The following is a 57671-nucleotide window of genomic DNA, read 5'->3' as shown; positions in this document are numbered from 1 at the left end:
CGACCAGGTCGTCGTCAACGGTGTTCGAGGCCGACGGCGATGTGGCCGTTGATATTTCGGGCAGTTCGAACATCGGCTCGAGACCCTGCATCCGTTCCTTGGCCGCGCGATCGGTCGTGCGGCGTCGTGCGGGCGTCCCGCGCGATGTGTGCGTGGCAGCGGCCGCGGGACGATCCGACGACCACCAGTACGGGGACTGATCGCCGAGTTGGCGCCAGACCGGTTGCCGCGAGAGGATGGGTGACTCGACGCCGAACGGCAGGAACGCGAGGATCGGAATGGTCGCCTCGGCGACCGACGCGCCGCTGTGATCGCCGGTGATCAGGACCGCCATCCCCTCCTCTGCGGCCGTGCGGAGCAGGTCGGGCAGGTCGGTGGATTTCAGCACGACCGCGAGGTGCTGGTCCGGATCGGCCAGAACCGCGGCGAGATCGTCGCCCCGGGATTCTGGATCGTCCAGGTCAAGGACGGTCGCTGTTTTCTTCGTGCCCCAGAAACTGTGGCGAGAGAATTCGCGCTTCTCGGCGCTCCGATCACCCTGCATCGGTTTTCCAGCGAACAGAGATGTGCGTACCACCGCGGTCGAGCTCGGCTCTACCGCGGTCATCACCCGGCGACGGGGGTCGCCCCCCTCCGGGCAGGGGTCGTATTCGTTCCACCCATCGAGCAATCGGTCCGCCAGTTCGGTGGCGATCGCGGCGCTCATCCCATCCACTACGAGCAGCAGTACCCGACGGTACCCAGCGATCGGCGCGACCACCCTGCTGAGAAAGGTTTCGACGGTGAGCATCCCGCTCTGATCGGCGCCTGCCGCTTTTTCTGCGGCGAAGGTCGTCGCAAAGGCGTGATCCAGGCCGCGGCGGCGCTTTCGGACTTCGTTCCCGAGCGTGCGGTAGGGAATCGTCAGCGCCGGATCGGTGTCGCCACCGGCTTCCAGGTAGCTCAGCGCTCTGTCCACCCAACTGATCTCACGCATGTGCCGGTCGAGCGCGTCGACGACCGTATCCACGGTGGTGTCGGGGTCGTCAGCGAGCCAGCGGGCGAGGCGTTGCGCCATCTCGACCCGGCGGATGCGTACCTCCAGTTCCGGATCGCCGGCGAGACGGTGTTCGAGGAGCTCCCGCACCGCGCCCGCAGTTGCCGCGGAATCATTGCGGCTCAGCGCATTTCCGACCGCGATGAAGCGAGCGTCGAGTCCGGCGCGGAGCACCGGGCTGGCCTCGGCGGCGGTCCCCGCGCCCAGTTCGTGCGCCAACTCGCCCGCGCGACGCAGAATCGGGTCGACAATCCTACGGGCAGCACGGGCGGACAACGACCACGGTGTGTCGCTGTCGGTCCCCGGATCGGATACCCGACCGTTCACGCTGCGAGCCCGAGGATCGTTGGCGCGGGACAACTGAACGTCGAAGTAGTCGAGGCAGGCGCGGCCGAAAAGCATCATGCGGTGATCGAGTTCGTCCGTGCTGACCGCCGGGCGCTCACCCAGGCGACGTTCGGCGCGACCACGCGCCTGGTAGGTGCCGCCGTCAGGTTCGGGATGCAGCCACAGGGCCGCCACCACCAGTCCGAAGGACACCGCATCGGCACCGTGACCGGCACGCACCAGTTCGATCAGAACGGCCGCTACCGCGCCGGCCTGCTCGTCATCGGTGAGAAACGTCGTCAACCCGTCCCGCTCTCGATCGCGGAGATCCAGGAACAACTCGGGATTACCCGGGATATGCGACCAGTGCAGCAATGTGGCCGGATCGATCCGATCGGTACCCGAGGGCGGTAGCCGCAACCGCCGCGAAGCCAGAGCGGATAGTGCTTCACCCCTGGAGAGCGCACCGGGCACGCGGGGCCAGCCATTGGGTCCTGCTGCGTCCAGAAGTGCCTCCGCAGCCCAGGGCTCGCGTTTGATCCACTCGTCGATTCCGGTGGCGCCGAAGGCATTTCGGACGATATCCCAACGGTCCACGGGGTTGACGCGCCTGCGGTGGGTACGGGACAGGATGGCCGGATCGAGATCTTCGTGCTCACGATCGGTGAGCACCACCAGTGCCTGCGGACCATCCGGTGTTTCCAGATGGTGCAGTACGAGTTCGTGAACCGCCAACGCGGATGGTGCGGACGCGACGAGGGCGCGATGATCACCCATCGTCAGCTCGCCCGGGCCCTCCCACGAGGGTTCGGCCCGCAACAACACGACCGTTCGATCGCCACGTCCCGTCAGCGCGTCGGCGACGCTGGGGTCGGCCGAAAGATAGTGGGCGACATCCGCACTCTTCAATCGAGGAAGTGCGGCGTGGGTGGCTGTCTCACTCATTCGATCACCTCCCAGCTCAGCACGATGCGTGCATCGGGTTCGAGGCGGGCGAGGTCTTCGACCTCGTGTTCGAGCTCGGCGATGGCGTTTCGGACCTCGCCGACGGCGAAGCGGCGAGACCCCGAACGCGCCGGGGTGCGCGCTTTTCGATCGGCTGGTTTCGGCGGATCAACGGTCTCCTCGTCCAGGTTCACATCTTCCGGACGCGGTGTCGTTCGCTGCGTCCGAGTCGGCGCCGGATCCTCGGTGTCGAGCGCCGCGGTGATGGCATCCGCGGTATCGGTGAGTTTCGCGACCAGGTCGTCGGTGAACTGGTTGGTACGAGCGGTGATCCGCAGCGACTCGAGCAACCGTTCGCCCGATGCGCCCAATCGCTTGTACAGCCGCAGCGTTCCCCAGGAGGCCGATTCGAGAGCGTCGGCGACAGGGCGGGCCTGTTTGACGGACGCGCCGAGATGCGGTGGCGTCGTCTCGCCCAGATCGAAACCGGCGAAGGTTTCCACCGTCTTCTTGGCGCTGGCCGAACCTCCCTCTGCCGCAACCGATATCGCCGCCAGCAGGGCGGCAGCGCGGCGAGCCGCCACCAACCGGTCGGAGCCGTCCAGATCGAGGAAGGTGGTGTGGCTCTCCAGCTGCCGCACGAGCGCAGCGGTCGATTCGGTGTACTCACGGGCGAACGCGGTGAGCCGACGAGCCAACTGCTGGACCATCGAGCCGCGCAACAGCGCCGGAGCCTTACTGCCGACAATCGCCTCGAAGCGGTCTCGGCCGGTGTTCCAGACCGATTCGGTCGGCAACGGCTGTTTGGCCAGTGCGTCGACGGGTTTCAACTGGCTCGGTTCGGGCAGGGTGTCCTGCGCTACACCGGCCCGCACCCACACCCGATCATCCATGGCCGCGAAAGCCGCGATCACCAGGTTCTTCAGGAACTCGTCCAGACCACGCGGCGGCCGATCTGTCCACTTGGCGAGCGTCGTGACCGGTAGGTCGCCGGTCACACCGTCGGTGGCGGCGAAACGTCGGAAGTCGTCCGCCCAACGGCGCGACAGCTCGAAATACACTTCCTTCTGTTCGCCCAGCCCGAGCGGAACCGCGATCCGATGCATGATTCTGCGGTCTTTCGACGGCACCTCGATGCGGCCGTCACGAGCCTGCGCGGCCGAATACACATGGGTGAAAACGGTTTTCGCGTCCGCAAGCCGTACCGGACTACCGATCTCGTCCGAGAAATCGGGATGGGCGGGATACTGGTGTGCCAACATCGAACCCGCGAGGTGACGGATGCCGTCGTGCATGGTCGAACCGAACGGCAGCCGCAGATCGGCGATCTCGGGCAGTGGTTGCAGATGGTCGTCGAAGACGTTCTGTACGTCGATCTCGTTCTTCGCGTCGAGTCCGTACGCCTTCTTGAAAGCCGATCGCATCTGGTTCATCAATGTGTCGCGTTGAGTGGTCAACAGATTCCACGCGGTGGTGCGGTTGTCGGCGTTGAGATGGCTGGCGTACTGGGTGTCGAACCGGCTCCTGTCGGCCACTGCTTTGTCGATGACGACCAGTTTCTGAAATCCGTCCCAGCGCGCCTCGGACAGGTGGTCCGGCAGCCAGGCCACGGTCCGGGTGGGATGGTCGAGCTGTTTGGCGCGCAAGTCACGGACACGGGTGGCGTCCTCGCGGGCGGGACGGCGGTCCTCGTCGAACGGCAGATCGATCACCAACCGCCACAGCGTGCTGTCGTAGGGCTGCAATTGGTTGTCGGGCAACTCGTCCTCATCGCGGACATTCCCGAACACCACTTCGACGGATCGGCTCGAACCACGCCAGACGAACCGCAACGGGTGCGAATCGGACACATCGGTATCGGGATCGATGCCGAATTCCCCGATCAACAACCGCTTCGCCAGAGCCGCCCGATTGGCACGGGTGTTGTTGACGCCGGCGTTGGCCAGCACCGTGTCCACGTTGACGCCCGTAAGTTCCAGGCGCACACCGGGATTCGCATCGGTATCACTGTATTTGATCTCGGCGAACTGTCCCGCCCACTCTCTGATCTTGTTCGCGATGACACCGACCTCCGCGCCCGGTATCGGAGTGGTGATGGATCCGTGGTTGAGTGCGCCCAGGCTGCGTGCGTTCAGGTCGTACAACGCCGGTGCGCTGGGCGCGAGCGCGGACAGCAGCAACGTGCACAGCAGTTGATTGTCGGCGGTGAACTGCTTGCAGCCGTTGACGATCTTCACATCCACCATCTCGGCGGGCCGGTGCAGGTAGGCGTCGATATCGTCCTCGGTGACCTCGTACAGGCGTCGCAGATAGGGCCGAAGATCATTGCGGTACAACCGATCTGCCGCCTCGAACATGACACGCTTGTCCGCGACGAAAGGCCGATCGCCGCCCGCGGTGAGCACCTCGTACAGGTCACCCAGCGGAACCAGTTGCCCCAGGTACAGATTGTCGCGGCGCTGCGCCAGCAGCTCACCCATGATCTTCAGACCGGTGCGGTTACGTTGCAGATCGATGGACATGTGCACCAGCGTCGACAGGAACGCCGGTGAGAACGGATACGCGAGTTTGAAGGAAGTCTCGTCCGCGCCGGTGGACTGATCCGACCCGAGCAGTGCGTCCCACACCTGCGGGCCGACCCGTTTCGTGACGTCGAACGCGGCGTCGATATGCGCCTGCGCCTCCGCACTCAACGGCTTCAGCAGCCGCTCGTGGGCGATCTCCGGCAGGTTGCGATCCTCCAGTTCGATCACGTCGAAGCGGCCCGAGGCGAGCTCGAGATTGTCGTGGATCGCGGCAGCGTACGCGCCGGATGCCTCGCCACCCAACAACTCTCGCGGATCACGCTGGCGCGCGATGAAGGACACGATCGGGATGGCGCGTCGGGTGTCACCGCCCTCCCGGAAGTTGGTCATCTTCCCGGTTTCGCGAGCCACGAACTTGTGGTCGTGCATCTGGGTGTGCAGCCACAGCACCAATTCGTCCAGGAACAGGATGAGCCCGTCGTAGCCGATGGATTTCGCGTGCTCCGCGATCACCGACAGACCGGCGTCGAGGGAGATGAAACTGCGCTCGTCCTCGGCCGCGTCGCGAGTGAATCCGGTGATCAGGGTTGTGCTCGCATCTCCGACCAGTTTCGCACGCAACTCCTCCGGCTTCTTCGGATCGACCAGATCGAGAGGGCTACCAGGGTCGTACGATTCCGCTGCTCCCATGGCGGTATCGAGTTTGTCCGCGGTCCAGAATGTGGTGTCACCCCATTCGTCGCCTTCCCCGTCGCCGGATTCGTAGATCGAGTTGAGCGCTTGGAGAACGAAGTCGTCACCGCCGGGCCTGGCGCGCATTCCGGCGAGGGTGTCGAACAACGCATCGGTGCGATACACCTGCGGCAGAGCCACATTCGGGTCCAACTTGCGAACATGCTCCACATATCCGCCGAGTACCCGCTGCTCGAGTGATCTCGCGCCCAGCATGTGGTAGGGCACCAGCAGGAACCGGCGGCCGTCCGCCCGGAGCCATTCGTTTCTGGCCAGTACCGGCGCGAATTCCGCACGTGCCCGCGCCGCGGAATTGATCGCGGAATCGTTGGACAGCAGCGCGTACAGCACCGCCATGAAATGCGACTTACCGGAACCGAACGAGCCGTGCAGATAGGCCGGTTTGGAAGTACGACCGTCGAGCGCGGACTTGATCAGTGCGAGGGCCTGATCGTAGTTGGACAGCAGTTGCTCGGTGATCACATAGTCGCGCACCGCCTCGGCGAAGACGGCCGGATCGGTCACCGACTCGACCAGTCCCAGCACATAGTCGGAGGTGGAGATGTGTTCCTTGATGTGGATCAGGTCCCGCAACAGCGGTTTGGGCGTGCCGGATTTCGGTGCCACTGTCACTCCTGTGTCTTGCGTGCTCGGGCGGATTTTCTCGGGGTGGCGGTTCGGCCACGAGTCGCGGTCGGCGGACGCCACGCGCGCAGATCCTCATCGCTCAATCCGTGCTCGCTCTGAACCTGACGGCGATATCCGGCGAAGAATGCCGAGGGCGGTCCGCTGTAGGCCTCATCGAATTCGTTGTGCCACTGGTCGAGCCATGGTTGCAGCTCGAGCAGACCTGCCAGTAGGGGCGTGATCTGCTCGGTGCTCGGAGACTGGGTCGTGAAGTACGTCGCGAGAGCGCGAGCCTGCTCCCGGTGATCCCAACCTGCCCAGCCGTAGCGTTGCGGGGTGGGGATGTTGGTGTCGCCGTAGGAGATGAAGCGTTCCTTCGGCACATCGAGTTTGCCGCGGGCCTGCCAGAACGAGGTGCGCAGGAAATCCGCGGTGGTGTACTTGGGCGGAACCGGGATCGAATCGCGAATCTTCAACTGTAGCTCCAGATTCGGTGCGTTGTCCTCCTGGCGTTGGAGATCCCAGACGTGTTCCCAGTCGGCGCGTTTGCGTAGGCCGGATGGTTTGTAGCGCAGGGCTGCGAGGAAGGGGACGTGCTCCGTGGTGATCAGGTCCGTCACGACTTTCGCCAAGTCTTGGCGAGGCGCGTAGATCGCGGCGACCGAGGTGAAATCCTCGTTCTGTGCGAGGAGGTCCGTCAAGCGGGGCAGGGTGCGGATGACGGGCTGGTCGTTCTCGTCGAACCAGAGATCGCGGTGTTCCATGCGATCGAGGAGCCAGGAGCGGAGGGCCTTGTCCTGCAACGCATCCCAGCCCTCGGTTGCCCAGCGGCGCTTGCACTCGGGGCGTTCGATCATATTGATGGCGCGGTTGTTCTCGATGGCTTCGATGCGTTTTTCGACGATGCGTTTGTAGGGAGCGGGCCAGTGGGAGGGAATTTCGGTTATCGGAGTAGCATCATGGCGACTGAACCATTCACCGGATGCTCCCTCTTTCAAGACTTGACGAGCCAGAAGTATCTCAAATGCACGTTCACCGAACGTAATCGGCGGAACTATCGACTCGAGTGCGCGCAGATCCTCGGAATGAAGCCCGTAAATTGAGTATGTCTGCCAGTCGAGTTCTTCTTGCAGAGCGACCGACTGGGCTCGTAAGACATTCCACTCGGATCGCGCCGTGTTCAGCAGAACTGAGGACGGCACACACGTTTTCATAACCGCAGCCGGGGAGGTCTTTGTTATCCGATCGGCCAGTAGATCAATTTCTTTACTCAGATCGACCGGCTGTGTAGGCGGCACCGGAAACTCTTGCAGTTTTGTTCCCGTGAACTCGTAGAACTTTTCCCAGGACTCGCTCGCGATTCCACCGCCGATACCACCACCGCCCTTATCGTGGCTGACCATCTTCAGCCAGAAGCAGGCGGTGGAGCTGTTGAGCAGCCCGAGCAGCCTCAGATGCTCCTCCTCGCTTGCCCCCTCCGGCAGCTTGATAACCGGCGCAGACTGCTTGAACACATTTCCCCCACGGTCCAACACGAAATGGTTATGTGTCGCCACGAACGCAAATGCTATTCCCAAATTTACGATGAAACGCTCAGGATGCCAGCGACTCCATTCGAACCATGTCAAGCCAATATCCTCGTGGACACCGCCGGGCTCACGCCGGATACGTAGCGCAGTCCTAACACTCCAAAGCACTTGCTCAACGTCAACCGTCAGCTCAGCTCGATAATTTGACCCGTACGGAAATATACTTTCCGTTACAGGAAATACATTCCAGTCACGAAGTGCGTCACCTTCTACAACGGGGATCGTATGCGAACTAGCGATTCCCAGTCTCCCCCATGTGCCAGAGTGCGCGAAGTATGCAGAGTCGTTACCGGTGTGCGCATAACGACCAATGACACGTCGCACGGCTGCGAGCCGATTTACGCTGAACCTCTCGATATGCGTGACCATTTCGAGGCCACCATCCAGAAGAATCCATGGCTGTCTATCGAAGTATAGTACTCTATCAAGATCTTCGACAGAAATCCATTGGCCCACAAATCCCGGACTGTCGATATGTGTAATGATTTCCTGCCATACGACACCTTCTTCTGGATCCAGGGGAATTTTAGGCTCGCCACGAATGCTTCGCACAGTACGAATAGTTGGAATGCGACACTTGCCCGACCGTGATGTCCCGACAAGAATTACCGTAGGAGTACCGTGCCCCGGAATATAGACACCAGAGGTATCAATTACTTCAGTGAGCTCCACCTCTTTAGCGAAGTAGTACTCTATCAAATTCTTCCCGAACTCACGCTTCATGAACGCGTTGTCTGTAATCTGCCCAACTCGCCCATAACCACGCCCATCACGGTTACCCCGCAATGCCAGCTCGAAGAATCTGACAGCAAAAGGTGTCGATAGATGGTATTGATTGACCGCAATATTAGCGTAGGCCGACTTGTACGCCTCATTAAGCGTCTTATCCTTTACCGTAATATACGGCGGATTGCCGACCACCACGTGATAGCGCCCGTTCCGGAGGATGCGCGGATGCTCCGTCAGATCCTCAGTGGCATAAGAAAATTCGGCGAGCTGGCTTCCATCCCTATTGCTGCCATAAGCGAGTTCGAGCTGCCTATTCTGAATGAGTGAGTCGCCGACCGCTAGGTGGATCGGCCACTCATAATTAGTCGCCTTTTCTAACGTATAGATCTTGGCAGCCGCCATGGCAACCACAAGTAATCGGAACCGAGCGATAGCGATGGCAAATGGGTTGAGGTCTACCCCATGGACTGAATCCAGCGCAGCCCGCACTTGCTGATACAGGTCCTTCCCACACGGCTCACCCTTCCACGCCTTGACCAACCGCCGGAAAGCCCCCAGCACGAAATGCCCTGAACCGCAGGTAGGATCGATAACCATCAGCCCCTCGTGCCCAAACTCTTCGAGAGCTGGAGTCATAGTGCGCTCAAGGATAAACTCTTCCACGAATTCCGGAGTCTGTAACAACGCATACGCTTTGCGCGCGTTCTCCGAGAGATCCTGATACAAATCGCCAAGGAAACGCGTATTCCACCCTTCCTTGCCGTCCTCGGTCAGCGGGTCGGTGAAGTCGTGTACCAGATCGCCGGATTCGCTTCGGGTACGCCAGAATGCGATCAATCCGCCCGCAGCTTCATGGGACAGGGGAACCTGGTAGAGGGCATTGTGGTTCGGGTCGAAGAGGAGCTTTCCGGCTTGGCCGGAGCCGAGTTCGGCGAAGGCGCGCAGTAGCCAGCCTCGGTAGGTGGGGTCGGGGTCGGATTCGGTGTAGGCGTCATAGCGGGCCTGTGCCAGATCACGGCGGTCGGGGGTGGGGCCGGTGAGGTACGGCTCGGTGATCAGCAGGTTGTCTTCGCAGAAGCGTACGAAGACCGTGCCGAGGATCCAGGCCGCAGCCACCTGGGGGATGCGGCCGGGGAACTTGTCGTCGCCGATCAGCCAGGTCGACCAGGTGGCGGCGGTGCGGCCGACCTTCTTCGCCTCGTGGTATTCATCGAGTAGCCGATCGCGAGCCTGCCGGGCGGAATCGGTTTCGGGGCGCTCGACCTGCTGGATCAAGTCCTTCTCGAGCGCCACCACCTGCTTGCGGAGGTCTGCCAGCAACGAATCTGCGTCGATCATGCCGACACTCCCCGGTCGTCGGCCTCGATGCTGCTGCCATCGGCGCGGTGGGTGTTCCGGATCCAGTCATCGGTCAGCACGATCCATTCGCTGAACCCGGCTTGGAAAGGAACGGCGACCGTACCCAAGCGCGGTTTTCGTTCGGGGTCGTCCTGCGGACAGAGCATCCATAGCCCGTGACCACTGTGCCGCGCTCGTTCGGACAGCCGGTGCAGCACGCCCATCGCGTTGTAGCGGGCGAAGACAACCGTGTCCGTCATGAGCACCGGGCCTGCCGCTGCCCCCAGGCGCGTCAGTACCTGCGGTTCGATGCGGCCCCATGCGGTACGTGCGTACTCCGCGAAACGGATCGCGCGCTTGCTGCCTGGTTCCGCGGCGTCGGCCAGCAAGATCGTCTCCCAGGTCGGCTTGCCACCCATGGGAATCAAATCGTGCATGGCGGACAGGAACAGTCCTGTCATCGAAATCGGCTCGGCCACGAACCGACTCGCGATCTCGCCGACTGCCAGGCCGGTGAGCGCGGAACGCACCGTCAGCACTCGGAAGCCGTCGCGACCCACCGCGTCGGCGAGTTGTTCCTCGGCCCGTGATGCCGCCGCCACCGCGGGGTCATCGGCCCAGCGGCCGTCCCGGATCGAGGTCGCGGTGGATCGACGGCCCGACCACACCGACATCGAACTGAAGGCGTCGATCCCGTGTGCGGGTAGGTAGCGGGTCACCCCTTCGGCACTGGTCTCCAGGATCAGATCGAATCCGGCGTTGCGCAAAGCCGCGGTGAGCTCCGAACCTTCCGGAAGCCCCCGTTCCACACCGAGTTCCGGGAATCTTCTGCGAATCCGCTCGTGCACCTCATCGACTCGCACACCGGGTTGACGCAGACGCTCCAGGCCCGGGGTGAGACGCACGAGCCCCGCCTGGGTGAGGCGCGCCGCTCGGATCAGCGGCAGAGTCAGCGGATAGATCTCCAAACGTGGTGTGGCGGCGGCATTCCGCGATGCACCCACTGCCATCTGCACCAATCGTCGCTCATCCCAGCCCAGATCGGACCATTCGACGACACCGGGCGGCACATCGATCGCACTCAACCGCTCCAGCACGGTGGCGGGGGTCGGGAGTGTCTCCGAGTCCGCCAACCGGTCGGCCGTCGCGCCCAGCCGTGCGGCATAGCCCAAAAGAGCCTTCACCGAAGGTGTTTCGGGTGGATCGTTCGCTTCGTCGACCTCCAGTGCCAGTATTACCGGGAGTACTCCGTCGCGAGGATCATTGCATTTGAACGCCGCCTGATCCGGCGTCAACTGCTCGGCCTCCGAAACCGCCCGCACTACCGCCACCGCCAATGCCCGGCGCTGTGCACGGCCGTCCAGCCGGGTGCCGCGGCGCAGGATCAGGGCGTCGGCGAGTTCGACCACTGAAGCGACCCGGCCGAATTCCCGTAGCAGCTCCAGGATTTCATCACGCACCGCGGACAGCGCATCGGATTTGCGCCACTTCTGACGCATCTGTTTCAGCGACAGTGAGATGGTCGGCGAGCTGACTCCCATCGATGCCGCCACTGCGGATTGGGTCGGCCATACGCCAAGCTCCGACAGGTCATCAGCGCCGGGAACCCGGAGCAGCCGAGTCACCATGTCGACCTTGGTGGCGTTGCTGCCGTTGTTGTTGAGTTCCGGCACCAGCTGCGATACCAGGGTGTCCAGGCTCAGTGCCCGCAGCGTCGCCGCGCTCGAATCCGCTGGGGCGGAATGTACTTCGTTCAGTTCCTCCTTTGCTGCGCGGCGTCCCTCACTGGTGAGCGGGTTGGGGGCGGGGCGGCCCAGCAGTCTGCCCCATTGCTTCTGGCGGCTCTGGATCTCGATACGAGTACGCGCACCCAGACCGGGGGCGTTGATGAGGTTGCGCTGACTGTAATCGAGGAGATCGCCGACCGTGTTGATGCCGAGCCCGTACAGGAACTGCTCGGCCGCCGCCGTCAAACCGGCAGTCGCCAAGGGGGTTTCACGGGTCACTTGCTCCGCGATACGGTCACGCTCCTGCCCGGAGGTCTCCGCATCGGCGGGCGCGAGCTCCGCGACTTCGAGCCGGGCGGGGGTTTCCGAGGCACCAGCAGTCGTCTGCGTGCCGGGCTGCCGGGTCCGCGGCCGGGACGGCACCGCACGGGCCATCTCCAGGAAGATCCGCCGCCACTCGTCGCGCATGGGCTTGAGATCGTCGAATCGTTGCGCGACATCGCGATGCAGCGCTCTGCGGAAGAAGCCGATCAACCCGTCCCGAATCGCGGGATCGAAAGCGTCCGCGGCGATTTCGGGACAGGGGTGCTGCTTCGGATCGGTCTGCCGGGCCGCGACCGAACCGTCACCCCAGTGAGGCAGCTCCGCGGATGCCATCTCGTGCAGGGTCACGGCCAACGCGAAACGTTCCGCGTGCGCGTCGTAATTGGGCCGGCCGATGGTGCCGATGAACGGATCGAGGTAGCCGTCGGTCCCGGCCTCGGTATCCTTGGCCGGATAGCCCGCCAGCGAAAAGTCGATCAGCACCAGCTGACGAGTTCGATTGGGACGCACTCGGATAGCGATGTTGTCCGGTTTCAGATCACGGTGCCAGATGCCCTCACCTTCGAGGAATTCGACCGCGCCGAACAGGTATTCGCCGTATGCCTCCAATTCGTCGACCGTGAGTCGGCCGTTCTCGCGCAGGTGCCGCGCGACGGTCTCCTCGGTGCGCCGACGCTTGCTTCCGGCGTCCGGCGGCGCGGTCAATTCCCTTTCGTCACCGACATATTCGAGTAGTAACCCGGTCCGGTTGCCGAGATGGACGAGCCCGGGCTCCACCGGCTGGATGATGCGGGCATCCTTGCGCAGCCGCCGCATCACCTCGGCTTCGCGGGTCAGCACATCCGCGCGACCATCCGACAGTGCCACCTTCAGGACCGCGAAGGCTCGCGTGTCCTTCGCCTGCGGATCGGACTCGAGGTCGCGGACCAGGAACGCACGACTGGTCGAGCCGGTGCCCAGCCGCCGGCGTACCTCCCAACGTCGGTTCAGGACATCACCTGCGACCGCTTCGAGCGGATCAACCTCCGGCGCAACCGGTTCCGGCTCGGCCGGGCTGCGTAGTCCGGTCTCGATGAGTTCCAACCACTCGAGGAACTCGTCCACCGTCGAGATCCTGCGCTCGGGCCGATAGGCGGTGGCCGCGTCGACCAGTTCGTCGAGATCGGAGTTCAGGCCGTCCACCACGACACCGGGACGTAACCCCTCACCCGCCTCCAGCCTGGCGAGCAACTCCGCCTGACTCGCAGCCGGAGGACGACCGGCCAGAAGCAGATAGGTGAGCATGCCCAAGCCGTAGACATCCATCTCGATCGGCTCGGGTTTGGGGGCGGCCAACTCCGGCGCGAGATATACCTCGGTGCCGGGAGCCAGATGTGTCGTCGCGAGCCCCGTCGTCGATCCGCCGGTGAGGCCCGGTCTGCTGACCGTGCTGCGCTGTGCGGCGATCTGCCAGTCCGAGATCAGCAGATGCGGTGTGCGCCAACCATCTTGCTCTGCCAGCCGACGGCCACTCCGGTCGTGCCGACGTGGGATCACGTGTATCGAGTGTGCGGCCAGGCTGCGGTGGTAGATGCGCTTGGAGTGCGCCGCGCGCACCGTCTCCGCGAGCTGCCGTACCAGCTGCAACCGGTCGGCAAGGTCCAGAGCCGCAGCATGACGTGAGACGAATTCGTCCAAACGCACAGTGGACGAATCGTATTCGAAGATCAGCGCCGGACCCGCCGGATGCGCACCGGAGTCGATATCGACGAACCGCACCACGCCGGGATGCCGGAACCGGCGCAGTACCGCCGCCTCTCGCTTCGCCGAGTCGTACACCGACCTGCGCGCCTCGGCATCCGCGCCGCGTTCGGAGACGTAGATTCGGACGCGTGCCGACGTGCCGAGATCGGAGTGTTCGGCCCGATAGTCGCTCCAGGTCGGCCCGGTGTCGAACGGCCTGTGTTCGAGCCGGTACGCGCCCACGGTGAAATCGGCTTCACTGCGGCCGATTCCGACCTTCGTCAGCGCCCGAACAACGGCCTTCGCTCGCTGAGCGGTTATCCGACGACGCTCGTCGCGTACCGGTTCGTTCAAGACCCGGACCAACTCCGCGATGGTGTGCGTGTGCACGCGGTCGCCGGGCGGCAGTTCGAACGTCAGACCGCTGTTCGTGAGACACACATGACTGGTCACGAAGACCCGTGCGGCCCCGAGATGCGGGGCGAGCAGTCCGGCCAGCTCCTTGGCTTTCTGCTCATTGAGATGCAGCGGGTTGCGGTGATGCCGCCGACCTCCGGTGTCGTGCTTCAACACCCAGTCACCGCCCTCGACGGTGAGGCGGCCGCGCCAATCCTTCAACTCGATCAGGTGGACACCATTGGGCGCTATGACCAGCAGATCCACCTCTCGCACATGGCCGTAATGCTCGATGAACGAAAAGTTCGAATACGCGCACCAGGGGTCGACATCGGGCAGCGCGGCGCGGATGGCCTCCAGACCACGACGCTCGTGCTCGAAACTCGACTCGCTGATACGCGTCCATCGACCCACTTCCATGGCCCGCACCCCGTTTTCCTCTTGCCATCACAATCCACGGGTGGTAGGCGAACGGTCGAATCTCGAAGCACAGCAGTCCTTTCCGATCCCCACCACACCGCCGGACACTTCGACGTACTCGCCGCCTCTGTTACATGCTCATCCTTCGAGTGCAATCGGGTGAGCAGGCCACCGTCCCTGGCCGAATGCTGATGATCAATCGATCCGTATACGTCGTGCAACCTCGAAAAATGTTGTGGCAGCGCCCATATGACGTCGAAGCAACATGCCGGCCAGCAGAAGATGACATGTCCGACGTGCGAGCCTCGCCAACCGAGGATGTACGCAGCAAACGAATTGAGTACTTGGACATGATCTTTGGCGCGAGCACCGATTTCCCGGAAGCCGGAGCCGATCCCCAACGAATTCAGCTGGTAGACCGTGGAAGAGGTCACGGCGCCGCGAAATCCACGCCACGCGCTCGAGTGGCAGGGCACGGTTTCCGAGCTCTCCGCCAGTTACGTCCGACTCGAGCGTGGAGATGCCTCAGGCGTTGGTGACGGATCGCCGGTTGGCGAACAGATCGCTACCGATCAAAAACATCGGTGTGTCGCGACACGACACGCCATGACCGCTTGTCATGGCTCGGATAGCGATATCGATTCTGGTTGTTGCGCAGAATGATACGGAGTGTGGGTGGGAGGCTGAGCTGTCGCAATCGTGTTCGATCGAAGTGCCGGTACCGCATGGCCGCTCAGCGTGGGTGCGAGCCGGGTGGTTGTGGGGGGATCCAGGTTGGGCGGGGGGTTGGTTGGGGGCCGTAGTAGGGCGGGATGTAGCCCGGTGGGTAGCGGTAGCTCGGGGGTGGGGGTCGGCGGGAGGTGCGGAAGTACTGGTCGGCTGCGGGGCGGGTTAGGAGGAACAGTGCGGCGATGGTGAGAGGGAGGGTGATGTAGGCGATCAGGGTGGTGAAGTGGTGGTACCAGGGGAGGCTGGTGGCTGTGGTCGTGGCCAGGAGCAGGGCGGTTACGGCGATGGTCAGGGTGGCGGTGATCCAGGTGAGGATGCGGGCCCAGTTCTTTCCGGAGGCGTCGAGGAGGGCCAGGGTCAGGTAGGTGGCGGCGACCAGGGCGGAGCAGACTCCCAGTAGGCCGATACCGAGCGCGGCGATCCGGCCGTGGTCCGTGTCGCCGTAGCGCTCGCTGTAGATCCAGGTGTACTCCGGGATGGCGTAGAACGCCGCGATCGCGGAGACCACCCGTAGTGCGGCCACACCGGCGAGGAGGTAGCACGCCAGGGTTACGGGGGTGGGGCGCTGGATGCGGGGTGCGGGTGGGGCCGGGGCCGCGGTGATCACGATGTCCTCCCGAAGGTCGGGACGGGGCGGCGACGACGGATGAGGAGCCAGCCGCCCGCTATGAGCCATGCCAGGATCGGCAGGATTGTCAGGACGTAGAAGAGCGGTCGTGAAGTGGCCGGGGACGGTGGGGCGATCGGGAGCTGGTCGATGGGGCGGCTCGCCGTCAGACCGCCGAGCCACACGTTCTTCGCGTCGTTGTCGGAGACCGGGCCGTAGAGCGAATTGCCAACGGTCTGCGGCAGTTTCGGGTGCTGGTTCGTGAAGGCGGGACCGGTCAGGCTGTTGTCGGTGATGGCGCTGAAGTCGACACCGCCGAAGACATACGTCCAAGTCTCGATCATGTCGCCCTTGGTCGTGGTGTACGAGCGGTGGAACTCGCCGTCCCGATACGAGGTGACGTACTGGTCGTAGGTGACCTTCGGTGTCCAGTTCTCCTTCGTGACCCAGCGGCTGATATCGCCCTTGTCGATCAGATCCGAATAGGTGGTGTGCTTGGTTCGGCTGCGGTCGCGGTACCACTGGGCCGCGACCCGGCTGAAGTAGACCCGGCGCAGGTCCGCGTACTCGGGCGCCTCGTTGACCTGCTTCTGCACCAACGGCACGATCATGGTTCGGAACAGTTGCGCGTTGTACTCGGCGTCGGCGTCCTTGGTGCAGGCGCTGGCGGAACCGGCTCCGGCACTTGCCAGATAGTCGCTCTCGGTCTTCACCGTCAGGGGTGCGTCGAGGATGTAGAGCTCGTTACCGGTGTCCCGGACCGTCGCGGTGCCCGGCACGATCCAGGAACGTTCGGACATGCACTTGCTCTCCGCTGCGCCGTGCAGGCCGTCCCAGAACTGGCGGCCGAGTGGCGTGTCGGGATCGATGAGTTTGGCCGTGGTCTTCTTCATCAGCAGGTCGGCCTGCAGGAGGACCCGGCCCGCGTCGGTGCGACCGAACTGGTCGTTGATGATGCGGTCGGGTTCGTCGGGGCTGAGGTTGACGGTGAACACGTCGGTGGGCAGTTCGAGCCAGACGAAGAACGCGTCCGAGGCCAGCTTCGCGGCGGTCCGGCCACCGTAGGAGACCTGCTCGTTCGGAGCGGCGTCGGCCTGGAAGGCGAACTGCGCGGCCTGGCCTTGGTAGGAGTCGGTGACGTAGCGCAACTGCAAGGTCGAGAAGTCCACGCCGCCAAGGCTTTCGGTGACGGACTCGTCCTCGTTGTACTCCGCGCCGAGTTCCGCCGCGTCCTGTTTCGCGATGTCCTCGGCGAGCGCGGCCGCCCGCGCGGCGGCCTCGGGAGAGTCGGGCGAATTGACCAGGGCAGTATTCAACGCGCCGTCCTGGGTGTGCTGGCCGGGGGCGGCGAGCACACCACCGTTGCCGGCGCTGGTCGCCGAGGTCCAAGTGGGCCGGGGCGGGGCCTTCTTGCTGTCGGGGATCGAGACGCCGACCGCGGTCGCCGGGTAGTAGCGCGCGATGAACGCCACCCGATTGAGCGTTTGACCGGATGTGAGGCCCTGGTTCTCGGGCATGGCCAGATTCGCTTTTTCGATCGCGTCCAACGCGGCCTTGGACGGCCGCTGCTGGAACAGGTACACGAATGTCTTGTTCTTCAGCTGGGCGAGTTTGACGAACCCGTCGAGTTGTTTCGCACGCAACTCGGCGCTGGCTTTGAACTCGTAGGCATAGGGCTCGCTGTCGGAATAGGCGTCGGGCTTCTCGCCCACCCCGGTTCCGGCGACGGGTTTGTCGAACTGCCAGCCCTTACCGGAGAACAGATTCTTGCTGTTGTTGCGAATGAAGGGCTCGAATGCCTTGCCCCGCTTCGCATTGTCCCGCATCCGGGCGTACGCCTGCCGATACTCCTCGAACGAACTGTCCCCACCTCGTGCCTTGTAGTCCTCCCACCGGGCATAGAAATGCGCCGGGCTGCCGGGGGTGAGGTTCTTCCTGTTGCTCAGTTTGGTGACGTACTCCTCGTAGATCTCGTACTCGTCGGGCGAGGTCGTGGGGTCCGGTGGCGCGGGCAGATCGAAGATGTCCTGCGCGGACGGGAACTGGAAGGTGGGCACCGTCAGCCCCGGAGGCAGTGGCGCGGTCGGATCGAAACCCGGAAGATACTGTGCCGGAGGTGGTTCCGCGACGGCGGGCCCCAGCACCGCGCCGGTCAACGCGATCACGAGCATGACGACACACGCCAGGCGGACTCTCAGGAAGTCATTCACGGCCGCGGCCTTCCCCTCACGGAACCGGACGACATGCCCGCCCGACCCCACCTGATTCCGCACAGGCACCGGTCGGGTCCGCACCTCGGTGCGACTCGGCCGATACCGATGTACATCGAGGGTAGCCCCGCGCGAGGCGTACCACGAGTGAATTTCGCCGGGGCCGAAACCGTTGACGCTAGCTACCTTCGGGCTCCGGCAGCCAGCGCGCGTACTCCTCGCGCAACGTGCCAGGGACGCGATTCCGCACGAAATCGCGCAGGATCACGACCGGCTTGACGCGCCTGCCGTCCGGATCGAGTTGCTGCACACAGGGATCGCCGGCGTAGATGCTCGGCGACTTGGGGTCCATGGTGCGAAAGACCCAGTCCCCTCCCCCGATTCGGCGCACCACCTCGCCGAGATACCAGGCCGCGCCCTGGACGAATTCGCGGTGTGCGGGGTCGCGCAGATCCTTGGGCAGCGGAGTTTGTTGCAGCAGAAGGCTTTCCAGCGTATCCAATGACTCGGGTCCGAAATCCCAGGTGCCGTCGGGGCCGTAGGTGCGGGTCCACTGTTCGAACGTGCTGCGACGTTCGGCGACCCAGGTCGCGATGTACGCGGCGTCCGCCGAGCTCATCTCGACGGGATCGACGCCCGGGGTTCGCTTCTTCTCCGGTCTCCAGTCCGGATTCGAAAGTCGGTGCTGGCCAATGACTTTCGACCATTCGGTGTACACATCGGAGAACTCGTGGCCGCTCATGTCGGCGACCGCTCGCGCCAGAATTCGCAGCGGGTACACCGTTGCCAGGCCGACCGCGTCGTCCGCATGTACGAAGGGCTCGCCGTCATCCCAACCCCAGGCGCCACCGGCCAGCCGCATCAGCACCTCACCGAGGTATCCGGCCACACCGTCGGCCAGCTCCTGCTGTTCGGGATCCGAGATATCGTTCGTCGCAACGAAATACGACGGCAGCAGCCGTTCCAAGGGGGCGAGTGACGCACCGGTGAAGTCGACCTCGAATCCGTCGCCTTCGAGTCCCTCCACTTGCAGAATCGCCAGGCCGACATGACCGACCCAGTCATCGAGCCCTTGGTAGGTGCCCATCGCGGATCCTCTCGCCGTCGACGACGCTTTCCAGCAGGGAATGCTACGCGAGGGGAAGGCGGGCAACGGTTGTGTGCCCGCCTTTCAGAAGCCTCCGAGATGCGTGGGTCTACTCGTCGGCCGCGTTGTCCCGATGGTGTTGCATTCTCGTGCGCAGGGATTCGTCCCAGCGGGGGAAGATGTCGGTGTGGACGCCGAACTGGTCCAGGGCGCGGCCGACGGATTGGTCGATGACCTCTTCCAGGGTGCTGGGGCGGTGGTAGAAGGCGGGGATCGGGGGGGAAGATCGTGCCGCCGGCCTCGGTGATCGTGGTCATGTTGCGGAGCTGGATCAGGTTGAAGGGGGCCTCGCGGACCATCAGCACCAGGCGGCGACGTTCCTTGAGTACGACGTCGGCCGCGCGGGACAGCAGGGTCGAGCTGACGCCGCTGGCGATCTCGCCGACCGAGCGCATGGAGGCGGGGGCGATCAGCATGCCGAGGGTGCGGAACGATCCCGAGGACATCGGCGCGCCGACATCGTTGATGTTGTAGACGAAGTCGGCGTGGGCGGCCAATTCCTCCTTGCTCATATCGGTTTCGTAGGCGCGCACCAATTCCGCGGCCCGGCTCACGATCAGATGCGTTTCCACACCCACCTCGCGGAGTACCTGGAGTGCCCGGACGGCGTACACGGTACCGGTCGCACCGGTCACCCCCACGATGATGCGGTCCTTTTCTGCCTGAGTCATACCGGGTACTCCAGATTCAGCTCGGGGGCGTATGGGCGTGGATCGATATCACGGAAATGGGCTCGCTCGAATTTGTCCTTGAGATGGAACGGCACGGTCGCGTCGAAAATGGTTTTCGCGGTGGTGCCCTTGGCCGGAAGCCTGGGGTTGTAATCGGGATTCTGGCTCGGGTCGAGGACGTGACCGCTGACCGCCGGAATGGTGATGATATCGGTGTCGCCCTGCATGCGGGTGGTCATCGCCCAGAGCACATCGTCGGTGTCGAAGATATCCACGTCCTCGTCGATCAGGATCAGGTTCTTCAGCTCGGAATACACTCCGAAGGCCAGCAGCGCGGCCTGCCGGATGCGGCCGTCGTCGAAGGAGTTCGTCTTCTTACATTGCAGGATGGACAGGAATTTCCCGCCACCGGCACTGTGCGCGTACACGCCCGTGACGAAACCGGGCATGGCATCGTTCAGGGCGTTGTAGATACTTCCCTCGGTCGGCAGTCCGGCGAGACTCACGTGCTCTTCCCCGGGGCCGACGAGCGTTTGCAGGATGGGATTCTTCCGGGTCGTTATGGCGGTAACCTTGATCACCGGCAGAGACGGATTCGCATCACCGTCGTAGCCGGGGAACTCGGGCATCGCATGTCCGGTATGGGTGTTCTGATCCTCTTCCTCCCGCACGTCGGGCAGGATTTCGCCTTCGATCACGACCTCCGCGTAAGCGATCGCCTTCGCGGCCACGCTCACCCCGTCGACCAGTTTCACCGGTTCCTGCCGGATACCGCCCGCCATCCGCAATTCGTCGTAACCCAGCGGAGTCGTCGGCGCTTCGAATTCGGCGCCGATGTGGATCGCCGGGTCCAGGCCCATATTGATGGTGACCTTCAGCGATTCACCTTTCGCCTCGGCGCGCTGCCGGAACGCATCGATATGACGGCCCGGCGCGAAGAAGATCGTCATCCGATCCTTGTCCTGCACACACAATCGGTGAATCGTGACATTGGTGCCGAGTTCGGGATCGCTGGCCAATACCAGGCCCATGCAGAAATACGGTCCGGCATCTTCATCGGTATTCGTCGGCGCGGGCAGAATCTTCCGCATGTCGAAATCCGGATCGGTCGCCCGGTAGATCACTTCCTGACACTTGGCCTCTTCCGGGCCCACATCGATCGGCGACATGCCGTGGTTGATCGCGTCGAAGATCTTCCGGGTGAGTTCATCGGGTGGCGTATCGAACATGATTCCGACCCGTTTACGACTGGCCACCAATCCGACGAGTACCCGGGATCCCGGATACCCCTTCACATTGTTGAAAATCATCGCCGGACCGATCCGCGTCGGCCGCTCGACCGTACCCCCGGCTCCCACCCGCCGATAAACTCCCGCCAGTTCACCGTCCGGATCGATCGGCACATCCGTTTCGATCAATTGTCCGGGATGATGTCGAAGCCGCTCCAATGCCGATCGCAGATCATTGATCGGATGCCGCGTGCCGTCGCCTTTACTCGCCATCGTCGCTTGTCCCTCTTCTTTCCGAATCGTTGACGCAGATCGAGATGGGTTGAAGATGTGGCGCTCCTCATCGCCGCCCAGCTTGCCAAAGATTCGCTACAACATCCAGGGATGGCGGGGTTCGGACACAGAGCGGCGTCCCACCCCGTAGGCCGAGAGCACTACGGGATGGGACGCCGAGTAGAAGAGGATCAGTTGGCGACGGCCGACTTCGCGACGAAGTCTCCGATCGAGGGTTCCACCGCGTCGCGAACGCGAATCTTCCTCGGTAGCAAACCATTTGCCGCGAGCAGGTCCGCGGCGCGCTGCTGTTCGTCGAGGAATTCCTCGGTCACCGGGCCGATACCGAACGGGCGGCCGCGCAGCGCGGCTTCCCAGGCGTCGATGTCGGCGGTGCCGCCTCGGGTGCGGATATCGTCGACGAAGTACTGGGCCGCGGCGCGCGGATTCGCCACGATCCAGGCGTCGGATTCCTGTAGCGCGGTGATGATCGCTTCCAGTGCGGGGCGGTTGTGCTCGGCGAACTCGCGGCTGGTGAACCAGAGCGAGGGGTGGCTGAACACGGATTCGGTGTCGACGAGCGTGTGCAGGGTGGTGGCCGCTTCGACCGCGGTCAGGCCCGGGTAGGCGCCGACCCAGGCGTCCAGGGAGCCGTCCAGCAGCAGCGCGCCCCCGTCGTTGACGTCGGTGTCGACCGGTTCGATATCGGCCCAGCCGAGCCCGGCCGCGTCCAGCGCGAACAGCAGCAGCGTGGTCTGCCAGGAGCCGTGCGCGATCCCGACCCGCTTGCCCTTCAGGTCGGCCACCGACTCGATTCCGTTGTCCGCCTTGGTAACCAGACGCCCGTTCTCGATCCGTGGTCCGGAGATGCCGACGTACACGATGTCGCGGTCGTTGCCGAGCGCGGTGATCGGCGGCGTGAAACCGGTGCCGATGAAATCGAAGCCGCCCGCGGCGAACAGGTGATCCGAATGTACCGACGGCAGTGCGGATTTCACGTCGGCACGCGCGGGCTGGGGCAGGGCGCGCAGGTCCACCCATTCCACGTCGGGCAGTGCGCGTTCCAGAATGCCGCGGTGGCGCAGGACGAACAGGGAGTTGTTGTGCGGGAAGTAGCCGACCCGGACGGTCATCGATGCTCCTGGGAAGTTGTACGGGCGATGTCAGATCAGGCCGCGGCGGCGGGCCTCATCGGCCAGCCCGGTGCGACCCCACTGCACGGCCAGATTGGATTTGTCGAATTCGACAGAGCCGCCGAGAGTTTCGGCGATGGCCTGGTATTGCGCGCCCTCTTCCAGCAGCACCACCAGTTTCGCCAACTCCAGCAGACCGGCGCGCCCGATGACGTTCGCGCCGCCGTTCGCCTCGAAGATGGCGATCAGGTCCGGATCGTGGGTCAACCGGTCCAGCACGAACGCGCCCGCGCCGATACTGCGGTCGATGTGCGGCGGGATCTCCCGGGACAGGGTCAGCCGCTGGACGGCCGCGTAGCGGATGGGGAAGGTGCGGTGCGTCTGCGCCCAGCCACCCAGCCAGGGACTGTGCACGTGCACCACGGAGGTGATCTCGGGGTGGGCGCGGAACACCGGGCCGTAGCCGGTGACGAAACCCGCGGAACCGTTGCCGGACAACACTTCTCCGTCGAACGTCGCCACCACCGGCCGCACGCCGCGATCGGCCGCCCAGGGCCCGGGTTCGTTCAGCGCGACGGCGATGTCCTCGCCGGGCACCCGTTCGACGAAGTTGACGGTTCCGTTGCCGGTCACCGTGCCGGTCTCGCGGAACACCCGGAACGCCTGCTCGGCGTCGCGGGTGGCGGCCGCGACGAAGTCGGTCACGGCCTCGGTGAGCCGAATCTCGGTGCTGGTCATCGCTTCTCCTACAGTGCGTTGGTGAGAACGGGGGCGGGTGTGGTGAGGCGGGAGCGGCCGAGCAGCGGCAGCACTTCCTCACCGACGCGGTACGCCTCTTCCAGGTGCGGATTGCCGGCGAGGATGAACGCGTCCACCCCGAGGTCGATCAGCTCGTCCAGCCGCTGCGCGACCTGCTCGTAACTGCCGACCAGGCCGAAGGCGGGGCCGCCGCGAATCAGGCTGAAACCGCACCAGACATTGGGCTGTACCTCCAGATCCCGGTAGCCGGTGATGGTTTCGGGCACCCAACCCTTGATCCGGCCCGCGCCCACCGAATCGCCCTGCGCGGCGCGATTGGCGGCATCCCGGTCGACGAAGGCCCAGCCCTTGCGGATCTCGTCCCAGGCGGCCTCCTCGGTGTGCCGGGCCAGGATGTCGATGCGGACCGCGAATTTCGGTGTGCGCCCGATCTTTTCGGCGTGAGCGCGCACGCCGTCGAATTTGGCGCGCAGGTCGGCGAACGGCTCGAGCCAGGACAGGTAGTAGTCCGCGTGGCGACCCGCGGCCTGCACCGCGGCACCCGAGGATCCGGAGAAGTACACCTCCGGGAACGGCTGACCGGCCAGCCCGGGCGGCAGCGCGGCACCCTCCGTGCGGAAGAACCGGCCGTCGTGCGTGCAGGGATCGCCGTCCCACACGCCGCGCAGCACGTCGAGGAATTCGCTGGTGCGGGCGTACCGATCGTCGTGGGAAACCTTGTCGCCCCACCACAATTGGGCAGGTCCGCCGCCACCGCTGATGATGTTGTAGACGAGTCGGCCGCCGGTGGCGCGTTGCAGGCTCGCCGACATCCGGGCGGCCTGGACCGGGTGCAGGAAGCCCGGCTGGAAGGCGACCATGAACCGGTAGGTGGTGGTCTCGCGGGCCAGCGCGGCCGCGAACGCCCAGGGGTCCTCGGTGACCGGGAACGACGGCAGCAGCCCGCCGAGGAATCCGGCGGATTCGGTGGCCCTGGCGACGGCGGCGACGTGATCGATGTAGCTGTAGCCGTCCAGTTCCCCGGCGCGCACGGCCGGGGCGATATTGCCCGGACCGTACCCGGCGGCGTCGCCTCGGTTGTAGCGGCGCGGGGTACGCAGCGAGGCGTGATCGCCTTCCATCCCGATGCGCCAGTAGATGTCGATGCTCATACCGCGGCCTCCTGCAGCGTGCGTGCGGCCGGATCGGCGAGGAACAGCAGATGCTCACCGGCGCGGTGCACCTCTTCGATGTGCGGGTGCCCGGTCAGTACGATGGTGTCGAATCCCGTTGCGGCATAAGCCCGTAACTGCCGGGCCAGCTGCTCGTAGCTGCCGACCAGGCCGATGGTCTGTGGATGGCCGAGGACGTCGAATCCGGCCCAGCGTCCGTCGCCCAGGCCCACCGATCGCGCATCGGGACCGTCCGGACGCACCTCGCGCCACTGTCTTTCCGCGCGCGCCCAGGCTTCGTCCTCGGTTTCGCGGGCGATGATCGGCAGTTCGAGTCCGGCGCGCACGGTGCGGCCGGTTTCGGCGGTGCGGGCCCGCAGCCGTGCCAGTGCCTCGGCCGGGCCGTCGGGCGTCTCGGTGAACAGGTGCACATCGCCGTGCCTGGCCGAAAGGTCCAGTGCGGCAACCGAAGTGCCGGACAGGTACACGGTCGGGAACGGCAGGCCGGACAGCACGCCCCGGAAGCCGCCGTCGATCACGTCGAAGTACTCCCCCGCGAATTCGACACCGGTCCCCCGGAATCCGGCCGCCGGTACGGGTTCGGAGTTCCAGACCTCGCGTGCGACGGTGAGGAATTCGGCGGCTCGTCGGTAGCGGTCGTCGCCGGTCACCCGATCGCCGCGAGCGCGCCCGTCGTCGGTGTCCACCGCGACCCGCCACCCGAGCCGACCGCCCGACAGTCGTTGCAGCGTCGCCGACATCTTCGCCGCGTACACGGGAGTGCCGAAGGCGGGCTGGAATTCGACGACGACCCGGCTGTGCCGGGTGGCGCGCAGGGCTCCCCCCGCCACGATCCAGGATTCCTCGCCGAGCGGATCGTAGGGGGCCAGCACGCCGTCGAGTCCGGCCAGTTCGGCGGCATCGATCACCTGGTGGAGGTCGTCGAAGGGGCCGAAGCGGCCGGGCCGCACGTCGGTGGGTTCGCGATCTGCCGGGCGCGGGGCACCGGCACCCGAGGCGGGAGTCGGTGCCGGATCCGCGAAGCCGCCGCGATGCCGCAGGTCGGGGCGGGCGCGTCGGCCGTCGCCGCGACTGGGCAGCCGCCACAGGAATTCGGTCATGCCGCCACCTGCCCGGCGGCTACCAGTTCACGGGCCCGCGCCAGCGGCTCCGGCGCGACCCAGGATTCGAGGTCGAAATCGGCGGCGAGGAAGCCGTGCGCGTACAGGAACTGCTTCTGCACGCCCAGCAGTTCCACCCGGTCCGGGTCCAGCGTCGGATGCAGACCGCGATGGAAGTCCGCGCCGTACGCCGCCTCGACTCCCTCAGGGCCGGAAAGGGTTTCGCGTTGCAGCACGGCCCGCACCGCGTCGAGATTGTCGACGGCCCAGTCGGCGGCGCGCAGGCTCTGCGCGAGGAAGCCGATCACCACCTCGGGAGCGGAGTCGAGCAGATCCTGGTGCACGGTGATCGGACGCGGGGTGCCGTTGTTCACGCGCAGCCGCCGGGTTTCGGTGGCGTCGAGGTCCACGGCCACCCGCAGGCCGTGCTGTGCGGCGACCTCCTGGGCGCGGGCCCCCTTGACATAGACCGCGTCCACCGCACCGCGCAGGAGTTCGTCCACGCCCCAGGTCACCCGGCGGGAACGTTGCTGAATCTCGGTGCGCACCTGCGGATCTCGATCGACACCCAGCTCCACGACGGTGACATCGGCGAGCCCGAGCCCGCCCAGACGCAGCGCGCTGGTGAAGCCGTGCAGCGCCATGGCACGCGGGAAACTGCGCGGCCGATCCTGCGCCCACGCCGGAATGCCGATCCGCAGTCCGGCCAGTTCGGCGGGCGCGCGCACCGGCGAGTCCGGGCCGACGAGAATCGCCTGGGACTCGTCGATCCAGGTCAGACCGATCAACCGGGTCGGCGAACCCTGCGCGCGGGCGGCGATCGCGGGCACGTTGCCGCCCTCGCGGATCAGCCCGGAGAGGCCGTGGTCGAAATGGGATGCGGCCAGTTCCGGCCCGGCGTCCTGGAGAACTCCGAACCGCAGGCCGTTGCGCTGCGCGGTGTCACCCAGCCAGCCGAGGCTGTGTGCCAGGCCGCTGGCGGTGGGGACGGGGCAACGGGTGTACCAGAGTGTGTCGGTCATGAAATACTCCTGGGCTCAAGGGATTCGGGGATTGTCGGCGACGCGTCCGACGCCGAGTTCGGCGAGCAGGCTCGCCCGATAACGCAGGGCGTCGGGATCCGTGCGGTCCCGGGGATGCGCGAGGTCGATATCGATGTCGACGGCGAAGCGTCCGCGGTCCAGGACCAGTACGCGGTCCGCGAGCCGGACCGCCTCGTCCACGTCGTGGGTGACCATCAGTACGGCGGGGCGATGGCGGGCCACCAGGTCGCCGACCAGATCCTGCATCTGCAATCGGGTCAGCGCGTCCAGGGCGGCGAACGGCTCGTCGAGCAACAGCAGTTCGGGTTCACGGACCAGGGCGCGGGCCAGCGCGGCCCGTTGGGCCTCGCCGCCGGACAGGGTGGTCGGCCACTGCCGCGCCTTCCCGTCCAGGCCGACCTCGGCCAGCGCGCGTCGGCCCGCCTCTCGCGTCGACTTCGAACGTCGTTGCCCGACAATCACATTGGCCAGCACCCGTTTGGACGGAATGAGCCGGGGCTCCTGATAGACCGTGGTGCGGACCGCGGGTACCAGCACCTGGCCGCCGTCCGGCGCTTCCAGCCCGGTGAGCAGGCGCAGCAGGGTGGTCTTACCGGTGCCGCTGGGTCCGAGCAGCACCACGAATTCGCCCCGGCGGATGGTCAGCTCCACACCGTCCAGAACGACCTTGCCGCCGAACGCTTTTCGTAATCCTTCGATGCGCACGGCCGTCGGGGCGGCGGAGCGCGAATCGTCCGCGACTGTCACCGGATCGCCACCTGCGCGCGCCACGGCATCGCGAAACGTTCGACCAGCCGCACCACACCGTCGAAGATCAGCCCCAGCAGCGCATAGAGCACGACGCACAGCACCATGTAGTCGGTGCGGTTGTATTCCTGCGCGAGGGTGACCAGATAGCCGACGCCCTTACTGGTACCGACCTGTTCGGCGGCGATCAGACCGGTGATGCTGATGGACAGGCACACGCGCAGCGCCATGAGTACACCCGGCAGCGCCGAGGGCAGGATCACCTCGAGTACCAGCCGCGGCCCGGTCAGGCCGAATCCGCGCGCCGCCTCCACCACCTTGCGGTCCACATTGCGCACCCCGAGATAGGTGTACGCGTACATCGGCGCGACGGTGGCTACCGCGATGAGCAGCACCTTGTACAACTCGTCGATGCCGAACCACGCGATGAACAGCGGCACCAGCGCCAGGAACGGCACCGCCCGCACGATCTGCATCGTGGAATCGACCAATTCCTCACCGAGACCGGACAATCCGGCCGCGAGACCGAGCAGCAGCCCCGCGCTCACCCCCAGCAGGACCCCGAGACCGGCGCGGATGAACGAGGCGAGCGCGAAGTCGACGAGCTGGCCGTTGCGCAGCAGTTCGGTGAACGCCGACCAGACCTTCGGCGGCCCGGCCAGCACCTCCGGCGACAGCGCGCCCGACGCCGAACCGATCCACCAACCGGCCACGATCAGCGCCGGCAGCAGGATCCGCAGCGGCACCGAAAGCCAAGTGGGCCTTCGCTTCTCAACTCTGCTGCGTGGTGGTGCGAGCTGGAGTGCGGAATCGGCGGGTGTGATGAGGGCGGTCATCTCACTGCCCCTTCCGCACCGCGGCCAGCTGATCCGGGGTGAGCTTGGCCTTCAGGTCGTAGAAGATGTCGGCGGCGGTGATCCGGCGGCTGATGACGCCGTTGTCGGCGAACAGGTTCACCACGTCGGCGAGGTCGGCGGCATCGGAGTCGCGCGGCAGCCGCGGGACGGTGGCCTCGGCGTCGACCCGCAGCGCGTCCGCGAGCCGGGCGCCGGTCAGCGCCGTGGGGCCGCTCCGCTCGAAGACGTTCTCGAACGCGGCCGGATCGTCGTGCTGCCGAACGGTCAACCCTTGCAGCACCTCGAGGTACTTGGCGACGACTTCCGGTCGCTTGTCGAGGATTTCGGTGCGGAACACCACCACCGTGTTGTCCTTGGAACCGATGCTCTGCTCGGTCGCGATCTCCACCCCGCCGTTGGCCTTGGCCTCCTGGTAGGGCACCAGGAACGAGGCCCACGCGTCGACCTTGCCGGTCGCGAAGGCCGACGCGGCGTCCTTCTGCTGCAACGGAACCCGCGTCACCTTGGCGGCCGGAACACCGGCCTGGGCCAGGGCCTTCAACAGGATGTACTCGCCCTTGCCCGCCGGATTCACCGCGACCCGCTTGCCGACCAGATCGGCCACGGAGTGGATTCCGGACGCCTTGGTCGCGATGATGCCGCTCTGATCCTTACCCGCCGGATCCTGCACCGCCGCGATCCGCACCGCCACATCCTTGGACAGCGCGCCGACGACCGGGCTGAACGCGGCCCCGGAAACGTCGAGTTGGCGGGTGTTGAACAGTTTCAGCATCGAGCTGAAACCCGGTGTGGTGGTTACCCATTCGACCTTCGCGCCGAGTGGGGCCAGCGCCTTGTCGAAAGTCCCGTCCCGCTTGGCGACGGCCAGCGGACCCGAATTGCCCGGGTCGGCCACCTTCAGCACCAACTCCTTACCGGGACCCGCGTCGGTGGCGGCTCCGGAACCACACGCCGCGGCCAGCGCGACGACGGGAGCGAGCGCGAGCGCGAGACGCCAACCGTGGGGCCTGCGCGTACCGTGCGGCCTGCGCGTGCGGAACATCGTGGAGCACCTCTTCCGAATTCATCGGCTGCATCGAGCGCAGCCGAGCGACTACTGGGCGACAGTAGGTCCGCGCGGGATTCGATACGAGGTAATGCTTTCCGCAGATCGGAAAGCTTGACAGATCAGCTGTTCGGATGCGTTGGTCAGGACACGCGATCACCGGACGACTTCACCTCGACAGTACAGGTTTTCACACACCGTGAGCCCAATTCACCCGAGTAGCGCTTTCCGAATGATGGAAGACTTCGGCCGATCGCGACCGGTCGCCGTGCTACGGTCGGCAGCGTGGAATCCTCCGGTGTGCAGACCGTCACCCGCGCCCTGTCGGTCCTCGACTGTTTCCGCGACGGCGAGGAGCGGGGCGTCTCGGAGGTCGCCCGTCGGCAGGGGCTGGCGATCAGCACCACCCACCGGCTGCTCACCGCGCTGGTCCAGGCCGGATTCCTGGACAAGGACGAGAGTTCCAGCCGCTACCGCATGGGCGGGGCGCTGGCCGAATACGGTCAGATCGCGTATCGCCAGCATCGGATCTATCTGGCCGAGCCCAGTCTCGAACAACTCGCCGCCACCACCGGGGCCAACGCCTCGATAGCCATCCGCCACAGCATTCACGCCGTCATGCTGGGCACCAGCCGCTGGCGGGAAACCGACGGCCACCGCCTGATGGGTGTGCGTCTCCCCCTGCACGCCAGCGCCCTGGGCAAGGCCCTGCTCGCATGGTCCGACACCGCCGACGGCTTCCTCGACACCCTCCCGTACCACGAGGGCACCACCCGATCCGTCTCCACCCCAACCGAACTCCGCGCCGAACTCGACACCGCCCGCGCCCGCGGCTACGCCTACAACGACGAGGAACTCGACCCCGGCTTCCGCACCATCGGCCTGCCCATCCTCACCCCCGCCGGCGACTGCCGCTTCGCCCTGGGCCTGCGCGGCCCCACCACCCTCATGATCCCCGAACGCATCCCGTTCCTGGTCGAACTGGCCACCGTGACCGCCGCCGACATCGCCACCCGCTTCGCGTCCTGAGTCCGGCGCGCACCGCATACCCACGATCCAACGCGGATCAAAGCCCCGGAATGTGGTGTTTCGGATACATCGGACAGTTCTGACATGATCGAGCGATGAATTCACGTAGCTATTCCCGCATGTCAAGCATTGTGGCGATGTCATGCGTGAGCGCGGCACTCACCGGCGTCCCCATCGCGGCCGCCACACCGGGGCCGGCACCTCAGAAACTCTGCACGATCACCTACCCGACACCGGACAACTTCGCCATCACCGCGTCGACCGACGTGTTCGTCCAGCCCAGCGGCAGCGGAGCATTCACCCTGACCGCGCGCACCGACGCGAAATCGCTGCTCCCGTACGATCAACGGTTCCACGTCACCTGGTCGAATCTCGACACCGGCAAGAACGGACAGGCGGAGACCTCCGCCAAGGTCCACGGCCCGGACAACGTGCTGACCATTCCGAACGTCACCACCAAGCCCGGCCGCATACCGCTGGTATTGGGAATCTCCAACCACGGCTCCGCCAAGAATTACACCAATGGTGACTGCAACGTCGAGTACAAGGCGCAGTAACGATTGTTCGCGATGGTCGGGCCGGGAGGGATGCCTCCCGGCCCGATGCGGCTATCTGGTGACGTAGACGTCATCGTTCTGCTGTACCCCGGTCGACGGCACCTCGATCACCGGAATCGGCTTGTTGCTCGGATTTCCGGTGTCCTCGTTCCGATTTCGATGACTGAAACTCAGCCCGCCGGACACGCAGCTCGCGGCGTTCAGGTTCAGCATCTGGTTGAACTGTCGCGTGCCTTCGCCGCGTCGGCGAGCAGGAAGTACTGACGGCAACGACGCCCAACGCCGTCGGTGAGGTTGCTTTCGGCCACTCACCGGTGTGCCGGGGCGAGCGGGGTCAGTTCTGGTCGGGTGTGGGTTGGAGGATGATGACCGGGATCTCTCGTTCGGTCCAGGCCTTGTAGGTGTCGAAATCGGCGTAGGCGTCAACGAGTTTGGGCCACAACCGTTCTCGGTCTTCCGGTCCTGCGACGATCGCGTGTACGGCGAGGCGGCGAGTGCCGATCTGGATGTGTGTGTTCGGATCGTCCTGTAGGTTGCGGTACCACTGGGGGTTCTTGGCCGCGCCGCCCTGGGAGGCCACGATGATGGTGTCGGCGCCGTCGGTGATGTAGAGCAGCGGGGTCGTGTAGTGCGTTCCCGACTTACGACCGCGATGTTCGAGCAACAGGGTGGGTACCGGTTTGCGGAAACCGGCTCCGACTCGCCACTTCCCACCGACTCGGCCGCCGGTCCGTCGATACAGCCAAACATGTGCTTTGCCAACATATTTGAGCATCTTCGGGACCAGGGGGGAATCCAGCTGCTTCGGCCGCGGCGGTGTCGATGCGGTCATACCCATCCTCTGTTCGTCCCGAAACGCGTGTCGCGCGATTCGCCGCAGACAGCACCGAATCGCGTACGTGTGCGCGACGCTACCACAATGATGGATACCCGTACAGACATGTGTACAGCAGATCCCGCCGACGATTCACGCTGCGATGCCCTAATCGCTTGCGCCCATACTTGTTTCGATCGCCTGGGCCATCATCCGGACGGTCTGGTTGCGGGTGAGCGTGCCGAGCATCTGATAGACGGACCGCATCTGTTCGCCGACCATGAGGGTCGGCCCGGCGGTGAGATTATCGAAGGCTTCATCTACGACATCGGCAACCGACGCGGCGTCGGGCGGGGTGTCGTCCTCGGAAGCGAGCTGGCCGCGGGCGTGTTCGAGGCGACGTAGCGCGAGGGTGTCGGTCTTGCCGAGAATGAGGCCCAGCACATCTACTCCCTTGTCGTGCAGTTCAGCCCAAAGCGCCTCGGCGAGAACCATTCCGAAGGCTTTGGTCGCGCCGTAGGCGACCATATTGGGGGCTCCGGCGAATCCCGCGCCCGAGCCGAACAGCACGATCCCGCCGCGACCGCGCTCGACCATGCCCGCGGCGAAGTGATGACACAGCTGCATCGGGACGGTGCAGTTGCGATGCAGCATGGCCTCGGCGGCAGCGATCGGCGCGGACAGGAACGGCTCGAATCGGGGGTCGGCACCGGCGCAGTACACCAGGAAGCCGATCTCCAGGTCGGCGGTAGCCTCGATGATGGTCGCGGATGCCTCAGGTTCGGCGAGATCGACTGTGAGGGTGCGGGTTTCGATGCCGAAGCGGGTGCCGAGATCCGCCGCGAGGTCGGCCAGGACGGCTCGGCGGCGAGCGAGCAGGACGACGTTGACGCCACGTTCGGCGAGTCGTTCGGCGAATGCGGCCCCGACGCCGTCGGAGGCTCCGGCGACGAGCGCCCACGGACCGTAGGTGTCGGCGAAACTCATGCGTCACCACCGACGACGCTGATCCACACACTGGTGAAGCGGCGGCGGGCGATGCGCCAGCCGTCGGGCGTGCGGGTGAGTTCGTCGTCGTAGAAGCCGACGGCGTTGACACCGCTCGCGCCCTCGGGTGCCATGATCAGCCCGTCGACATAGGTGCGGGCCTCGGCGGTGTCGCCGACGACGCTGATCGCCTGGTTGGTGAGCCGGTGCAGGGTGTGCCCGGCCGCGGCGTGCGACCGCCGCATGAATTCGGTGACCGCGTCGATGCCCTGCCAGGTGCCGATATCGCCGTAGTCGAGTGCGCAGTCCTCGGTGAACACGGTCCGGAACAACGGCCAGTCACGCCGGTCGATGCCGGTGGCATACCGCACGATCACATCCGAAATATGTTGCCGGTCTTCGTATTCGGTCATCCGGTAGCTCCGTTCGGGTGCACGATGACGCGAACTCGCCGCGTCCCGTTGCCGCTTCTCGAATATTCGAGATACAATTTCGATTATCCGAAACTGAGAATATGATTTCCACAGCAAGGGAGTCAAGACGATGCCCGGGGCAACTTCCGCGCCGACCGCCCGCGCGCTGGACGCGATCGAATCGCTCGCCCGCGCCGGACAGACGCGAATGCGGTTCTCCGACATAGTGAGTGAGCTGGGCCTGACCCAGGCGACCGCGCACGCGATCCTGAAAACGCTCTGCGATCGAGGGTGGGCCGACCGCGACCCGGTCGACAAAACCTTCTCGCTCGGCCCCGCGGCCGCCGTCGTGGCGGCGCGCATCGACGCCGCTCGCCCGTTCACCCACGCCGCACGGGCCGCCGCGGTCGCGGTCCATCGCGACGTCGGCTATCCCACCTCGCTGGTCGAGCGGACCGGCGACACCCTGGTCATCACCGCGATCGAGGGCGGCGATCCCGACCACCCCGCGGGCATCCCCGGCGACCGCATCCCGTACGCGCCACCCTTCGGCGTCGCCTTCGCCGCCTGGGACACGCCCGAGGGACAACGTGCGTGGATCCGCCAGGCCGCCGCCTCCGACCCGGCGGTCGAACAGCGCCTGGACTCGATCCTGGCCCGTACCCGCGAGCGCGGATTCGACATCGACTGGACCACACCGGCTCTCGCGCAGCACGCCCAACTGGTCGGCACCATGCACGGTGACGGCCTCCCACCCCGGATACGCCGGCCGCTCGAGCGCCTACTCGCCGAATTCGCCACTGTCGGATATCTTTCCGACGACGACCCCGCCCGCGAGACCCAGCCCATCGTCACCATCTCCGCACCCGTATTCGATCACCGCCAACGCGTCCCGCTGATCGTCGGCGTCCACCCGCTGTGCGCCCTCACCGCCGACCGGATCGAAGCGATCGGGCAGTGCTTGATGCGCGCGACGGCCGCGGTCGGATCGAAGCGATCGGGCACTGTCTGATGCGTGCGACGGCCGCGGTCGGATGCAATGGATCTCGTTGCGTGACATGTGACTTCGCGGGATGAGTCAGTGGTGGTCCGAGTGCGCGGGGACCGCGAAACTGACGGTTTTGCTGTCGAGCACTCGATGCGTCGGGGCGGCCAGGCCGATCCAGACCTTGTGCGGTCCCGCCGGGAGGGACTGGATGATCAGGGGCTCGCCGCTGGCGTCCGCCCAGTGCCAGGGTGCGTCGTCCACGACGACGTGGATATGGCCGATGCGCGGCGAAACACTCAGTGCGCCAGCACCATACGCCGCAACGACCCGCATGTTCTCCGCGCGATAGCGGATCACGACCAACCCCATCGCGAGCTGATCCGGCAACGGCTGATCGACGACGAGTGCCGGAGCGGATTGCGCAGTGAGCGGTATGACCGGAGCCGGCGACCAGGTCGGCTCCCCGGACACCGGGACGACGGTTACCGGAGCGACCGGCTCGGGGGTACTCGAGGAGCAGGCGGCGGATGCGAGCAGCAGGGCCGCCGCCGCGCCACCGAGTACGCCAACCAGAGAGTGGCGGGCCGACATCAGGACTTCCGGATCAGTAGAAGGGCTTGGACGACGAAGAAGACACCGCCGCCGGTGGCGTAGACCGACAACACGTCGAGTGCGGGGGCCGGGCCGGTGGCCTTGGCGATATAGACGGCACCGACCAGGAAGGACAGGCCGCCGGAGATCAGAGTCGGCCATTGCTTACCCAGCACGGGACCGCGCCGATAGATGCCGACGGCCAATTGGGCAGCACCGGAAACGATTGCCCAGGCACCGAATACGCCCAGAATCGCACCCTCGCCGCCGACGACTCCGGCAACACCCACGGCGATGGCGGTCAACGTGCTCACTATGCCGTTGAACGCGGTCACGCGACGCTCGGAACCGTCCGGCACCGCGCGGTAGTCGATCGCACAGGAGACAGCGTCGATGAGCGGGTTGGCGCACAAGGCCGCGTTGGGTAGGAGATCCGTTCCACAGCATCTGCCGAATGACGCCATCACCATGCATCATCCCGGTCCCGACCGGTGTGTTGTGCTTCGTTCCACGCCATCCGGCACACTAGAGGTATGGAGCAGCACCCGAGCTACGGCAGCACCCGCCCGTATGCGGTGGTGGACGGCTTGGCCGAACTCGCCGGACCGCAACACGGTGTGATCGAGCTGCCGCTGCGTATGGACTGGTCACAGCAGCGCAGCTACGACCTGGATCGTGACGGTGACCGCCGCTTGCTCTACGAAACAGTCCTCAACGAAGCGCTCCGCCCGGACGACCTCCGAGAGCTCCTCAACGGCGAACTCCTGCTCCGGCTGTGGTCACGGCTGTGGCTCCCGCGCAGAATCCGTGAACTCTGGGAAACACGCTTCCCTCAACTGTTCACAGCTCGGGTCGCATAGCCCGTGGATCCGCTTCATGCGGCGTCGCCCGGGTCGGGTTGGCGGCGATCGAGACTTTCGGATTCGTGCTGGCCGGCGGATACGCGGTGCAAGCCCACGGGCTCCTGCAAAGGGTTTCCGAGGACGTCGACCTCTTTACCAATCGTGCCGATCCGGCCGAGTTTCAGCGCGCCCTCGAAGTCGCTGTTCATGCCTGGCAGACCGATGGTCTCAGCGTCGTCGTCGATCTCCACCACGGCACCTTCGCACGATTGACAGTCACCGATGAGGAACAGCGGGCCATGAAGGTCGAACTGGGGTATGACTGGCGTGCCAAACCGCCTGCCCGACTGTCCGTGGGACTCGTACTGCATCGTGACGACGCCGTCGCCAACAAGGTCTGCACGGTCTTCTCACGGGGCCTACCGCGCGATTACATCGATGTCTACGCATCTCTCACCAGTGGGGCATATAGCACCGATCAGCTCATTTCGCTTGCCGCCGAACAGGATCCGGGCTTCGACCCGGCCATCTTCTCCGACGCACTACGAGCCAGCGCACGCTACGACGACTACAAATACACCGTTTATGGACTCGACGCCGAGCAAGTGGCCGCTATGCGATCGATGCTTTCGGCCTGGGCCGACGAACTCACCGGCTGATCGCCGCAGTTCCGAATCTGTCGGATGACACTGAAGTGACGTACTCTCGCACTCGTGCCTGTGATCGTTGCCACCATCACCCCGAAGCCCGACAAGTTCGACGAGGTCGGGGAGGTGCTCGTACGTCTCATCCCGGAAGTCCACGGTGAGGACGGGTGCGAGCGCTACGCCCTGCACAAGGGTAAGGACCGGTATGTGTTCGTCGAGAAGTGGCGGGATATGGCGGCGCTGGGTGCGCACGGCGGCGCGCCGAGCATCAAGGCCATGAACGAAGGTCTGAAGGATCTGGTGGCGGCCCCGCTGGACGTCCAGATCCTCGAAGCCATCCCCGCCGGGGATCCGGACAAGGGCGCGATCTAGCCGTCCCACCTCGTTCGATCGACGGTCGGCTGCCGTGGTGACCACGCGGCAGCCGACCGTTCCGCGTCATCGGCGGATCAGTTCGACACCGTGTGCGACGATCCAGGCGGCCCAGCCGAGCAGACCGATGATCGCGAACCGACTCGTCCCGTCCGCGTTGTAGGGACTGAGTGCGGCACCAAGGTACCGGACTCCCGACCGGTGGCACGCGAGCCGGCGTGAAGCCCTGACCGGGGACGGCTGCTTGGTATGTTGGATGGCGGATTCATTGGTGACCAAGGGAGTCAGCAATGTTGCGGATCCACTTCACGGTGGCTGATCTCGCGCGGACTCGGTTTCTGCCCGACCCCGCACCTCTGCTCGAAACGAAGTTCGCGCTGCTGGCGCTGTGCACGCGCACGCGGGCGCCGTGGGGAGATCGCTGGCGGCGGGAGGCGGTTGCCGCGCTGCCGCCGTCGGCGGGGCCGTTGGTCGAGGTCATCACGCAGTTCGGCGGAAATCTGTCGCCGTCCGCGACCGGCGCCGACCTCGCGGAGCAGCTGGACGAGCTCCGGGAGATCAGGGCCAGTCCGGAGCGGACGCAGGCGGAAATGGAGTCGTGGTACGGCGCGGGCACCGGGCGCACGCCGGGGTTCATGTCCGGTCCCGTCGCCGAGCCACAGGAGGGCCGGCTGTTCTGCCGGGCCGTGGAGAGCGCGTACGCCGCGATCGTGCGGCCGTACTGGGCCGATATCCGGGTGCACTACCGGATCGAACTCGCGCACCAGACCCGACTCATGGCCCAGTGCGGAATCGGCGCGACCGTCGAGGGGCTGATCGACGGATCGCGTTGGCGCGGTGAGTGTTTGGAGATCGACGTCCCATACCAGCGCACCGTGCGGCTGCGCGGGCGCGGGCTCGTGCTGATCCCGGCGGTGTTCTGGACCGGTCCCCCGCTGGTCGGCGAGTTGCTCGACGAACCGGTGCTGCTGACCTACACGCCGCGGACCATGGCGCCGATCCGGACCAGCGACGACTCCGACACGCTCGCGGCGATCCTCGGCGGCACCCGCGCCGCGGTGCTGCGGCTGCTCGCCGAACCGCACACCACCACCGATATCGCCCGCGGGCTCGATATCGGCCTGGCATCGGCGTCCGAACACGCCGCCGCCCTGCGCGCGGCCCGGCTCATCGACTCCCGCCGCGACGGCCGGGCGGTCGTGCACCGCGCCACCGCGCTGGGCGTCGACCTGATCGAGGTGAACGCGCCGTACGCCGCGACCTGGGCCGCGCTGTAGGACGCCGCTCGAGGTTTCGGCCGGGGCCGAAACGATTGCCGACGCGGATGACACCGTCCGATGATGGACCCACCCGGGGGTCGGGCGCACGCGGGCACGACGTGCGCGAAACGGGTGGCCGGGATGAGGACGAACCTATTCCGAGGTGAATCATGCACGAGGACAACAATTTCGACTACGACTGGATCGTGATCGGCTCCGGCTTCGGCGGCAGTGTGTCCGCACTTCGGCTGGCGCAGAAGGGATATCGCGTCGGCGTCGTCGAATGCGGTCGCCGCTTCGCCGACGCGGACTTCGCGACGACGACGCGGGACGTGCGCAACTACTACTGGGCGCCCGCGCTGGGCCTGCGCGGGATTCTGCGGGTGAACCTGTTCAAGGACGTCTTCGTGGTCAGCGGCTGCGGCGTCGGCGGCGGCAGCCTCGGCTACGCGAACACGCTCTACCGGGCGCGACCGGCATTCTTCGACGATCCCCAGTGGGCCGGGCTCGCCGACTGGCCCGGCGAACTCGAACCGCACTACCGCGAGGCCGAGCGTATGTTCGGCGCGACGACCCTGCGCGGCGACGGACCGGCCGACCTGCTGCTGAAGGAATACGCCGAGTCCGCCGGTTGCGCCGACACCTACACCAAACCGCCGGTCGGGGTGTTCTTCGGCGAGCCGGGCGCAACCGTGCCCGATCCGTACTTCGACGGCGCGGGCCCGGACCGCACCGGCTGCATCCACTGCGGTTCCTGCATGCTCGGGTGCCGTCAGGGTGCGAAGAACACGTTGATGAAGAACTATCTGTGGTTCGCCGAACAGCTGGGCGTGCGAATTCTCGCGGAGCGCAGTGTGATCGGCGTGCGGCCGCTCGACAACGACCGGGGCGCAACAGGTTACGCGGTCACCCACGAGCGCTCGGGCGCGTGGCGAGACCGGGACCGCACGACACTGACCGCGCGCGGCGTGGTCGTGGCCGCGGGCGCGCTCGGCACCAACCGGCTGCTGCAACGCTGCAAGGCCGACGCGACCCTGCCGAATCTGTCCGACCGGCTCGGACATCTGGTGCGCACCAACGGCGAATCCGCGGTCGCCATCACCGCCCGCGACGACGAGCGGGACTTCACCAACGGCGTCACGATCACCTCGAGCATCCACCCCGATCCCGAGACGCACATCGAGGCCGTGACCTACGGTCGATCCGCGGATTCGCAATCGTTCCTGTTCACGGTCCTGAACGATCGCGGTAGCAGGCGCACCCGGCCGCTGCACTTCCTGGCCGCGGTGGGCCGTCATCCGGTGCGGGCGGTGCGGGCGTCGCGGATGGCCGACTGGTCGCGGCGCACCATCATCCTGCTGGTCATGCAGACGGTCGATCAGTCGATTCGGCTGGAGCCCAAGCGTTTTCGGACGTTGCGCGGTGACATCGCGCTGACCACCCGCCAGCACCGGGACAAGCCGATCCCGAACACCCTGCCCCAGGCGTATGCGGCGGGGCGCTGGCTGGCGAACCGGATCGGCGGCACCCCGCAGGCCACCTCCACCGAGGCCCTCTTCGCCATCGCCTCGACCGCCCACATCATCGGCGGCGCGGTCATCGGCAGCGGTCCCGCCGACGGCGTCGTCGACCACCGGCACCGGGTGTTCGGATACGACAACCTGCTCGTCTGCGACGGCGCGGCGATACCCGCCAACATCGGCGCGAACCCGAGCCTCACCATCACCGCACTCGCCGAACGCGCCATGACCTTCGTCCCCGCCGCCCCTGCCACCGCCCGGGCCCGCCGGAAAGCCGATGCCTGAGGTGGAGGTCCGTCGCACATCGAACAGCTGAACAACCCACTGGCACACCGATATTCGGCGCGTAACCGGCGAACAGGTCCAAGATCTCGCTCGTGCCCCGAATGATAGGGGGTGTACACCCGGCGCGAGCTTCGCGAATATGTGGGACAGAGTCCGCCACCGTGGCAGCACTCATCCCCCGAGACAGCGAGTGACAGCCGATGAGTGAGGACCGGAAGTTCGCGTCGTGGGGCGTGCGAGTGGCGGCCGGTCTGGTCGACGTACTCCTCGTCCTCGCCGTCTCACTGTTGTTGCGGCTGGTGGAGATTCCGATCCGCAGCGCGTGGATGCCCGACTTCGCCGAGGTGGGCCACACCCTCGGAGCCGCCGACTTCATCGCCGAAACCAAGCACAAGCTGCAAGTTCTCATAGTGATCAACAGCACGCTGCTCACACTCACGTTGATCGCCAATACCGTTGTCCTGCAAGGAATAACCGGCCAAAGCCTCGGCAAGAAGCTGCTCCGCATCCACATCGTCGGCATAGATCCCGCACATCCGATCGGCGTCGGCCGCACGCTGCTCCGCCAACTCGCGCACCTGCTGGACGCACTGCCCTGCTACCTCGGATACCTGTGGCCGATCTGGGACCCCCAGCGGCAGACCTTCGCCGACAAACTGACCGGCACCCTCGTCGTACCGGTGGGCGAGTCGCAGCCCCAGCCCACGACAGCATCACACGCGACGTACCAACCAGCCGCGATCGCACCGCAACCGACACCGGTAGAGCAGACCGGCGGCCTGGACACCAATCGCTCGTCCGGTGCCGCGCTTCCCACTGCCGAGCCGCCCCAGCGGGATATCCCGATGATCGTCGGTGGCGTCGTGACCGTGCTGCTCGTCGCGGCGGCCGTGGGAACGGTGATCGTCCTGAACGACAGTTCCGACGACGCGCCGAGTCCGCCACCGCTGGCGACCGACACGGTGATGTATTCGGTGTATTCCCAACCGGATTCCGGGTTCGCACCGGACGTGACCGGTATCGCCGTCGACACCACCGGCACCGTCTTCACCGCCTCGCTCGGCGGCACCACGGAAGCACCCGCGCCGCACCGGCATTTCGGGAGTATGGAAAGTGTCGCGATAGGCGACGATGGCGCGGTCTACATCGATACCGATACCGGCCTCACATGGAAACTGGGGCGTGACAATCCCGCTCTCAGCGGCCCCACCGGAAACCATCTGTCCGGCATCCCGTCCGCACCCGAGAGTGCGACGTTCAGTGAGTCGGTCCTGTCGGCCATGTCCGAGTACATGGCCGACGACCTGCGGAAAGGATGTCGGATCACCGTACGGTCCGGCATTGCCTACCAGGCGTGCCTGGGTGCGGTATTCAAGCTGCCGACCGATGCCGACTCCTCGCATGCCGCACCGACCCGTTTGCCCTTCACTGTCGATGAGAACCACGCTCCCGGAGGCATTGCCGTCGACAACGCCGGTGCGGTCTACCTCACCGTCACCGAATACAAGGGTGCGGAACGCACGGGCAAGGTGCTGAAGTTAGCTCCCGGTGCCGGTCGGCCCTCCGAGTTGCCGTTCGAAGGTCTGCTCGGCACGGGCGGGATCGCGGTCGACGACGCGGGGACGGTCCACGTCGCGGATCCCGACAACGGTAGAGTGCTCGCCCTCCTGCCCGGATCCTCCAGCGCCACAACCGAAGCCACCTTCCCGCCCACCACCGACCGGCGACATCCCACCGCCGTCACGGCCGACCACTCCGGCGCGGTGTACGTCGCGGTGTCCGACTCCGCCCTGAAATCGACCACCATCCACAAGCTGACCCCGCAGGTTCACAGCTGAGTGCGGGAAGATGGCAATTCTGCTCGGCCGCAGCACTACTCGTAGTACATGGCCGAAGCGGTCCACCGGGATGAACCGGCCGCGAGTCGGGCAGAGCGACCGCGCCGTACGAGTCGGTACAGCGACCCGGCCAGGCAAGTCGGCCCGATAACCGAGCTGCATAGGTCGGCGCAGGTCAGCGTACAAATCAGGCAGTCGCGCAAGTCGGTCTGCGAGGCGGGTTCGTCGGGCGGGCCTGTCGCACTGCGGCCGCTAGCCCGCGGCGAGCTGTCCCAGTTCCGGGTCTGCGGCGATCTCGGGCGGTGTCTCGGTGGAAATAATTGTGCCGCTGCGGAATTCGACTGTGCGGTGGCAGTAGTGGGCGGCCAGGTCGAGGTCGTGGGTGATGATGATCAAGGTGGTGGCGTGGGTTGTCGCCGTGTCGCGCAGGATGTTCATGATGGCGGTGGCGGTGGGCGGGTCGAGGGCGGAGGTTACTTCGTCGCAGATCAGCAGGGTGGGGTGGTGGGCGAGGGCGCGGGCTATCGAGACTCGTTGGCGTTGGCCGCCGGAGAGTTCGGCGGGGCGGCGGGGAGCGTGGTCGCGGGACAGGCCGACCGCGTCGAGTAGGGCTTCGACGGTGTGGTCACGGTCGGCGCGGAGGCCGCGGCGGGTGAGGGGGCGGGCGATGATTTCCGCGACGGTGCGGCGGGGGTTGAGGGTGGAGCTGGGGTCCTGGGGGACCAATTGGATGCTGCGGCAGATGTTTTCGGGGCGGCGGGCGGCGGTCGGGGCGATCGTGGTGCCGTCGAAGCGGATCGAACCGGTTGTTCCGGGTTCGAGACCGGCCAGGGCTCGGGCGAAGGTGGTTTTTCCCGCGCCGGATTCACCGATCATCGCGGTGATGCTGCCGCGCGGGGCGTCGAAGTCGACGTCGGCGAGTACAGCTGCCCCGGCGCGGCGGACCGCGATTCCGCGACAGGACAGCAATGGAATATCTTCTACCGCAACAGGATCGGCAGGGGTGCGGCGTCGGACCGGGTGGACGGGCGCGGTGCGGTCGAGGCGGATGTCGTGATCGGCGAGGGCGTCGAGCTGCTCGTGCTGATGTCCGGACAGCACGATCGCCATACCGTCGTGATCGGCCAACTCCCGTAGCACTCCGGCGATTTCACGACGCGCGACCGGATCCAGCCCCGCGAACGGTTCGTCCACGAGCAGGATTCGCGCATCGCGGGACAACGCACGCGCGAAGGCGACACGACGTTGCTGACCACCGGACAGCTCACCGACCCTGCGCCCCGCCAAGTCACCGGAAAGCCCCACCCGCGCAAGCAATTCGACAGGTCCGTCCGGTCCGGACGCGAGCTCGCTCAGCAACGCCCGCACCCGCATCGTCGGATGCAACGCCGACCCGGGATCCTGCCCGACGAATCCGATTCGGGTGCGGCGCAATTCACGCAACCGCCCCGGCTCGAGGGCGAGAACATCCTGCCCGAGCACCGTGATCGATCCCGACCGACGCCGGATCGCGGGCGGCAGATATCCGACCGCGGCCTGCATCAGCGTGGTCTTGCCGCTCCCCGAGGCGCCCCGGACCGCGGTGACCGCACCGAGCGGCACACTCGCGCTCACATCACGTAATACCGTGTCGCCGTTGATATTCACGAGAGTCACGGCATCCATGACGATCGCCGGTGCGCTCATACGGTCACCATCCGTCGGCCGAGGACACCGATGGTCGCGTTGACGCTCACCGCGAGCACCCCGATGGCCGCCGCGGGGGCGACCACGGCGTAGGGGTTGAGCATGATGCCCGCGCTGTTCTCCCTGACCATCAGTGCCCAGTTCGTTTCCCCGAGTGAGGTGGGCAGTTGCAGGAATGCGGCGGTGCTGACCAGATAGGTGGCCTCCACGAACCGCAGCCCCAGCTGGGTCGCGACCGTCTCCCGCAGATTCGGCAGCACCTCGCGGAAGATCAAGTACGACAACCGTTCCCCGCTGGCGACCGCGACCTCGACATATCCGGAGACCGCCGTCCGCGCCGCCGCCGCCGCGAAAACCCTTGCGGCGTACGGGGTTCCGATGACGACCGCGATCAGCACCAGCCCGAAGGTCCCCGATTCCGGCCACGACAGCATGACCAGCAGAATCGCCAGCACCGGCGGCGCGAGCAGCAACGCGTCGGTGGTCCGCTCGATCAACGCCCCGATCGCCGGACGCAACGCCGCCACGGCCCCGATCACCGCCGCCAACGTGGTCACCAGCACCGCGATGACCGCGGCCAGCAGCAACAACCCCCACCCGCCGAGCAGCACCCGGCTCGCGACATCCTGCCCGAGATGATCGGTGCCCAATACCGCTGTGGCGGAAGGGTTCGCATACGGAATGTCCACGGGCGCGGTGGCCGGATGCGCGGCCAGGAACGGCCCCGCCACGGCCGACACCACGACCGCGAGGGCCGGTAATGCCACCGCGAACGTCCGCGCACCACGCATCGAGATCCTCACAGCCGCCCCCGAACCACCCACGCCCGCAGCGCATCCGCGAGCAACAGCGCGAGCGTGATCGCCGCACCCGTCACCGCGACCACCGAGACGATGACCGACGCGTCCCGATCGGTGACCGAACTCGCCAGCACCGACCCGATACCGGGATAGTTGAAGATCGTCTCCACCACCAGCGCCCCGCCCAGCAGCATCCCGGCCGAGGTCACCAGCGAGGCCACGATGGTGGGCGCGGCGAGCGGCAGAATGTGGTGCGTCATGATCCGGCGCGGCGGCAGGCCGTCGAGTTCGGCCGCGTGCACGTGCGGCAGCGCCGCGGCTTCGGCCAGAGCCGCACGCGTGACGCGAATGTTCCAGCCCGACTGCGGAATTGCCAACGCCAGCACCGGCAGCACGAGCATCGACCACTGCGCGGGCCGCCCCGCGTGATCGGCCTGCGTCACCGCCGGAAACCACCCCGCGCCGAGCGAGAACACGAACACCAGCAGGGTCGCGATGACGAATTCGGGTATCGCGATCACCATCGTCGTGGCCGGGCCCAGCACCCGCGCCACCGGACCGCGCGGCCGCATCGTCCACCACGCTCCCCCGGCCAGCGCCGCGAGCGCGGTCACCGCCAGCGCCAGCCCGCCGAGCAGCAGCGTGTTCGGAAACTTGGTGTCCAGCAACGCGTTGATGGACGTACCGCGCACGGTCGTACCGAAATCGCCGGTGCACAATCCGCCCAACCACGACGCGAACCGCACCGGCAGCGGACGATCCAGTCCCAGCGCGTGCTCGCGGGCGGCGATCTGCGCGGGTGTGGCATCGCGCCCCAGGACCGCGGCCACACCGTTGCCCGGCAGCAGATCGACCGCCGCCCACACCACGAACAGCACGACCAGCAGGGTCAGCAGACGCTGCCCCACCACCCGCAGCACACCGAATCCGGCGCGTCGGCGACGCGCTGATCCGGCCCGCACGGCGGTCGTCACGCCGACATCCACGCCTTCTCCAGCTGCACCCGGCCGTATCCGGCCAACCGCGGCAGTCCGTGCACGGCCGAGGACGCGACGTCGACACCGTCGGCGGTCCCCCACACCAGATATCCGCCGCGCTCGTATTCGATCCGTTGCAGGGTGTGGCTGGCGGCGGTGTAGGTGGCCTCGTCGTGCGCGTTCAACGCCGACAGGTAGGTGGCGTCGAATTCCGGGTCCTTGAAACCGGATTCGTTCCATTTCGTGCCGGAGTACATGGTCTTGCTGGCGAAGAAGATCACCGAATCGTTGGTGCCCCAATTCGCCGTGTACAGCGGGGCTTTGAGCCAGGTCTGGTCGTAGAAGACGTTCGCGTCCTGGGTGACGACCTCGAGATTCACGCCGATGTCCTTCGCCTGATTCGCGAACACCTTCGCGAAGTCGACCTCACCGGCGGCCTCCTCCTTGGTGAACAGCTGATATCTGGCCGAGGTGTCGAAACCCGCCTGTGCGAGAAGCGCTTTCGCGCGCGGGACATCCCGGCCGCGGCGTGCGAGAGTCTTGTCGTAGGTCGGATCACCCGTGCCGAGAACGTCGTTCGCCACCGTGCCGTAGCCGGAGGTGATCTGTTTGACCAACTCCTCCCGATCGGCCGCCAGCCGCAGCGCCTGCCGCACCCGCGCATCGGCGAACGGCCCGTCCGAGGTGCGCATCACCAGCGGGATGACCACGTCGTTCGGGCGGCGGACCACCGTCAGATTCGAGCGGGTCCGCGCCGTACGCCCGGCCACCGCACCCACATTCGACGCGAGATCGATCTGCCCGGCCAGGATCGCGTTGGTCATCGCGGTCGTGCTGTCGAACCGCTGCACCTCGATCGCGTCCAGCAGCGGCGCACCGCCGTGCCAGCGCTCGTTGCGGACCAGTCGCGCATTGCCGTCGTTGAAGGATTCGAGCCGGAACGGACCGGTGCCGATCGGGTTGGTGAAATCGGTGGCGCCCTGTTTGACGGTGAACGTCATCAACCGCAGCAGCAGCGGCAGGTCGCGATTCGGCGAGGCCGTGGTCAACCGCACCGCGGACGGCCCGTCGGCGGTGACGTCCTGCGCCGAGACCACGGGAACCTTTGTCTCCCCGGCGATCTCGTGCAGCCGCCGCAGCGACCACTCGACATCCGCCGACGTCACCGGCGACCCGTCGTGGAAGGTGGCCCCGGCCGCCAGCTCGAACCGCCACACTCGCGGATCGTCCAGTTGCGTCCAGCGCGACGCCAGCCGCGGGGCGGTGTTCGGATTCGCGCCCGGCACCGTCAACGCGTCGAAAACCAGTGACAGGATGAGGAAATCACTGTCATTGCTCAGGGTCTGATGCGGATCGCGTTCGATCTTCGACGGCTGCCCCAGCGCACCGATGCGCAGGGTGCCACCCGAACGCGGCTGTCCCTCACCTCCGGCCCCGGAACCGCAGGCCGCCAACGCAAGAGCGGCACCCGCACCAGCCAAACCGACACCCAGCAACCGCCGCCGAGACAGACTCACCACACTCCCCCTCACCACAGAGAATATTGGCGAGCATAACCTAACTTGGCGGGTCGCGGAGGCGGGTTGCACTCATCCGCAGCTCAGTCGACGGGTTGCCGCGGGAGCGAACGAGCGGCCAGGTCGAAGGCGCGGCACTCGCGGGCACGGTCGAGGAGATCGGCGAACGCGGCCTCGATCGCCTCGCGCGGGGCGGGCGCGCCGGACCGGTTCAGCAGGCGATGCCGGGCCAGCGGCCACCAGGCGGGCAGGGTGGTGAGGTAACGATCGGCGACCTCGACCGGAAGGGCGCGGATCACGTACCGCCCCAAGGCCGTTGTCCGCGGCTCACCGGGATCGGCACGGGACAGGTCCGCGTAGGCGGCCCGACCGATGTATCGCGCCAGACCGTCCGGCACGCGCACGGTCGAGATGTCCTCCGGAACATCTGCCGCACAGGATGATTCGCTGCCACGGCAGATCGAGAGAGCGAGCAGATCACGAAAATGCTTGCCGAACAAGGCATACCGGCCGGTCCGCAGATAGAAGCGCGCACCCAGGACGACCGACAGCTCCCGCACGGCATCCTCGAGCAGTCGCGGCACCACCACGGCCGCCGCCGCGGCGTGCGTACCGCCGATCTCCGGCGCGGTGTCCAGCAGATGCGCGGTGCCGCGGGAGATCAGCTCCGCGAGTTGCAGATCCGCGTACGCCTGAGCCAATGTCGCACGGGCGTGCGGCAGGTCGAGTACGCGGCCACCGTAGAGGTGACGGTCGGCGGCGAACCCGAGCACCTCGAACAGCGCGGCGTCGACCGGGCCGAGGGCGGCCGCCACGGACAGCAGTCGGCGGACTCGCCGCGCGATCCGCAGTGCGTCCGGGCCGGGCGTCAGCGCATCGTCCGTACCGACCGCACAGTGGTCGAATCGCAACTCCCCCACCCGGCAGCCGTGTAACCCGAGTGTCCGATGACATACCGGCACAACCGATCCCGGATGCCGATACCCGTCGACGAGATGCGCCGACACCCCACCGGCCGCGTCCTCGGCGAAGACCAGAACCTCCCGGGCACGGTCGGCATCGATGACCAGCGTCACCGTACCGTCGAGCACACCGGATCCGGACCGCACCCGAATTCCGTTGCCGTAGGCGGGATCCGAACCGTCACCGAACGCGGTCGTGAAACGTCCACGCGCCGACAGCGACTCGGCCACGCGACGCCGCTGCTCCGACGTACCGAGCGCGAAGACCGCCGCGGCGCTCGCACCGGGCTCCACCACCTGCGCGACCGTCAGCGCGACGTCGAACCGCGACAGCGGCCGCATCCGGTCCAGCAGCCGATCGAAACCCTCGAAGGCCCCGCCCGCCGCGACCGGAATCAGTTCGGCCGCGAACCCCATCCCGTCGAGCATTTCCTCTGCGCCGTAGACGATTTCGCGGCGCTCGTCGGCGGCCAGCAGCTCCGGCGCGCGGAACCGGTTGGCCGGATCATGCGGATCGCCCAGCAGGGTGTCCAGATCCAGCGATACGGTTTCGATGTGTCGGGTCATCTCAACGGCCTACCTTCGTGCGGGCGCGGAACAGGAACGAGATCGGCTCACCGGCGCCGACCTGGTCACGCAGGATCCGCGCGGCCCGCTCCCGCACCGATGTGGGCAGTGGACGCCGGGCTCCGAGCCGCTCGCACAGCGCGTGCAGGGCCAGACGCAGCCACAGCGCGTCGGTCCAGAGTTCGTCCTCGGCGAACATCGGATCGTCGCGGTTGTTCACCCACAGGTGAACCGCGGCGGCGGCGCCCATCAGCACGCACAGCCGGGCCGCGGCGGTGAACGCCTCGGCGGGAGTGGACACCGCGTGCCGGTCCAGCGCACGGGTCGTCTCGGTCAGCTCGGTCAGGGCCGCGCGCAGCTGATCCACCTCCGCCGCGACCAGGGCGTGGTCCTCGCCCAGGCGCTCGAGCGCGTCGGGTAGCCCCGCGAGCACCCCGGCGCCACGTCGCGGACGCAACGTCAGCCGGTCGCCGTCGAAATCGGGCAGCGGCTGCGCGAGCGTGGTGCACACCCGCAAACCCTCGAGATCCTCGGCCGTGCGTTCGGGACTGCGCCACAGCAGAATCGGGAAGTTGCTGATCAGCGCGTGCAGATTCACCAGGGTGTTGCCGTCGAAGAGGGAGACGATCCGATGGTCGCGCTCGACCTTGGCCATGGTGCCGCCGGTACCGTGCCCGGCCACCAGCGCCCACGGCCCGAGCTGCCGCCGCAAATCGCGGATCAGATCCTCGACGATCGTCGGGACCAGGTATTTCACCGCCGCCGACAGTGCCGCCTGATCCCCGGGCAGCGCCTGGATACCGCGCGCGGCCACGGTCGCCAGCGCCTCGCCCGCCAACTGCGCCGCGAATCCGTCCACCGGTAGCTCGCCGGATTCGGAAACGGCAAGTGCCAGTGCGTGATCGGCCGCCCCGAGCGACAGATACGCGCACATGGTGCGGGTCGATTGCAGTGCGCGAGCGACGATTTCGAGACCGTGCCCGTCGGCGCCGACCCGGGCGTCGGCGGGCACGGTCAGCCCGCGCGCACGGAACCCGCTGATGTCCGCGCCCCGGATGCCGTGCGTCGATTCCTTTGCCAGCGCGGTGAATTCGTCCGGACGCACGGTCCGCTTGTCGATCAGGAACAGACCGAATCCGCCGAATCCGCCACCCTGTCCGGTGCGGGCCAGCACGCACACCACCCCGCCCTTGGACGCGTTGTTGATCAGCCACTTCTCGCCGTCGAGCCGATATCCGCCCTCGACCGGTTCCGCGCACATCTCACCGGAGGTCAGATCGCTGCCGTGATCACGTTCGGTCAGTGCCCACGACACCGGAACGCCGCGCGCGATGATCTCGGCGAGCCACCGCTGCTGGGCGTCGGTCCCGGCGATCCAGGTGCACACCGCGCCGAGATAGGTCTTGCCGTGCGCCACCGCGACGGTCACGTCGTGCCGGGCCATGGTGCGGGTCAGGCGCGCGGAACTCTCGTAGTCCGCGAGCGCGCCGCCCAGTGTGGAGGGAATATAGAATCTCTGAATACCCAAGGCGTTCAAGCGATCCCAGATCGCGACCGGGAACGCGTCGGCCTCGTCGTCGGCCTCGATCCGGAGCTGGCCGAACTCCGCCAGCATCGCCCGCAACCGCGCGTCGGTCTCGAGCAGTTCCGCATCGTGTCCCGTGGTGAGCGTCATCGATCCATCTCCTGCTCGTAGGCGGTCCGGAGTCTGCGGCGGGCCCGGGTGAACGCGCTCTCGGCCGATTTGTGCGAAATCGCCAGTTCACACGCCGCTTCGGCGGTGCTCAGCCCCGACGCGCGCGCGAGCAGCACCTCCCGTTCGCGCGTGCCCAGCCGCTCCACGTATCCCAGCAGCCACCGGCCCGCCGCGCGTTCACAGATCCGGTATTCGGCCGATTCGGCCTGCGCGATCGCGCCGCCCTGCCAGGAGCGGCGGGCCAGATTCGCATCGCGCGTGCTGCGCCGCAGGCTGTCGACGCACAGGCGCAGGGTCACGGTGGTCAGCAGGGCAGAGAGCCTGGTCTCGTCGAGCCGATCGTAGGTCGCCACCCGGATCATGGCCTCCTGCACGCAGTCCTCGGCGTCCCCACCCGCACCGAGCCGCCCGCGCGCCAATCCGAGCAACCGCTCCCGTTCCCGCAGGACGATCGCCCATCGGTGCGGAATTCCATAGTCGCACAATGGTTCTGACATCAACCCCTCCGAACTTGTCGAACTGCCGTCCAGCCTGTCCGGTCCGGTTGGGGTTTTTCTTGATCGCGCAACGTCACCGCTGACGCCCGGTATCCGCCGTCCCGATCCATCCAATTCCAGACTTGCTCAACCGAACTCGCACCCCGCGTGCCCCCGGAAGTGCGGTTTGACAGCCCTGTTACACGCAGGTAGGAAAGACTTCGACGCCCAGCGACGGGGGGAACCGCAATCGACGATCACGTGATACAGTCGCACGCCCCGCATCCGGACGCACCCGCGGCCGGCGACCCGAATACCGCCGATCCGCGATGGCACGTCCGGCTGCTGGGCCGGGTCGCCCTGCTGCGGGATGCCTGCGAAATCGACCTCGGCCCCGCTCGTCAACGCTGCGTCTTCGCCGCGCTGGCAACCAGTCCGAACACCGTGGTGATGCCCGAGGATCTGGTCGAAAGAGTCTGGGGCACAACGGCGCCCGACTCGGCGCGCAATCTGCTGCACACCTATATCTCACGCCTGCGCCGCGCGGTCGGCCCCGCCGCGCAGCAACTGGCCGTGCATCGGCGGTTCGGCGGCTACCTGCTCGACATCGACCCGGACGCGGTCGATGTGCACCGCTTCCGGCGACTCGTGGCCGACGCCACCGAGGCCGAGAGCGGCTTCCTCACCGAGGCGGCACGACTGCTGCGCGCGGCGACCGCGCAGTGGCAGGGTGTCGCGCTCGAGGACGTCTCGAGCCCCTGGGCCGACCGGACCCGCGCGCAGCTGGACTCCGAACGACTCGCCGCGCTCGTGCAGTGCCACCGCTACGAGCTGGACCTGCGTCCACCGGGCGAATTGATCGACGAACTCACCGATCTGGCGCACACCCACCCCGACAACGAACCGGTCGTCCGGAATGTGATGACGGCGCTGGCCCGCACCGGACAGCGCGAGGCGGCACTGGAATTCTACGAGGCGCTGCGACGTCAGCTCGACGATCGGCTCGGCATCACGCCCTCGCAGCAGACCCGCGAACTGCGTCAGCGCATCGACCGGCATCCCGCGCCGCACCCGGCAGCCATCATCGGCGCGACAGCGCAAGTCCCACACCAACTTCCACGCAGCACCCGGTTCGTCGGCCGCGAGCACGAACTCGCGGCGCTGGGCGGGCATCGCGAACCGGCCGCCATGCCGCCGATCCGGATCATCGCCGGGCCGCCCGGAATCGGGAAGACCGCGTTGGCGATGCACTGGTCACATCAGGTGGCCGATCGTTTCCCCGGCGGCCAGATCTTCCTGGACCTGCGTGGCAGCACCGCCGCGCCGCCGCGGGTCGGCACCGACGAGTTGCTGCGGTTCATCATGTGGAGTGTCGGACACACCCGGTGCGACGGCGATCTCGAGGCCGACTACGCGACGGCGCTGGCGAACAGCCGGCTGCTGATCGTGCTGGACGACGTCGCCGACGCCGATATCGTCCGGGCGGTCCAGTTGCCCGCGGCGGTCACCGTGCTGGCCACCGTGCGTGACACGTCGATCCTCGACGGGTCCGATACCGTCCGGCGCATGCGGCGAATCCATCTGACCGGCCTGTCCCCGCAGGAGTCCACCCACCTGCTGACCACGATCCTGGGCGTCGACCGGGTCGAGACCGAACCCGAGGCGGTGGCCCGGATCGTGCGGACCTGCCGAGGTCTGCCCAGCGCGCTGACCGAGATCGCCGGACAGGCGATCGCGCGCCCCCGGGTGCCGCTCGCCGAACTCGCGCCGGCGGACGAACGCTAGCGACGAAAACTACCGCGCCAGACGGACGGCCCCGAACAAGCCGTCCACCTCGCGCATACTCTCCCGCAACGCCTGCTCCGGATCCGCGGCCCGCGCGACGCCCATCGCCGTCTCGCACAGCGCGCCGTACAGCAGCCGCGCCAACGCCGGGACCGAATGCGCGCCGATATCACCGGTGGCGACCGCCCGCGCGACGCCCTCCTCCATCATCCGCAGGCAGTCACCGCCCAGCTCGCGCATATCCTCCCAGCCCAGTGCGCCCGGGGCGTCCATGAGATTGATCCGCTGCACGTCCGGTTCCAGCACCTCGTCGAGGAATGCCTTGGCCCCGATCAGCACCGCGCCCCAGGCGTCCGAGGCCGTGGCCGGATCCTTCGCCGCGGCGGCGTAGGCACGCACGACGCGCGCGGCGATCCGCTCCTGTTCCTTCTCATAGACCGCACGGAACAGGAGTTGTTTACTGCCGAAATGGTGATAGAGGGCGCCCTTGCTCAGCTGGGCGGCCTCGCACACCGCGTCCAGCGAGGTGGCGGCATAACCGTTGCGGGCGAACAGATCCCGCGCAGCACCGAGCAGATCCGCGACCGTCTCGTCGGCGCGGGCGCGTGGTGAACTCCACGGTTTGCGCTGCTGGGTTGTCGGCATGATCGACCACGTACTCCTCGCCACGTCGGTACTCCCAGAATACCGGAGCGCCCCCGGCTACACCGGCACGCTCACCCGCTCGGCGAATTCCAGCACCCGTCGCCAGGCATCGGCGGAGGCGTCGGCGAACTCCGAGCGTTTACTGTCGAAGAAGCTGTGCGGTGCACCGGGATACGTCACCACCTCGTGCTCGACCCCGGCCGTGGTCAGCGCCTTCTCGAAATCCTCGACGTCGGCGGCGGGGATGCCCGGATCGTCCCCGGCCATCAGCGCCAGCACCGGGGCGCGCAGTTCCGCGGCCCGCGCCGTGGGACCGGGTGCGCCGTCGTTGCCGGCGGCGGGCCAGCAGTAGAACCCGATCACCCCGGCAGGCGCGATCGGACCCGTCGCGGCCAGTACCGCGATGCGGCCGCCGATGCAGAATCCGGCGGTCAGGACGAACCGGGACGAACCGCCCTCGGGTGAGCGCAGGTACTCCACCGCCGCGGCCAGATCCGCGTAGATACCGCGCGGGTTCAGCGTGGCCAGATGTTCGGCGTACGGAAAGTCCTTCGCGCGCTGGGCAACTCCCGCCGAACGGCCGTAGTAGTCGATGACGATCGCGCGAATTCCCCGCTCCGCGAACCGTTTCGCCAACTCGGTGTAGAACCCGTACAGCCCACGCAGATCCGGCAACACGACAACGGCGGTCTCCGTATCACCTTCGGGCTCGGCGACGAAGGCCGCGAACCGATTACCGTCCGCGGCAACGAGTTCCAGATCACGCGAGACGATCGACGCGTCCGGATCGGCCGGGATGGGTGGCACCGCATCCTCGTCGAAGCACATATCTCTCCCTTCTCGCCCGCCCGGTCGGCGGGAGTCTCATCCGGCGGGCAGATCGGTCAGCGCGAACGGCACCCGGAACGGCGGCAGGCCCGTGCCCTGGACCCGATACCGTTGCCACAGATCGCATTCGGCGATGGTGCCGTTCGCGGTCCCCGCGGCGGTCCACACCTCGACCGGCAGCGCCCGCTCCCCCACCAGCTCGGTCAGGCCCGGATGCGCCTCGACCCGCCCGTACCAGCGGTAGCGGCCGTCCAACGGCTGGAAGACCCCGCCGAGGTGGACGGTGACCGAGAAGGTCAGCCCCGCCACCTCGAGCAGCGCGGGGCCGTCGTATCCGTCGTCCGTCTCGCTCATGCGGACAGCCAGCCCGCGTCCCGCCACACCTTCTCGGACTTGCCGCCGATCAACCCGATCGACTTGTAGTACGGCGCAATACGTTCCGCACCGTACGCGCCGTTGGCCTTGCCGATCGGATTGTCCCGCCCGGCGGCGACCGCGACCGCGGGATCGATCCCGGCCCGCTCGTACATCAGCGGGTTGTAGCGGTCCCGCCGGATCGTCTTGACGATCCCGGCCAGGAAATTGCGCAGCAGTTCGAGTCTGCGCGGCGACAGCGTCGGCACGAAACGCTCCAATTCCGTTCTGGCGAAGGTGATGTGGCGCGCCTCCTCCACCACGTGGATCCGTGCGACGGTACGCACCAGCGGCTGCACGGTCTCGTCCGCGGCCTGCTCGCGCTGGAACCGGTCGAAGAACTCCTCGGTCAGCAGCAGCATCGCCCACAGCGCGGGCAGCGGGGCGAAGGTCTTGAGCAGCAGGCCGTTTCGCTGCGTCTTGGGTGCGATCGGATACCACTGCGCGCCGACCTTCTCCACCAACCGGGTGAACATGATCATGTGCCGGACCTCGTCGGCGATCTCGGTCAGCGCGAACTGCACCTGCGGGCTGGTCACATCGCGCTTGTAGGCGTATCGGGCCACCAGCTGCAACAGAATCAGCTCGGTCCACACCCCCGAGGCGAGCGAGGCCGCGAGCTCCTCGCGGGAGAGCAGCACCTGCTGTTCGTGGCTCAGCGATTCGTACAGATCGGTGCCGTACAACGAGATCCGCTTCTCCGGCAGGAACCACCTGTCCTCCGCCAGCGGCTGATCCCAGTCCACGTCGACCCGTGGATCGTAGGAATGCCGCGCCGAGGCGACCAGCAGCTGACCGGCCTTCTTGGTCTGCCAGGCGAGCGGATCCTCGCGCTCGGGCTTGTTCACGACTTCGGTCATGGTTGACTCCTCATTCTCCCGATACCGTCGGCGCCACCAGGGCGTGCACGTCGACGGTGACTTCGGTGCGCACCGGATGCCCGGCCAGGATCTCCACCAGATAGCGGGCGGCCAGCGCACCGAACAGATGCGACGCGTACACCAGCTGGGGGATGCTGTATTCGGGTTCCTCGCGGTGCGCGCGGATATCGGCGATCAGATCGGCCGGGACGATCTCGCGCGGAATCAGCCGCAACAGCAACTGCCACAACGATTCCCGGCCCAGCTCGGACTCCTCCACCTGCCCGCCCAGCGGCTCGAGCGAGGTGTCGCGGTAGTCGTGGAAGCGCACGAACTGGGTCCCGGACAGGTCGTATCCGCTGACCACCGGACGCCCCTGTCGCGCGGCCTCGACGTGCAGCAGATATTTGGCCCGCCAGCCCGAGACCGTCGTCACATCCACCCCGTCGACGATCGCGTCCGCGTCCTCGACGAGGGCGCCGATGTTCTCCGGCCCGACGCCCGAAGTCACCACGCGCACATCGGCATACGGGTTGATCGCGCGGACCCGCTGCGCGGCGACCTCGGCCTTGTTGCGGCCGATGTCCTCGACGGTGGCGCTCTGCCGGTTCAGGTTGTTCAGCTCGTAGGTGCCCGGTTCGGCCAGGATGAACCGTTCGGCGCCCAGGCGGGCGAGCGGTTCGACGGTCGCGCCGCCGGTCGAACCGCAGCCCGCCACGAGGATGCGCGCGGTGCGCAACGCCCGCTGCGCGTCGGCGTCGATCAGACCCCGATTACGTTCGGTGAGATCGGCATAGAACTGTTCGGGTGCGATGGCGATGGTCATATCCGAATCCTCCGGATGGTGCCCTGGACATGGTTGACGACGTGTTTGAATCCGGCCAGCGGGTTGTCCATCGCCAGTGCCTCGTCCAGTCGAGTCACCAACGCGCCCAACCGATCCGGCTCCGGGATGGCGGCCACGAACGGTTTGACCACCGCGCGCTCGACGTAGGCCGGGGCGAGCAGATCGTCCTCCGGCAGCCACGGGCTGGTGCCCTCGAGCACGATGATCTCGCGCAGGCTGCGCGAGAGACGCTGGATGGCCAGCCCCTCCTCGCCGTCGCCCACCAGGTATTTCACACTGGGCCGCAGCAGATGCAGGGTGCTGTAGAACCCGTGCATCAACTCCAGCGACAGCCGCAGCCGCAGATCCAGCGTCTGATCCGGCAGCTGCCCGCGCTGCACCAGCCGCTTGATCTCCCAGATCTCGTCGGTGCCGACCGCCGCGATCCGCGGGATCCGATCGAAAAGCCTTATTCTATGGGCGATTTCGCACGGAAACGGGGTGCGTTCGGGATCCCGGACGGATCGGGGGCGCGGGTCGGCGGTGCCCACGATCGAGACGTACTGCACGATTCCGCCCGAGCGCTCGTCGAGCGAGAGCACGTGGATCTCCTCGCGCTCGGCGGCGATCGGCTCGGCGAACAGCGACCGCTGGAACGCGATCCGCTCGCTGGCCAGCCGGATGCGCAGGTATTGCGCGAGCCGGAATCCGTAGATGCCCAACTGATATCGCTCGGGCAGGTCCGAATGCCGCACGGTCAGCACCGCACGCCCGTCGCCGCGCCGCTGGAAGTACAGCGGCTCGACGTGATCGAGCATGCAGCGCAGGCTCATTCGCTCGTGCATCGCCAGCAGCTCCGCGATGTAGCGGCCGCGGCGGGCATCGGCCGCCGCGGCCACCGGTAACGTCGCGGAGGTCATTGTCTGCGCCCGTACAGCGAGTCGGTGATCGCGAGCGCGAGCACCTCCGGGGTGCCCTCGTAGATGCGGGCGCCGAAGGATTCGCGGACCAGTTTCTCGAGTCCGTACTCCCGGCAGTACCCGCGCGCGCCGACGATCGACATCGCCTCCTCGGCCACCTCGATCGCGGCCCGATCGGCGAACAGTTTCGCCACCGCCGCGCCGAAAACCGGTGCGGGCAACATGTTTTCGGCCTGATAAGCGGCTTGCAGGTAGAGCAGCCGGGACGCCTCCACCTTCGCGGCCATCTCGGCGAGCTTGCGCGCGGTGAACTGCTGTTCGGACAGCGGCTTGCCGCCCTGCACCCGTTCCCCGGCCCAGTCCTTGGCGATGTCGAACGCGCCGCGCGCGACCCCGGTCGAGATCGCCGCGACGATCGTGCGGGCCTGGTTGGACTGGACGTTCAGATAGCCCCAGCCGTTCGCCTCGCCGAAGACGATGTTCTCCTCCGGCACCCGCACGTCGTGGAATTCCAGGGTGGTGCCCAGGCAGGCCCGATACCCCATCTTGTCCGCGACCGCGCCCCGGACCACACCCGGGTTGTCCAGCGGCACCACGAATACCGTCATGCCGGTGGCGCCCGGGTAGCCCTCCAGGTTGGCGAAGACCGTAGCCCACTGCGCCACTTTTCCATTGGTGATGAAGCGCTTGATTCCGTTGAGTACGAAGTGATCTCCGTCGCGCCGGGCGGTCATCACCTCGGCGGCGTCCGCGGCGTGGGCGGGGATGAGCAGATCGCATCCGGCCACCTCCTCGGTGACCGCGTTGCAGGCCAGCACCGGTTCGTCGCCCAGGAACGGCGGGATGAACCGGGCCTGCAACTGCGGATCACCGGAGAACAGCACCGCCGTCGCCCCGAGCATCGAGGCCCCGAAAATCAGTGCGGTGGAGGCGCATACGGCCGCCAGCTCCTCCATCGCCACCGCGACGCCCAGGACGCCGACGCCGCGGCCGCCCAGTTCCTTCGGAATGGTCAGGCGCAGCAGGCCCAACTCGTGCCCGGCGCGCACGATATCCCAGTCGAAGTCGTCGGCGGCGGCCAGATCGTTGTCCAGGACGCGGGGCCGCAGGCGGGTCCGCGCGAATTCGCGTACCTCGTCCCGCAGCAGCGCGACGTCCTCGGGCAGGGTGAAGATCGAAGGCATGGCCGCGGCGTCGAGGGCATGCAGATCCGACAGCGTCGGGGCGGTGGCGCTCGGCGCGGTCAGGGTCGGTGCGGTGGTCACGGGCCGCTCCCCTTTCGTCGTTCGTCGATTCGTCGATGAGGTTGGGTGTCAGGCGGTCTCGCGCACGGCGGGCGCGATCTCGGTGTAGGCGCGGCACAGCGCGGGCAGTACCGCGCGCAAGCTGCGCAACTGCGCGACCGGGCCCT

The 57671-nt window shown here is 66.5% G+C and carries 47 protein-coding genes and 1 pseudogene (2 of these 48 cut by a window edge); 10 read left to right on the top strand and 38 right to left on the bottom strand.

Going from position 1 to position 57671, the window contains the following annotated elements; all coding sequences use genetic code 11:
* The 17 genes and pseudogenes from pglZ to NRB20_RS28375 form a co-directional block, all read right to left on the bottom strand.
* Window positions 1-2308, bottom strand: the 5' portion of a protein-coding gene (pglZ, locus tag NRB20_RS28455; RefSeq protein ID WP_153414426.1) for a BREX-2 system phosphatase PglZ. 284 nt of this gene lie to the left of the window's left edge; only the first 2308 of its 2592 coding nucleotides appear in the window; its start codon is at window positions 2306-2308; its stop codon lies off the left edge, out of view.
* The gene (gene pglY, locus NRB20_RS28450; RefSeq protein ID WP_319945508.1) at window positions 2305-6192 is read right to left on the bottom strand and encodes a BREX-2 system ATPase PglY; all 3888 of its coding nucleotides are present in this window, start codon (window positions 6190-6192) and stop codon (window positions 2305-2307) included. Before pglY ends, pglZ begins: the two co-directional genes overlap by 4 nt.
* A gap of 2 nt (window positions 6193-6194) precedes the next feature.
* Window positions 6195-9848 carry a BREX-2 system adenine-specific DNA-methyltransferase PglX gene (gene pglX, locus NRB20_RS28445; protein ID WP_153414424.1) on the bottom strand — a complete coding sequence of 1218 codons (3654 nt, stop codon included), beginning with the start codon at window positions 9846-9848 and terminating at the stop codon, window positions 6195-6197.
* The gene (gene pglW / locus NRB20_RS28440) at window positions 9845-14437 is read right to left on the bottom strand and encodes a BREX system serine/threonine kinase PglW (RefSeq protein ID WP_153414422.1); all 4593 of its coding nucleotides are present in this window, start codon (window positions 14435-14437) and stop codon (window positions 9845-9847) included. Before pglW ends, pglX begins: the two co-directional genes overlap by 4 nt.
* Before the next feature lie 733 nt (window positions 14438-15170).
* A complete protein-coding gene (locus NRB20_RS28435) occupies window positions 15171-15773 on the bottom strand; it encodes a hypothetical protein (protein WP_153414421.1) in 603 nt (200 codons plus the stop codon).
* Window positions 15770-18052: a hypothetical protein gene (locus NRB20_RS28430; RefSeq protein ID WP_153414419.1), complete on the bottom strand. Its 2283-nt coding sequence runs from the start codon at window positions 18050-18052 to the stop codon at window positions 15770-15772. The genes NRB20_RS28435 and NRB20_RS28430 overlap by 4 nt, the downstream gene beginning before the upstream one ends.
* A 109-nt stretch (window positions 18053-18161) precedes the next feature.
* The gene (locus NRB20_RS28425) at window positions 18162-19070 is read right to left on the bottom strand and encodes a hypothetical protein (protein ID WP_153414417.1); all 909 of its coding nucleotides are present in this window, start codon (window positions 19068-19070) and stop codon (window positions 18162-18164) included.
* A 320-nt stretch (window positions 19071-19390) separates the two neighbouring features.
* A pseudogene (locus tag NRB20_RS28420) lies at window positions 19391-19801 on the bottom strand (UbiX family flavin prenyltransferase); the annotation flags it as partial.
* Window positions 19798-21303: a UbiD family decarboxylase gene (locus NRB20_RS28415; RefSeq protein WP_153414415.1), complete on the bottom strand. Its 1506-nt coding sequence runs from the start codon at window positions 21301-21303 to the stop codon at window positions 19798-19800. The gene NRB20_RS28415 and the pseudogene NRB20_RS28420, both read right to left, overlap by 4 nt.
* A 191-nt stretch (window positions 21304-21494) precedes the next feature.
* Window positions 21495-22436 carry an ABC transporter substrate-binding protein gene (locus NRB20_RS28410; protein ID WP_153414413.1) on the bottom strand — a complete coding sequence of 314 codons (942 nt, stop codon included), beginning with the start codon at window positions 22434-22436 and terminating at the stop codon, window positions 21495-21497.
* Between the two features lie 30 nt (window positions 22437-22466).
* Window positions 22467-23174, bottom strand: a complete 708-nt coding sequence (locus NRB20_RS28405; RefSeq protein ID WP_153414411.1) for a class II aldolase/adducin family protein — start codon at window positions 23172-23174, stop codon at window positions 22467-22469.
* An 8-nt stretch (window positions 23175-23182) separates the two neighbouring features.
* The gene (locus NRB20_RS28400) at window positions 23183-24346 is read right to left on the bottom strand and encodes an LLM class flavin-dependent oxidoreductase (RefSeq protein ID WP_153414409.1); all 1164 of its coding nucleotides are present in this window, start codon (window positions 24344-24346) and stop codon (window positions 23183-23185) included.
* Window positions 24343-25467 (bottom strand): LLM class flavin-dependent oxidoreductase, encoded by a 1125-nt coding sequence (locus tag NRB20_RS28395; RefSeq protein ID WP_153414407.1) that lies wholly within the window; start codon window positions 25465-25467, stop codon window positions 24343-24345. Before NRB20_RS28395 ends, NRB20_RS28400 begins: the two co-directional genes overlap by 4 nt.
* Complete coding sequence (locus tag NRB20_RS28390) at window positions 25464-26489, bottom strand: ABC transporter substrate-binding protein (protein WP_153414405.1); 1026 nt, start codon at window positions 26487-26489, stop codon at window positions 25464-25466. The genes NRB20_RS28395 and NRB20_RS28390 overlap by 4 nt, the downstream gene beginning before the upstream one ends.
* Window positions 26490-26504: 15 nt before the next feature.
* A complete protein-coding gene (locus NRB20_RS28385) occupies window positions 26505-27257 on the bottom strand; it encodes an ABC transporter ATP-binding protein (RefSeq protein WP_319945507.1) in 753 nt (250 codons plus the stop codon).
* On the bottom strand, window positions 27254-28093 hold the full coding sequence (locus NRB20_RS28380) for an ABC transporter permease (protein WP_153414404.1): 840 nt from the start codon (window positions 28091-28093) through the stop codon (window positions 27254-27256). Before NRB20_RS28380 ends, NRB20_RS28385 begins: the two co-directional genes overlap by 4 nt.
* Window position 28094: 1 nt before the next feature.
* Window positions 28095-29156, bottom strand: a complete 1062-nt coding sequence (locus tag NRB20_RS28375) for an NrtA/SsuA/CpmA family ABC transporter substrate-binding protein (protein WP_153414402.1) — start codon at window positions 29154-29156, stop codon at window positions 28095-28097.
* A gap of 288 nt (window positions 29157-29444) precedes the next feature.
* On the opposite strand from NRB20_RS28375, the gene NRB20_RS28370 reads away from it, so the two are divergent.
* Both NRB20_RS28370 and NRB20_RS28365 read left to right on the top strand, forming a co-directional pair.
* The gene (locus NRB20_RS28370; RefSeq protein ID WP_319945506.1) at window positions 29445-30188 is read left to right on the top strand and encodes an IclR family transcriptional regulator; all 744 of its coding nucleotides are present in this window, start codon (window positions 29445-29447) and stop codon (window positions 30186-30188) included.
* 137 nt (window positions 30189-30325) lie between these two features.
* Window positions 30326-30745, top strand: a complete 420-nt coding sequence (locus NRB20_RS28365) for a hypothetical protein (protein ID WP_153414401.1) — start codon at window positions 30326-30328, stop codon at window positions 30743-30745.
* Between the two features lie 51 nt (window positions 30746-30796).
* Here NRB20_RS28365 and NRB20_RS28360 read toward each other — a convergent pair whose 3' ends face one another.
* From NRB20_RS28360 to NRB20_RS28345, 4 genes are all read right to left on the bottom strand, one after another.
* Window positions 30797-30958 (bottom strand): hypothetical protein, encoded by a 162-nt coding sequence (locus NRB20_RS28360; protein ID WP_153414399.1) that lies wholly within the window; start codon window positions 30956-30958, stop codon window positions 30797-30799.
* Between the two features lie 121 nt (window positions 30959-31079).
* Window positions 31080-31520 carry a nitroreductase family deazaflavin-dependent oxidoreductase gene (locus tag NRB20_RS28355; RefSeq protein ID WP_454786551.1) on the bottom strand — a complete coding sequence of 147 codons (441 nt, stop codon included), beginning with the start codon at window positions 31518-31520 and terminating at the stop codon, window positions 31080-31082.
* 207 nt (window positions 31521-31727) lie between these two features.
* Window positions 31728-32546 (bottom strand): SDR family NAD(P)-dependent oxidoreductase, encoded by an 819-nt coding sequence (locus NRB20_RS28350; RefSeq protein ID WP_153414396.1) that lies wholly within the window; start codon window positions 32544-32546, stop codon window positions 31728-31730.
* Complete coding sequence (locus tag NRB20_RS28345) at window positions 32543-32959, bottom strand: nuclear transport factor 2 family protein (RefSeq protein ID WP_153414394.1); 417 nt, start codon at window positions 32957-32959, stop codon at window positions 32543-32545. Before NRB20_RS28345 ends, NRB20_RS28350 begins: the two co-directional genes overlap by 4 nt.
* Before the next feature lie 130 nt (window positions 32960-33089).
* Here NRB20_RS28345 and NRB20_RS28340 point away from each other — a divergent pair, with 130 nt between their 5' ends.
* Window positions 33090-33971 (top strand): helix-turn-helix domain-containing protein, encoded by an 882-nt coding sequence (locus tag NRB20_RS28340; protein ID WP_153414392.1) that lies wholly within the window; start codon window positions 33090-33092, stop codon window positions 33969-33971.
* A 66-nt stretch (window positions 33972-34037) separates the two neighbouring features.
* On the opposite strand, the gene NRB20_RS37720 is transcribed toward NRB20_RS28340, so the two are convergent.
* Both NRB20_RS37720 and NRB20_RS28330 read right to left on the bottom strand, forming a co-directional pair.
* Entirely contained in the window at window positions 34038-34538 is a 501-nt protein-coding gene (locus NRB20_RS37720) for a DUF6130 family protein (protein WP_194290040.1), read from the bottom strand.
* Entirely contained in the window at window positions 34538-35008 is a 471-nt protein-coding gene (locus NRB20_RS28330; RefSeq protein WP_227833951.1) for a DUF308 domain-containing protein, read from the bottom strand. The genes NRB20_RS37720 and NRB20_RS28330 overlap by 1 nt, the downstream gene beginning before the upstream one ends.
* A 63-nt stretch (window positions 35009-35071) precedes the next feature.
* Between NRB20_RS28330 and NRB20_RS28325 the strand changes: the two genes are divergently transcribed.
* The 6 genes from NRB20_RS28325 (at window position 35072) to NRB20_RS28300 (ending at window position 41301) form a co-directional block, all read left to right on the top strand.
* Window positions 35072-35398, top strand: coding sequence for a hypothetical protein (locus NRB20_RS28325; RefSeq protein WP_153414391.1), 327 nt, complete (start codon window positions 35072-35074; stop codon window positions 35396-35398).
* 65 nt (window positions 35399-35463) lie between these two features.
* Window positions 35464-36039, top strand: coding sequence for a nucleotidyl transferase AbiEii/AbiGii toxin family protein (locus NRB20_RS28320; RefSeq protein ID WP_319945519.1), 576 nt, complete (start codon window positions 35464-35466; stop codon window positions 36037-36039).
* Between the two features lie 54 nt (window positions 36040-36093).
* Window positions 36094-36399, top strand: coding sequence for a putative quinol monooxygenase (locus NRB20_RS28315; RefSeq protein WP_153414387.1), 306 nt, complete (start codon window positions 36094-36096; stop codon window positions 36397-36399).
* 290 nt (window positions 36400-36689) lie between these two features.
* A complete protein-coding gene (locus tag NRB20_RS28310) occupies window positions 36690-37676 on the top strand; it encodes an ArsR/SmtB family transcription factor (RefSeq protein ID WP_153414385.1) in 987 nt (328 codons plus the stop codon).
* Window positions 37677-37828: 152 nt separating this feature from the next.
* The gene (locus NRB20_RS28305) at window positions 37829-39463 is read left to right on the top strand and encodes a GMC oxidoreductase (RefSeq protein ID WP_153414383.1); all 1635 of its coding nucleotides are present in this window, start codon (window positions 37829-37831) and stop codon (window positions 39461-39463) included.
* 200 nt (window positions 39464-39663) lie between these two features.
* Window positions 39664-41301 (top strand): RDD family protein, encoded by a 1638-nt coding sequence (locus tag NRB20_RS28300; protein WP_153414381.1) that lies wholly within the window; start codon window positions 39664-39666, stop codon window positions 41299-41301.
* A 252-nt stretch (window positions 41302-41553) separates the two neighbouring features.
* Here the strand turns inward: NRB20_RS28300 and NRB20_RS28295 are convergent, their stop codons facing one another.
* The 7 genes from NRB20_RS28295 to NRB20_RS28265 form a co-directional block, all read right to left on the bottom strand.
* On the bottom strand, window positions 41554-42987 hold the full coding sequence (locus NRB20_RS28295; RefSeq protein ID WP_153414379.1) for an ABC transporter ATP-binding protein: 1434 nt from the start codon (window positions 42985-42987) through the stop codon (window positions 41554-41556).
* Complete coding sequence (locus NRB20_RS28290) at window positions 42984-43778, bottom strand: ABC transporter permease subunit (RefSeq protein WP_153414377.1); 795 nt, start codon at window positions 43776-43778, stop codon at window positions 42984-42986. Before NRB20_RS28290 ends, NRB20_RS28295 begins: the two co-directional genes overlap by 4 nt.
* A gap of 8 nt (window positions 43779-43786) precedes the next feature.
* Complete coding sequence (locus tag NRB20_RS28285; protein ID WP_319945505.1) at window positions 43787-44761, bottom strand: ABC transporter permease; 975 nt, start codon at window positions 44759-44761, stop codon at window positions 43787-43789.
* Window positions 44758-46281, bottom strand: coding sequence for an ABC transporter substrate-binding protein (locus tag NRB20_RS28280; protein ID WP_319945504.1), 1524 nt, complete (start codon window positions 46279-46281; stop codon window positions 44758-44760). The genes NRB20_RS28285 and NRB20_RS28280 overlap by 4 nt, the downstream gene beginning before the upstream one ends.
* A gap of 83 nt (window positions 46282-46364) precedes the next feature.
* Window positions 46365-47810, bottom strand: a complete 1446-nt coding sequence (locus NRB20_RS28275) for an acyl-CoA dehydrogenase family protein (protein ID WP_153414375.1) — start codon at window positions 47808-47810, stop codon at window positions 46365-46367.
* A gap of 1 nt (window position 47811) precedes the next feature.
* A complete protein-coding gene (locus tag NRB20_RS28270; protein WP_153414373.1) occupies window positions 47812-49485 on the bottom strand; it encodes an acyl-CoA dehydrogenase family protein in 1674 nt (557 codons plus the stop codon).
* Window positions 49482-50003 (bottom strand): RNA polymerase sigma factor, encoded by a 522-nt coding sequence (locus tag NRB20_RS28265; protein WP_153414371.1) that lies wholly within the window; start codon window positions 50001-50003, stop codon window positions 49482-49484. Before NRB20_RS28265 ends, NRB20_RS28270 begins: the two co-directional genes overlap by 4 nt.
* Window positions 50004-50243: 240 nt before the next feature.
* Between NRB20_RS28265 and NRB20_RS28260 the strand changes: the two genes are divergently transcribed.
* Window positions 50244-51767, top strand: a complete 1524-nt coding sequence (locus NRB20_RS28260) for an AfsR/SARP family transcriptional regulator (protein ID WP_153414369.1) — start codon at window positions 50244-50246, stop codon at window positions 51765-51767.
* Window positions 51768-51776: 9 nt separating this feature from the next.
* On the opposite strand, the gene NRB20_RS28255 is transcribed toward NRB20_RS28260, so the two are convergent.
* The 8 genes in view from NRB20_RS28255 to NRB20_RS39380 are tightly spaced (at most 48 nt apart) and all read right to left on the bottom strand, a layout consistent with a single transcriptional unit that may run on beyond the window.
* Window positions 51777-52436 carry a TetR/AcrR family transcriptional regulator gene (locus NRB20_RS28255; protein ID WP_319945503.1) on the bottom strand — a complete coding sequence of 220 codons (660 nt, stop codon included), beginning with the start codon at window positions 52434-52436 and terminating at the stop codon, window positions 51777-51779.
* Window positions 52437-52469: 33 nt separating this feature from the next.
* Window positions 52470-53240, bottom strand: coding sequence for a dienelactone hydrolase family protein (locus NRB20_RS28250; RefSeq protein ID WP_153414367.1), 771 nt, complete (start codon window positions 53238-53240; stop codon window positions 52470-52472).
* Window positions 53241-53276: 36 nt separating this feature from the next.
* The gene (locus NRB20_RS28245; RefSeq protein WP_153414365.1) at window positions 53277-53594 is read right to left on the bottom strand and encodes a DUF4873 domain-containing protein; all 318 of its coding nucleotides are present in this window, start codon (window positions 53592-53594) and stop codon (window positions 53277-53279) included.
* Window positions 53591-54514 carry an AurF N-oxygenase family protein gene (locus tag NRB20_RS28240; protein ID WP_153414363.1) on the bottom strand — a complete coding sequence of 308 codons (924 nt, stop codon included), beginning with the start codon at window positions 54512-54514 and terminating at the stop codon, window positions 53591-53593. The genes NRB20_RS28245 and NRB20_RS28240 overlap by 4 nt, the downstream gene beginning before the upstream one ends.
* 10 nt (window positions 54515-54524) lie before the next feature.
* The gene (locus NRB20_RS28235) at window positions 54525-55340 is read right to left on the bottom strand and encodes a ThiF family adenylyltransferase (protein ID WP_153414350.1); all 816 of its coding nucleotides are present in this window, start codon (window positions 55338-55340) and stop codon (window positions 54525-54527) included.
* Window positions 55337-56260, bottom strand: coding sequence for a hypothetical protein (locus tag NRB20_RS28230; RefSeq protein ID WP_153414347.1), 924 nt, complete (start codon window positions 56258-56260; stop codon window positions 55337-55339). The genes NRB20_RS28235 and NRB20_RS28230 overlap by 4 nt, the downstream gene beginning before the upstream one ends.
* Window positions 56257-57525 (bottom strand): acyl-CoA dehydrogenase family protein, encoded by a 1269-nt coding sequence (locus NRB20_RS28225; protein ID WP_319945502.1) that lies wholly within the window; start codon window positions 57523-57525, stop codon window positions 56257-56259. Before NRB20_RS28225 ends, NRB20_RS28230 begins: the two co-directional genes overlap by 4 nt.
* 48 nt (window positions 57526-57573) lie before the next feature.
* Window positions 57574-57671: the 3' end of a GMC family oxidoreductase gene (locus NRB20_RS39380; RefSeq protein WP_319945501.1), read on the bottom strand. It continues 1951 nt past the right edge of the window; only the last 98 of its 2049 coding nucleotides appear in the window; its start codon lies beyond the right edge, outside the window — the gene reads right to left on this strand; it ends in the stop codon at window positions 57574-57576.

This window comes from Nocardia macrotermitis (assembly GCF_009604405.1).
Taxonomy (GTDB): Bacteria; Actinomycetota; Actinomycetes; order Mycobacteriales; family Mycobacteriaceae; genus Nocardia; species Nocardia macrotermitis.
Note: the sequence above shows the minus strand (reverse complement) of the source record. Positions and strands in the feature narration are given on the sequence as shown.

Coding starts and splice junctions, on each gene's coding strand:
- NRB20_RS28345 (WP_153414394.1), bottom strand. CDS start 32,959: ATGACCGAATACGAAGACCGGCAACATATTTCGGATGTGATCGTGCGG.
- NRB20_RS28265 (WP_153414371.1), bottom strand. CDS start 50,003: ATGTCAGAACCATTGTGCGACTATGGAATTCCGCACCGATGGGCGATC.
- NRB20_RS28375 (WP_153414402.1), bottom strand. CDS start 29,156: ATGTTCCGCACGCGCAGGCCGCACGGTACGCGCAGGCCCCACGGTTGG.
- pglX (WP_153414424.1), bottom strand. CDS start 9,848: ATGATCGACGCAGATTCGTTGCTGGCAGACCTCCGCAAGCAGGTGGTG.
- NRB20_RS37720 (WP_194290040.1), bottom strand. CDS start 34,538: ATGTCGGCCCGCCACTCTCTGGTTGGCGTACTCGGTGGCGCGGCGGCG.
- NRB20_RS28340 (WP_153414392.1), top strand. CDS start 33,090: ATGCCCGGGGCAACTTCCGCGCCGACCGCCCGCGCGCTGGACGCGATC.
- pglW (WP_153414422.1), bottom strand. CDS start 14,437: ATGGAAGTGGGTCGATGGACGCGTATCAGCGAGTCGAGTTTCGAGCAC.
- NRB20_RS28240 (WP_153414363.1), bottom strand. CDS start 54,514: ATGACCGAAGTCGTGAACAAGCCCGAGCGCGAGGATCCGCTCGCCTGG.
- NRB20_RS28275 (WP_153414375.1), bottom strand. CDS start 47,810: ATGACCCGACACATCGAAACCGTATCGCTGGATCTGGACACCCTGCTG.
- NRB20_RS28350 (WP_153414396.1), bottom strand. CDS start 32,546: ATGAGTTTCGCCGACACCTACGGTCCGTGGGCGCTCGTCGCCGGAGCC.
- NRB20_RS28245 (WP_153414365.1), bottom strand. CDS start 53,594: ATGAGCGAGACGGACGACGGATACGACGGCCCCGCGCTGCTCGAGGTG.
- NRB20_RS28325 (WP_153414391.1), top strand. CDS start 35,072: ATGGAGCAGCACCCGAGCTACGGCAGCACCCGCCCGTATGCGGTGGTG.
- NRB20_RS28290 (WP_153414377.1), bottom strand. CDS start 43,778: ATGCGTGGTGCGCGGACGTTCGCGGTGGCATTACCGGCCCTCGCGGTC.
- NRB20_RS28415 (WP_153414415.1), bottom strand. CDS start 21,303: ATGGCGAGTAAAGGCGACGGCACGCGGCATCCGATCAATGATCTGCGA.
- NRB20_RS28380 (WP_153414404.1), bottom strand. CDS start 28,093: ATGACCGCCCTCATCACACCCGCCGATTCCGCACTCCAGCTCGCACCA.
- NRB20_RS28395 (WP_153414407.1), bottom strand. CDS start 25,467: ATGACCGAATTCCTGTGGCGGCTGCCCAGTCGCGGCGACGGCCGACGC.
- NRB20_RS28390 (WP_153414405.1), bottom strand. CDS start 26,489: ATGACCGACACACTCTGGTACACCCGTTGCCCCGTCCCCACCGCCAGC.
- NRB20_RS28310 (WP_153414385.1), top strand. CDS start 36,690: ATGTTGCGGATCCACTTCACGGTGGCTGATCTCGCGCGGACTCGGTTT.
- NRB20_RS28400 (WP_153414409.1), bottom strand. CDS start 24,346: ATGAGCATCGACATCTACTGGCGCATCGGGATGGAAGGCGATCACGCC.
- NRB20_RS28250 (WP_153414367.1), bottom strand. CDS start 53,240: ATGTGCTTCGACGAGGATGCGGTGCCACCCATCCCGGCCGATCCGGAC.
- NRB20_RS28365 (WP_153414401.1), top strand. CDS start 30,326: ATGTCATGCGTGAGCGCGGCACTCACCGGCGTCCCCATCGCGGCCGCC.
- NRB20_RS28410 (WP_153414413.1), bottom strand. CDS start 22,436: ATGACCGTCCGGGTCGGCTACTTCCCGCACAACAACTCCCTGTTCGTC.
- NRB20_RS28295 (WP_153414379.1), bottom strand. CDS start 42,987: ATGAGCGCACCGGCGATCGTCATGGATGCCGTGACTCTCGTGAATATC.
- NRB20_RS28235 (WP_153414350.1), bottom strand. CDS start 55,340: ATGACCATCGCCATCGCACCCGAACAGTTCTATGCCGATCTCACCGAA.
- NRB20_RS28425 (WP_153414417.1), bottom strand. CDS start 19,070: ATGGGCACCTACCAAGGGCTCGATGACTGGGTCGGTCATGTCGGCCTG.
- NRB20_RS28360 (WP_153414399.1), bottom strand. CDS start 30,958: ATGCTGAACCTGAACGCCGCGAGCTGCGTGTCCGGCGGGCTGAGTTTC.
- NRB20_RS28300 (WP_153414381.1), top strand. CDS start 39,664: ATGAGTGAGGACCGGAAGTTCGCGTCGTGGGGCGTGCGAGTGGCGGCC.
- NRB20_RS28330 (WP_227833951.1), bottom strand. CDS start 35,008: ATGGTGATGGCGTCATTCGGCAGATGCTGTGGAACGGATCTCCTACCC.
- NRB20_RS28355 (WP_454786551.1), bottom strand. CDS start 31,520: ATGCTCAAATATGTTGGCAAAGCACATGTTTGGCTGTATCGACGGACC.
- NRB20_RS28230 (WP_153414347.1), bottom strand. CDS start 56,260: ATGACCTCCGCGACGTTACCGGTGGCCGCGGCGGCCGATGCCCGCCGC.
- NRB20_RS28305 (WP_153414383.1), top strand. CDS start 37,829: ATGCACGAGGACAACAATTTCGACTACGACTGGATCGTGATCGGCTCC.
- NRB20_RS28270 (WP_153414373.1), bottom strand. CDS start 49,485: ATGACGCTCACCACGGGACACGATGCGGAACTGCTCGAGACCGACGCG.
- NRB20_RS28405 (WP_153414411.1), bottom strand. CDS start 23,174: ATGACCAGCACCGAGATTCGGCTCACCGAGGCCGTGACCGACTTCGTC.